This window comes from Flavobacterium sp. GCM10023249, assembly GCF_042653365.1.
Lineage (GTDB): Bacteria > Bacteroidota > Bacteroidia > Flavobacteriales > Flavobacteriaceae > Flavobacterium.
Genome location: NZ_JBHSHZ010000008.1, coordinates 115,344 through 171,450 on the forward strand (window position 1 = coordinate 115,344; position 56,107 = coordinate 171,450).

General features: G+C 35.9%; 56 protein-coding genes and 3 tRNA genes (1 of these 59 running past the window's edge). 28 read left to right on the forward strand and 31 right to left on the reverse strand.

The window, feature by feature from the left end:
• The 6 genes from ccoG to ACFO7M_RS06360 form a co-directional block, all read right to left on the reverse strand.
• Positions 1 to 131: the beginning of a cytochrome c oxidase accessory protein CcoG gene (gene ccoG / locus ACFO7M_RS06335; RefSeq protein ID WP_379734721.1), read on the reverse strand. The gene continues 1,285 nt to the left of window position 1, outside the view; only the first 131 of its 1,416 coding nucleotides appear in the window; the start codon lies at positions 129 to 131; its stop codon lies beyond the left edge, outside the window.
• A gap of 11 nt (positions 132 to 142) precedes the next feature.
• Entirely contained in the window at positions 143 to 1,057 is a 915-nt protein-coding gene (locus ACFO7M_RS06340; protein WP_379734662.1) for a cbb3-type cytochrome c oxidase N-terminal domain-containing protein, read from the reverse strand.
• A gap of 11 nt (positions 1,058 to 1,068) precedes the next feature.
• Complete coding sequence (locus ACFO7M_RS06345) at positions 1,069 to 1,260, reverse strand: CcoQ/FixQ family Cbb3-type cytochrome c oxidase assembly chaperone (RefSeq protein ID WP_379711863.1); 192 nt, start codon at positions 1,258 to 1,260, stop codon at positions 1,069 to 1,071.
• 6 nt (positions 1,261 to 1,266) lie between these two features.
• Positions 1,267 to 3,453: a cytochrome-c oxidase, cbb3-type subunit I gene (ccoN, locus tag ACFO7M_RS06350; RefSeq protein ID WP_379734664.1), complete on the reverse strand. Its 2,187-nt coding sequence runs from the start codon at positions 3,451 to 3,453 to the stop codon at positions 1,267 to 1,269.
• Between the two features lie 3 nt (positions 3,454 to 3,456).
• Positions 3,457 to 3,648 carry a cbb3-type cytochrome oxidase assembly protein CcoS gene (gene ccoS, locus ACFO7M_RS06355; RefSeq protein ID WP_379734666.1) on the reverse strand — a complete coding sequence of 64 codons (192 nt, stop codon included), beginning with the start codon at positions 3,646 to 3,648 and terminating at the stop codon, positions 3,457 to 3,459.
• A gap of 88 nt (positions 3,649 to 3,736) precedes the next feature.
• Positions 3,737 to 6,115 (reverse strand): heavy metal translocating P-type ATPase metal-binding domain-containing protein, encoded by a 2,379-nt coding sequence (locus ACFO7M_RS06360; RefSeq protein WP_379734668.1) that lies wholly within the window; start codon positions 6,113 to 6,115, stop codon positions 3,737 to 3,739.
• A gap of 99 nt (positions 6,116 to 6,214) precedes the next feature.
• Between ACFO7M_RS06360 and ACFO7M_RS06365 the strand changes: the two genes are divergently transcribed.
• The 3 genes from ACFO7M_RS06365 (at position 6,215) to ygiD (ending at position 8,373) form a co-directional block, all read left to right on the forward strand.
• Positions 6,215 to 6,895, forward strand: coding sequence for a Crp/Fnr family transcriptional regulator (locus tag ACFO7M_RS06365; protein WP_379711855.1), 681 nt, complete (start codon positions 6,215 to 6,217; stop codon positions 6,893 to 6,895).
• 52 nt (positions 6,896 to 6,947) lie between these two features.
• Positions 6,948 to 7,484, forward strand: a complete 537-nt coding sequence (locus tag ACFO7M_RS06370) for an NADPH-dependent FMN reductase (protein WP_379734670.1) — start codon at positions 6,948 to 6,950, stop codon at positions 7,482 to 7,484.
• 79 nt (positions 7,485 to 7,563) lie between these two features.
• The gene (gene ygiD, locus ACFO7M_RS06375; protein ID WP_379734672.1) at positions 7,564 to 8,373 is read left to right on the forward strand and encodes a 4,5-DOPA dioxygenase extradiol; all 810 of its coding nucleotides are present in this window, start codon (positions 7,564 to 7,566) and stop codon (positions 8,371 to 8,373) included.
• Between the two features lie 40 nt (positions 8,374 to 8,413).
• Here the strand turns inward: ygiD and ACFO7M_RS06380 are convergent, their stop codons facing one another.
• From ACFO7M_RS06380 to ACFO7M_RS06390, 3 genes are read right to left on the reverse strand one after another with little or no spacing between them, the layout of a single operon-like run.
• Positions 8,414 to 8,728 carry a rhodanese-like domain-containing protein gene (locus ACFO7M_RS06380; RefSeq protein WP_379734674.1) on the reverse strand — a complete coding sequence of 105 codons (315 nt, stop codon included), beginning with the start codon at positions 8,726 to 8,728 and terminating at the stop codon, positions 8,414 to 8,416.
• A 27-nt stretch (positions 8,729 to 8,755) separates the two neighbouring features.
• On the reverse strand, positions 8,756 to 9,367 hold the full coding sequence (locus ACFO7M_RS06385) for a thioredoxin family protein (protein ID WP_379734676.1): 612 nt from the start codon (positions 9,365 to 9,367) through the stop codon (positions 8,756 to 8,758).
• Between the two features lie 5 nt (positions 9,368 to 9,372).
• The gene (locus tag ACFO7M_RS06390) at positions 9,373 to 9,894 is read right to left on the reverse strand and encodes a TlpA family protein disulfide reductase (protein WP_379734678.1); all 522 of its coding nucleotides are present in this window, start codon (positions 9,892 to 9,894) and stop codon (positions 9,373 to 9,375) included.
• A 130-nt stretch (positions 9,895 to 10,024) separates the two neighbouring features.
• On the opposite strand from ACFO7M_RS06390, the gene ACFO7M_RS06395 reads away from it, so the two are divergent.
• Genes ACFO7M_RS06395 through ACFO7M_RS06405 form a run of 3 tightly spaced genes read left to right on the forward strand, consistent with a single transcriptional unit; the run spans position 10,025 to position 11,702 of the window.
• Positions 10,025 to 10,477, forward strand: a complete 453-nt coding sequence (locus ACFO7M_RS06395; protein WP_379714972.1) for a MarR family winged helix-turn-helix transcriptional regulator — start codon at positions 10,025 to 10,027, stop codon at positions 10,475 to 10,477.
• A gap of 4 nt (positions 10,478 to 10,481) precedes the next feature.
• Positions 10,482 to 11,114, forward strand: coding sequence for an NAD(P)H-dependent oxidoreductase (locus tag ACFO7M_RS06400; RefSeq protein WP_379734679.1), 633 nt, complete (start codon positions 10,482 to 10,484; stop codon positions 11,112 to 11,114).
• Positions 11,115 to 11,135: 21 nt separating this feature from the next.
• Positions 11,136 to 11,702 (forward strand): YceI family protein, encoded by a 567-nt coding sequence (locus tag ACFO7M_RS06405; protein ID WP_379711841.1) that lies wholly within the window; start codon positions 11,136 to 11,138, stop codon positions 11,700 to 11,702.
• Positions 11,703 to 11,761: 59 nt separating this feature from the next.
• Here the strand turns inward: ACFO7M_RS06405 and ACFO7M_RS06410 are convergent, their stop codons facing one another.
• The 4 genes from ACFO7M_RS06410 to ACFO7M_RS06425 all read right to left on the reverse strand — a co-directional run bounded on the left by ACFO7M_RS06410 (position 11,762) and on the right by ACFO7M_RS06425 (position 17,052).
• Positions 11,762 to 15,298 (reverse strand): M1 family aminopeptidase, encoded by a 3,537-nt coding sequence (locus ACFO7M_RS06410; protein WP_379734681.1) that lies wholly within the window; start codon positions 15,296 to 15,298, stop codon positions 11,762 to 11,764.
• Positions 15,291 to 16,187 carry an ABC transporter ATP-binding protein gene (locus ACFO7M_RS06415; protein ID WP_379734683.1) on the reverse strand — a complete coding sequence of 299 codons (897 nt, stop codon included), beginning with the start codon at positions 16,185 to 16,187 and terminating at the stop codon, positions 15,291 to 15,293. The genes ACFO7M_RS06410 and ACFO7M_RS06415 overlap by 8 nt, the downstream gene beginning before the upstream one ends.
• A 139-nt stretch (positions 16,188 to 16,326) precedes the next feature.
• Entirely contained in the window at positions 16,327 to 16,533 is a 207-nt protein-coding gene (locus ACFO7M_RS06420; protein WP_379711835.1) for a helix-turn-helix domain-containing protein, read from the reverse strand.
• Positions 16,534 to 16,536: 3 nt separating this feature from the next.
• On the reverse strand, positions 16,537 to 17,052 hold the full coding sequence (locus ACFO7M_RS06425) for a DUF2975 domain-containing protein (RefSeq protein ID WP_379711833.1): 516 nt from the start codon (positions 17,050 to 17,052) through the stop codon (positions 16,537 to 16,539).
• Positions 17,053 to 17,385: 333 nt separating this feature from the next.
• On the opposite strand from ACFO7M_RS06425, the gene ACFO7M_RS06430 reads away from it, so the two are divergent.
• From ACFO7M_RS06430 to ACFO7M_RS06500, 15 genes are all read left to right on the forward strand, one after another.
• Positions 17,386 to 18,783: an anthranilate synthase component I family protein gene (locus ACFO7M_RS06430; RefSeq protein WP_379734684.1), complete on the forward strand. Its 1,398-nt coding sequence runs from the start codon at positions 17,386 to 17,388 to the stop codon at positions 18,781 to 18,783.
• Positions 18,784 to 18,815: 32 nt separating this feature from the next.
• Positions 18,816 to 19,385 carry an anthranilate synthase component II gene (locus tag ACFO7M_RS06435; RefSeq protein WP_379734686.1) on the forward strand — a complete coding sequence of 190 codons (570 nt, stop codon included), beginning with the start codon at positions 18,816 to 18,818 and terminating at the stop codon, positions 19,383 to 19,385.
• A gap of 148 nt (positions 19,386 to 19,533) precedes the next feature.
• On the forward strand, positions 19,534 to 20,532 hold the full coding sequence (trpD, locus tag ACFO7M_RS06440; RefSeq protein WP_379734688.1) for an anthranilate phosphoribosyltransferase: 999 nt from the start codon (positions 19,534 to 19,536) through the stop codon (positions 20,530 to 20,532).
• Positions 20,533 to 20,535: 3 nt separating this feature from the next.
• Entirely contained in the window at positions 20,536 to 20,700 is a 165-nt protein-coding gene (locus ACFO7M_RS06445; RefSeq protein WP_379711825.1) for a hypothetical protein, read from the forward strand.
• A gap of 117 nt (positions 20,701 to 20,817) precedes the next feature.
• Positions 20,818 to 21,603, forward strand: coding sequence for an indole-3-glycerol phosphate synthase TrpC (trpC, locus tag ACFO7M_RS06450; RefSeq protein ID WP_379734690.1), 786 nt, complete (start codon positions 20,818 to 20,820; stop codon positions 21,601 to 21,603).
• 3 nt (positions 21,604 to 21,606) lie between these two features.
• Positions 21,607 to 22,212, forward strand: a complete 606-nt coding sequence (locus ACFO7M_RS06455; RefSeq protein WP_379734692.1) for a phosphoribosylanthranilate isomerase — start codon at positions 21,607 to 21,609, stop codon at positions 22,210 to 22,212.
• A complete protein-coding gene (gene trpB, locus ACFO7M_RS06460; RefSeq protein WP_379734694.1) occupies positions 22,196 to 23,377 on the forward strand; it encodes a tryptophan synthase subunit beta in 1,182 nt (393 codons plus the stop codon). The genes ACFO7M_RS06455 and trpB overlap by 17 nt, the downstream gene beginning before the upstream one ends.
• Before the next feature lie 56 nt (positions 23,378 to 23,433).
• Complete coding sequence (gene trpA / locus ACFO7M_RS06465) at positions 23,434 to 24,195, forward strand: tryptophan synthase subunit alpha (RefSeq protein WP_379734696.1); 762 nt, start codon at positions 23,434 to 23,436, stop codon at positions 24,193 to 24,195.
• Positions 24,196 to 24,401: 206 nt separating this feature from the next.
• Positions 24,402 to 25,025 (forward strand): TetR family transcriptional regulator, encoded by a 624-nt coding sequence (locus ACFO7M_RS06470; protein ID WP_379734698.1) that lies wholly within the window; start codon positions 24,402 to 24,404, stop codon positions 25,023 to 25,025.
• Positions 25,015 to 26,325 (forward strand): TolC family protein, encoded by a 1,311-nt coding sequence (locus ACFO7M_RS06475; protein WP_379734700.1) that lies wholly within the window; start codon positions 25,015 to 25,017, stop codon positions 26,323 to 26,325. The genes ACFO7M_RS06470 and ACFO7M_RS06475 overlap by 11 nt, the downstream gene beginning before the upstream one ends.
• An 11-nt stretch (positions 26,326 to 26,336) precedes the next feature.
• Complete coding sequence (locus tag ACFO7M_RS06480) at positions 26,337 to 27,410, forward strand: HlyD family secretion protein (RefSeq protein WP_379711811.1); 1,074 nt, start codon at positions 26,337 to 26,339, stop codon at positions 27,408 to 27,410.
• Between the two features lie 47 nt (positions 27,411 to 27,457).
• Positions 27,458 to 29,047, forward strand: a complete 1,590-nt coding sequence (locus ACFO7M_RS06485) for an MDR family MFS transporter (RefSeq protein WP_379711809.1) — start codon at positions 27,458 to 27,460, stop codon at positions 29,045 to 29,047.
• Positions 29,048 to 29,163: 116 nt separating this feature from the next.
• On the forward strand, positions 29,164 to 29,982 hold the full coding sequence (gene kdsA, locus ACFO7M_RS06490; RefSeq protein ID WP_379711807.1) for a 3-deoxy-8-phosphooctulonate synthase: 819 nt from the start codon (positions 29,164 to 29,166) through the stop codon (positions 29,980 to 29,982).
• A gap of 18 nt (positions 29,983 to 30,000) precedes the next feature.
• Complete coding sequence (locus ACFO7M_RS06495) at positions 30,001 to 30,849, forward strand: hypothetical protein (RefSeq protein WP_379734701.1); 849 nt, start codon at positions 30,001 to 30,003, stop codon at positions 30,847 to 30,849.
• Between the two features lie 242 nt (positions 30,850 to 31,091).
• Positions 31,092 to 31,610 carry a hypothetical protein gene (locus ACFO7M_RS06500; RefSeq protein ID WP_379734702.1) on the forward strand — a complete coding sequence of 173 codons (519 nt, stop codon included), beginning with the start codon at positions 31,092 to 31,094 and terminating at the stop codon, positions 31,608 to 31,610.
• 275 nt (positions 31,611 to 31,885) lie between these two features.
• Here the strand turns inward: ACFO7M_RS06500 and sucD are convergent, their stop codons facing one another.
• The 9 genes from sucD to ACFO7M_RS06545 all read right to left on the reverse strand — a co-directional run bounded on the left by sucD (position 31,886) and on the right by ACFO7M_RS06545 (position 41,555).
• Positions 31,886 to 32,758, reverse strand: coding sequence for a succinate--CoA ligase subunit alpha (sucD, locus tag ACFO7M_RS06505; RefSeq protein WP_379711801.1), 873 nt, complete (start codon positions 32,756 to 32,758; stop codon positions 31,886 to 31,888).
• A gap of 150 nt (positions 32,759 to 32,908) precedes the next feature.
• Entirely contained in the window at positions 32,909 to 33,271 is a 363-nt protein-coding gene (locus ACFO7M_RS06510; RefSeq protein WP_379711799.1) for a nuclear transport factor 2 family protein, read from the reverse strand.
• Positions 33,261 to 34,202 (reverse strand): UDP-3-O-(3-hydroxymyristoyl)glucosamine N-acyltransferase, encoded by a 942-nt coding sequence (locus ACFO7M_RS06515; protein ID WP_379734704.1) that lies wholly within the window; start codon positions 34,200 to 34,202, stop codon positions 33,261 to 33,263. The genes ACFO7M_RS06510 and ACFO7M_RS06515 overlap by 11 nt, the downstream gene beginning before the upstream one ends.
• A gap of 93 nt (positions 34,203 to 34,295) precedes the next feature.
• Complete coding sequence (efp, locus tag ACFO7M_RS06520; protein ID WP_379711795.1) at positions 34,296 to 34,856, reverse strand: elongation factor P; 561 nt, start codon at positions 34,854 to 34,856, stop codon at positions 34,296 to 34,298.
• Between the two features lie 36 nt (positions 34,857 to 34,892).
• Positions 34,893 to 35,675 (reverse strand): acyl-ACP--UDP-N-acetylglucosamine O-acyltransferase, encoded by a 783-nt coding sequence (gene lpxA / locus ACFO7M_RS06525; protein WP_379711793.1) that lies wholly within the window; start codon positions 35,673 to 35,675, stop codon positions 34,893 to 34,895.
• A gap of 68 nt (positions 35,676 to 35,743) precedes the next feature.
• Positions 35,744 to 37,132 (reverse strand): bifunctional UDP-3-O-[3-hydroxymyristoyl] N-acetylglucosamine deacetylase/3-hydroxyacyl-ACP dehydratase, encoded by a 1,389-nt coding sequence (locus ACFO7M_RS06530; RefSeq protein WP_379711791.1) that lies wholly within the window; start codon positions 37,130 to 37,132, stop codon positions 35,744 to 35,746.
• Between the two features lie 2 nt (positions 37,133 to 37,134).
• Positions 37,135 to 38,154 (reverse strand): UDP-3-O-(3-hydroxymyristoyl)glucosamine N-acyltransferase, encoded by a 1,020-nt coding sequence (lpxD, locus tag ACFO7M_RS06535; protein ID WP_379734706.1) that lies wholly within the window; start codon positions 38,152 to 38,154, stop codon positions 37,135 to 37,137.
• Positions 38,155 to 38,185: 31 nt separating this feature from the next.
• Positions 38,186 to 39,421, reverse strand: coding sequence for an HD domain-containing protein (locus ACFO7M_RS06540; RefSeq protein WP_379711784.1), 1,236 nt, complete (start codon positions 39,419 to 39,421; stop codon positions 38,186 to 38,188).
• Positions 39,422 to 39,509: 88 nt separating this feature from the next.
• Positions 39,510 to 41,555 (reverse strand): M13 family metallopeptidase, encoded by a 2,046-nt coding sequence (locus ACFO7M_RS06545; RefSeq protein ID WP_379734708.1) that lies wholly within the window; start codon positions 41,553 to 41,555, stop codon positions 39,510 to 39,512.
• 135 nt (positions 41,556 to 41,690) lie between these two features.
• Here ACFO7M_RS06545 and ACFO7M_RS06550 point away from each other — a divergent pair, with 135 nt between their 5' ends.
• The 4 genes from ACFO7M_RS06550 to ACFO7M_RS06565 all read left to right on the forward strand — a co-directional run bounded on the left by ACFO7M_RS06550 (position 41,691) and on the right by ACFO7M_RS06565 (position 45,433).
• On the forward strand, positions 41,691 to 43,241 hold the full coding sequence (locus ACFO7M_RS06550; RefSeq protein WP_379711779.1) for a response regulator: 1,551 nt from the start codon (positions 41,691 to 41,693) through the stop codon (positions 43,239 to 43,241).
• A 129-nt stretch (positions 43,242 to 43,370) separates the two neighbouring features.
• Positions 43,371 to 43,778, forward strand: a complete 408-nt coding sequence (gene tsaE, locus ACFO7M_RS06555) for a tRNA (adenosine(37)-N6)-threonylcarbamoyltransferase complex ATPase subunit type 1 TsaE (RefSeq protein WP_379714970.1) — start codon at positions 43,371 to 43,373, stop codon at positions 43,776 to 43,778.
• Positions 43,779 to 43,820: 42 nt separating this feature from the next.
• A complete protein-coding gene (locus tag ACFO7M_RS06560; protein WP_379711776.1) occupies positions 43,821 to 45,014 on the forward strand; it encodes an alanine dehydrogenase in 1,194 nt (397 codons plus the stop codon).
• Between the two features lie 38 nt (positions 45,015 to 45,052).
• Positions 45,053 to 45,433 carry a DUF4258 domain-containing protein gene (locus ACFO7M_RS06565; protein ID WP_379711773.1) on the forward strand — a complete coding sequence of 127 codons (381 nt, stop codon included), beginning with the start codon at positions 45,053 to 45,055 and terminating at the stop codon, positions 45,431 to 45,433.
• A 110-nt stretch (positions 45,434 to 45,543) separates the two neighbouring features.
• Here ACFO7M_RS06565 and ACFO7M_RS06570 read toward each other — a convergent pair.
• The 4 genes from ACFO7M_RS06570 to ACFO7M_RS06585 all read right to left on the reverse strand — a co-directional run bounded on the left by ACFO7M_RS06570 (position 45,544) and on the right by ACFO7M_RS06585 (position 47,125).
• Positions 45,544 to 45,618, reverse strand: a tRNA-Val gene (locus ACFO7M_RS06570).
• 33 nt (positions 45,619 to 45,651) lie between these two features.
• Positions 45,652 to 45,726: transfer RNA gene (locus ACFO7M_RS06575), tRNA-Val, on the reverse strand.
• 37 nt (positions 45,727 to 45,763) lie between these two features.
• A tRNA-Val gene (locus ACFO7M_RS06580) sits at positions 45,764 to 45,841 on the reverse strand.
• A 69-nt stretch (positions 45,842 to 45,910) separates the two neighbouring features.
• Positions 45,911 to 47,125: a bifunctional folylpolyglutamate synthase/dihydrofolate synthase gene (locus ACFO7M_RS06585; protein ID WP_379734709.1), complete on the reverse strand. Its 1,215-nt coding sequence runs from the start codon at positions 47,123 to 47,125 to the stop codon at positions 45,911 to 45,913.
• Between the two features lie 132 nt (positions 47,126 to 47,257).
• Here ACFO7M_RS06585 and ACFO7M_RS06590 point away from each other — a divergent pair, with 132 nt between their 5' ends.
• Positions 47,258 to 47,971, forward strand: coding sequence for a MotA/TolQ/ExbB proton channel family protein (locus tag ACFO7M_RS06590; protein WP_379711768.1), 714 nt, complete (start codon positions 47,258 to 47,260; stop codon positions 47,969 to 47,971).
• A complete protein-coding gene (locus ACFO7M_RS06595) occupies positions 47,952 to 48,350 on the forward strand; it encodes an ExbD/TolR family protein (protein ID WP_379734711.1) in 399 nt (132 codons plus the stop codon). The genes ACFO7M_RS06590 and ACFO7M_RS06595 overlap by 20 nt, the downstream gene beginning before the upstream one ends.
• 186 nt (positions 48,351 to 48,536) lie before the next feature.
• Here the strand turns inward: ACFO7M_RS06595 and ACFO7M_RS06600 are convergent, their stop codons facing one another.
• The 4 genes from ACFO7M_RS06600 to ACFO7M_RS06615 all read right to left on the reverse strand — a co-directional run bounded on the left by ACFO7M_RS06600 (position 48,537) and on the right by ACFO7M_RS06615 (position 52,779).
• Complete coding sequence (locus ACFO7M_RS06600) at positions 48,537 to 49,544, reverse strand: energy transducer TonB (protein ID WP_379734713.1); 1,008 nt, start codon at positions 49,542 to 49,544, stop codon at positions 48,537 to 48,539.
• A 185-nt stretch (positions 49,545 to 49,729) separates the two neighbouring features.
• Positions 49,730 to 50,956, reverse strand: coding sequence for a Glu/Leu/Phe/Val dehydrogenase dimerization domain-containing protein (locus ACFO7M_RS06605; protein ID WP_379734715.1), 1,227 nt, complete (start codon positions 50,954 to 50,956; stop codon positions 49,730 to 49,732).
• A gap of 104 nt (positions 50,957 to 51,060) precedes the next feature.
• On the reverse strand, positions 51,061 to 51,636 hold the full coding sequence (locus tag ACFO7M_RS06610; protein ID WP_379711754.1) for a chalcone isomerase family protein: 576 nt from the start codon (positions 51,634 to 51,636) through the stop codon (positions 51,061 to 51,063).
• Positions 51,637 to 51,708: 72 nt separating this feature from the next.
• Positions 51,709 to 52,779 (reverse strand): anhydro-N-acetylmuramic acid kinase, encoded by a 1,071-nt coding sequence (locus ACFO7M_RS06615; protein ID WP_379734717.1) that lies wholly within the window; start codon positions 52,777 to 52,779, stop codon positions 51,709 to 51,711.
• A gap of 91 nt (positions 52,780 to 52,870) precedes the next feature.
• Here ACFO7M_RS06615 and ACFO7M_RS06620 point away from each other — a divergent pair, with 91 nt between their 5' ends.
• Entirely contained in the window at positions 52,871 to 54,010 is a 1,140-nt protein-coding gene (locus tag ACFO7M_RS06620) for an acyl-CoA dehydrogenase (protein WP_379711748.1), read from the forward strand.
• Between the two features lie 66 nt (positions 54,011 to 54,076).
• Here ACFO7M_RS06620 and ACFO7M_RS06625 read toward each other — a convergent pair.
• The coding region (locus ACFO7M_RS06625) for a hypothetical protein (protein WP_379734719.1) at positions 54,077 to 56,107 on the reverse strand (2,031 nt) is incomplete at its 5' end.

The following is a 56,107-nucleotide window of genomic DNA, read 5'->3' on the forward strand; positions in this document are numbered from 1 at the left end:
AAGAAATAACTCAACCATTTTCTTCTTTCGTAGAGCTTTCCTTTAGGAATTTTAGCATAAATCCAAGCCCTTTTTCCTTCTTTATCGATTGTGGCTATTGAATCCCTAAAATCATCATTGGGTGATTGCATTGTCATTGTAATTATTTGGCTTTAACTGCGCTACCTCCTGATGCAGCGACATCATCTATCCATACTTCCCCTTCCGGCGCTTTGGCCTCTTTAGGATTTGATCCTTGTAGACTCAATACATAACTGGCCACTTTTTGAATTTCGGTAGGTTTAATTTGTTCCTTCCAGGCGATCATCCCTTTACCGGAACGTCCTCCTTCCATAATCGTATTGAATACATTTTTGATACCACCACCGTTAATCCATTCTTTATCCGTTAGATTGGGTCCAATAGCACCACCACCATCGGCACGGTGACACGCCACACAATTGGTTTGAAATATTGCCTTACCTGCATTAATACTAGAAGCATCTGTCAGCAAGGTTACTTTTTCCTTATCCATCAAATCGGGAGCCGTTTTACGATACTCTTCCACTTGAATCTTTGCCTCCGCCATTTCCTTGTCGAATTCAGCGGCTTGATTATCATGTCCCAAAAAATGGTATCGAGCCAGATAAACTCCTGAAAACAGAATGGTTATATAAAAAACACCCACCCACCATGGAGGAAGTACATTATCCAATTCTTGAATTCCATCGTAATTATGATGTAAAATCAGGTCATGTTCTTCTTCCACTTTGCGCGTACGCGTTAATTTGTGTACTAAACCTTTGTAGAATTGCGTTTCTGTGAAGGGTAGATTTTCTTCAATTTCCTTGGCTTTTCTTTGTTCTTCAGTTAACAAAGTATCCAAAATCGTATTCGTTGCTTTGAGTATCAATTCCATGGCCACTAAAAGCACTATAAAGATGACCAATACCAGGTTGAGTAAAGGGTACTTTATAAAAGCCGGTTTATCGCCTGAATCGATAAAGAACTCCATTGCCATGAAAAACAAAGCAAACAAAACCGGGATTCTCACATATATCGGAAACAATTTTTTCATAGGTCTAGCTATTATTTTAATGATTCATCGGTTGTACCTTCAGCAAATGGTAGGTTACCCAATTGTGTTATTTTTTCTTTATTGTACGTAAAGACCCAGCAATACAATCCCACAAAAAAGAAGAAAAAAATGAGTAATGATAGTATTGGATAAATTTCTATTCCGGAAATATTCTCCATGGTATGTTTTACAAACTTTAGCATGACATTCTATTTTTGAGTTTCTTTAATTTTGATATCAGTTCCTAATCGTTGCAGATAAGCAATTAAAGCGACAATTTCGCGGTCACGCATTGCAACAAACTCCTCTCCTCTTGCTTTTGCATTCTTTTCACTTTCCTTGTAACTCTTCACGAAATCGGGATCGTTTTTCAGATTGTTTTCGATAGTTTCTGATTGTTTGGCGATAGCCGTTTTGGCATTCTTGATATCATCATCAGTGTAAGGCACACCCAATGTTTGCATTACTCCCATTTTCTTTTCGATATCGGAATAGTTGGCCATTTTGTTATCAAACAACCATTTGTATCCCGGCATAATAGAGCCTGATGAAGTACTTTGCGGATCCCATAAGTGATTGAAATGCCAGTTGTCATTGTATTTACCTCCTACGCGCATCAAATCTGGACCAGTACGTTTAGAACCCCAAAGGAATGGGTGATCGTATACATATTCACCGGATTTAGAATATTCGCCATATCGAGCTACTTCCGAGCGGAAGGGACGAATCATTTGCGAGTGACACCCCACACAACCTTCACGGATATATAAGTCACGGCCTTCCAACTCCAGAGGAGTGTACGGTTTAACACTTGAAATCGTTGGGATATTGGATTTCACTACAATAGTGGGAACAATTTGAATCACACCCCCAATAAGAATGGCAATCGTAGCCAATAGCGTTAATTGAATTGGTTTTCTTTCCAACCATCCGTGGAATTTTTCCCCTTTTAATCGATACCGCGCTATTTTGGCAAGAGCCGGAGCTTCTGCTAATTCATCCTCAACTGCATTATTTTTACGCACGGTTTTATATACATTGTACCCCATTACCAGCATACCCAAAAGATACAATGTTCCTCCAATGGCACGCATGGCATACATTGGCATTATTTCCGAAACAGTTTCAAGGAAATTACCATACACCAAGGAGCCGTCGGGATTGAACTGTTTCCACATTTGCGCCTGAACGAAACCAGCCACATACATTGGCAATGCATATAAAATTATACCCAGAGTCGCAATCCAGAAATGGAAATTGGCCATTTTTTGTGAATAGATTTCTCCTTTAGTTAATCGTGGCAATAACCAATACACAATACCAAAAGTCATGAAACCATTCCAAGCCAAAGCTCCAACGTGAACGTGCGCAACAATCCAATCGGTAAAGTGAGCAATTGCATTGACATTTTTCAATGAAAGCATAGGACCTTCAAAAGTGGCCATACCGTAACCTGTAATGGCTACAACAAAGAATTTCAGTACTACATCGGTACGCACTTTATCCCAAACACCACGAAGCGTCAACAATCCGTTAATCATACCACCCCAAGAAGGCGCAATCAGCATTACAGAAAAAACCACCCCTAAATTTTGCGCCCAATCCGGCAAAGCGGAATACAACAAATGGTGAGGGCCAGCCCAGATATATAGAAATATTAAAGACCAAAAGTGAATAATAGACAAACGATACGAATACACCGGACGGTTAGCCGCTTTAGGCATATAATAATACATTAATCCAAGGAACGGAGTAGTCAAAAAGAACGCAACAGCATTGTGTCCGTACCACCATTGTACTAAAGCATCCTGAACACCCGCATATACCGAATACGATTTCAAACCGTTTACCGGCAAAGCCAAACTATTGAAAATATGAAGTACAGCAACGGTCACAAATGTGGCGATGTAAAACCAAATGGCCACATACAGATGACGCTCTCTTCGGCGTAAAATCGTCATGATCATATTGATTCCGAAAACTACCCATATCACTGCTATGGCGATATCTATTGGCCATTCCAGTTCTGCATACTCCTTTGAAGACGTATATCCTAATGGAAGAGAAATCGCTGCTGCCAAAATAATCAGCTGCCATCCCCAGAAATTAATATTGCTCATTACATCACTGAACATTCTGGTTTTTAGAAGCCTTTGAATCGAATAATAATACCCGGCAAACATGGCATTTCCTACGAAAGCGAAGATAACCGCGTTAGTGTGCAATGGACGAAGTCGTCCGTAGCTCAACCACGAAATACCGTCAGTAAGGTTTGGAAATAAATACATCGTAGCCAATAACAGCCCGACCAGCATTCCCACTACCCCAAAAACAATAGTCGCGTAAATGAACTTATTTACAATTTTGTTATCGTAATAAAACTGTTGCATTTCCATAATTTAGTTCTGATTTTCTGTTACTGATTTTGTTTGGGTTTTGTTTTGTTGTTTTAGCTCATCTTCAAAAAGCATTCTGACCGATGGCGTATAATCATCGTCAAACTGACCACTTCTAACCGCTCTGATGAAGATGTAGAGAAAAGTTATCGCCAGTACGATACTGATACAGATTAATAAATAAATGACACTCATACCTTGATTTTTATGAACCAAAATTAGCGTTGCCCTTTCGGATAAAATATGACTTTTATCATGCCGAAATAATTAAAATGCAGCGGTGTCAATTCCGCTTTTGGGCATAATAATTACTCATCAGCGTTACAAAACTTATAATTGTAACGGTACTCAATGGCATTATGATAGCGGCTACAATTGGCAATAAATTTCCGGTTACGGCGTAACTTAATCCAACGATGTTATACAGAAGTGACAATCCAAAGCTCCTATAAATAGTTTTCATTGCATTTTTGGTAAATCGCAGGAAATACCCAATTTTTGAAAATTGTGTAGCATCCAATATACCATCGCAGGCAGGTGAAAACACATTTACATTTTCTGAGATTGAAATCCCCACATTACTTTGTGTCAAAGCGCCGGCATCATTCAATCCATCGCCAACCATCATAACGTTTTTACCTTCCTTTTGAAGTTGCTCTATGAAGTGTAGTTTTTGCTCTGGTTTTTGGTTGAACACTAAAGTAGTCGCTTCCGGAAGCATCTTTTCTAGTATTTTGCGTTCTCCATCGTTATCTCCGGAGAGAACTACCAGGTTGTAATTCTTGGCTAAATTTTCAAAAAGTTGCTCCAATCCTTCTCGGTATTGGTTATTAAACACAAAACATCCTTTATACGTACCATCCATTTCAATATGCACTTTGGTTTTCTTGTGTGTGTTTTCGCTCATGTGTTCTAAAAACTGAGAAGAGCCCAACTTCACCAAGCGATTGTCTATTGTAGCATTTATACCTTTCCCAGTGATTTCTTCAAAACTGTTGATTTCAATGGTAGTCTGATTCGGAATAAACTCATATAATCTTCTACTCAAAGGATGATTTGAGGCTCTTACAACGCTCTTTATTAATAAAAGCTCATAGTCAGACAATTGTTCTCCTTCATACGAAATGGATGTCTTTTTATTGGTGGTAATTGTTCCCGTTTTATCAAAAACAATAGTATCTACTTTTGCTAGTTGCTCAATAACAGTAGCATTTTTTAAATATAGTTTTTGGTATCCCATGAGTCGAAGTACATTACCCAAAGTAAAAGGAGCCGTTAAAGCAAGAGCACAGGGACAGGCTACAATAAGAATTGCCGTAAAAACATTGAAAGCAATCGTAGTATCGATGAAAACCCAATAGCCGAAAGAAAGAAAAGCCAATAATAGCAGAGCTGGAGTAAAATAACGACTGATTGTATCTGTAATCGTTTTATAGTGCTGCTCTGATTTTTTCAGGAATGCTTCATTAGTCCATAACTGCGTAAGATAACTTTGTGACATCGAATGCAGTACTTCCATTTCAATTATATTTCCCAATTGTTTTCCACCAGCATAAACCTTTTCGCCAGATTTTTTATGAATTGCTACCGCTTCACCCGTCACGAAGCTATAATCAATAGAAGTTGCATTGGAAATTAATATTCCATCAACGGGTATCAACTCCTGATTACGGATTAACAATCGATCTCCTTTTTTTATATCATAAACTTGTATAGGAATTTCGGAACCGTCTTTATTTATTTTAGTAACCGCGATAGGGAAATAGGATTTGTAATCGCGCTCGAAAGAAAGGAAATCATACGTCTTCTGTTGAAATAATCGTCCCAAAAGCATAAAGAAAATGAGTCCGCACATGCTATCGAAAAAACCTTGTCCATGATCCAATACAATATCAATTGTACTTCTAATGAACATCACTACAATGCCCAATGCAATTGGAATATCGATATTGAGCACTTTTGATGTACAACTTTTCCAAGCCGAAACATAATAACCCGATGCCGAATAAAAAAAGGGAGGCAAAGCAAGTAAAAAAATCAACCAACGGAAAAAGCCTTTGTATTGCTCGATCCAAAACTCCCCTACTTCAAAATATTCGGGAAATGATAACAACATAATGTTCCCAAAAGAAAAAAAAGCAACCCCAATCTTATAGATCAGTGTTCTATCAATTTTCTGTTTTCTGTTTTCGTAATTCTCCAGACTGATGTAAGGTTCGTAACCTATTCTACACAACAATTCTACGACTTCCTTCAAACTAGTTGCATCGGAACGATAGAGAACGCGTACTTTTTTTTCATGAAAATTAACCTGTGAAGAAAAGATTGCGGGATTAAGTTTCTGTAAATTTTCCAATATCCAAATGCACGAACTACAATGAATGTGCGGAATGTATAATGAAACGACACTTGTATCTTCCTCTTGAAAATCGAGAAGTTTTGACACGATACTAGCATCATCAAGAAAATCGTACTTGCCTTTAATATCTAACGGTGTGGCTCCAGGGGAATTCTCAAAATCGTAATAACAACCTAAGTCGTTCAAACTGAAAATTTCATACACGGTTTTACAACCCATGCAACAAAACGCTTTCTCGTCAAAGAAAATCTCATTCCTTGATACAACAGCTGTTCCACAATGGTAACAATTCTGTTTTTCCATAATTTACTCATTTACCTTTGGCAAATTTCCTACTGCATGAATTTTCAAACTATGATATTTATCATACTTTAAATATATTTGTTATTCAAAATTTGCATAATGAATAAATGTGAGCAATGCATAGTAAGACAATTCAGTTCTTTAAAAGCTTTAAACAAAGACGAGCTTTTGAGAATGGCCAATTGTAAAACCTCCTACACCATAAAAAAAGGAGAACCTATTTTTGAGGAAGGAGAGATTACCAATGGAGTCTACTGCATCAAAGACGGCGTATGTAAAATGACCAAATTAAGTGCCAATGGAAAAGATCAAATTGTAAAATTGGTCAAACCCGGAGAATTACTTGGTCAACGTTCCATGATTAGTGATGAGCCAGCAAACCTTACCGCAGTTGCGCTCGAAGATATGGAAGTGTGTTTTGTACCAAAAAGTGAAATTTTACAATTTTTCAATCAGAACAATCAGTTTTCCATGAATATGATGAAAACCATTTGTGGCGATTTGAAAGATGCTGATGACCATATGGTTTCCATGGCACAGAAAACAGTAAAGGAACGAATGGCAGAAACCTTATTGTATTTGGAAGAAACCTTCGGAGTTAATGAAGATGGAAGTCTACGAATCCAATTGTCACGAGAAGAATTAGCCGGAATGATTGGTACTGCTACCGAAAGTTGCATTCGTCTTTTATCTGAATTCAACAAAAACGGATGGGTGGATTTGACCGGAAAGAAAATTACAATCAAAAATAAATCACAGCTCAAAAAGTTGTCAGAATAAAAGAAGCTCAGGCTTCTTTTTTTGTTAACTTTAGGAAAAAATAGAACGTATTATGAAAATAGTTGCCTTCGGAGCTTCCTACAGTAAACAATCCATTAATAAAAAATTAGCCGGTTTTGTGGCGCATCAATTTGAGAATACAGACATCGAAATTCTTGATTTGAACGATTATGTATTACCCGTTTTTTCGGTGGATGTTGAAAATGAAACTGGACATCCGGAAATTATTCAGGAGTTTATCAAAAAATTAGATAGTGCCGATTTGATTATCATTTCAATGGCCGAACATAACGGAAGCTATACAGCAGCCTTTAAAAATTTATTCGATTGGACCTCTCGCGTTAAATTGAATATGTTTGAAAATAAGAAATTGCTTTTACTCTCAACTTCTCCTGGAGGACGAGGCGCCGAAAGTTCATTAAAAACGGCTTTGGAGCGATTCCCGAGACATGGAGCAACCATTTTAAATTCCTATTCTTTACCTAATTTCCATCAAAATTTTGATGCAGAAAAAGGAATTGTTCAAGAAGAGAAAAAAGCACAACTTGTTGAGCTACTCAACCAAATCAAATCGGAATTACTTCACTAATGACCCGCAAGGAATTCTTAAAAATACTTGCTTTTTTCCATTAATAGGATATGCCATGAATCTAAGGGATTTAAACAAAATGACAGAAAGTTTTCAAAATCAGGACGGAATGAAAATGCCGATGCTGTTTTTGGGACATGGAAGTCCGATGAATGCTATTGAAGAAAATGAATTTGTGCAAGGATTTCGAAATATTGCCACAAAAATCCCCAAACCGAACGCTATTTTGTGTATTTCTGCACATTGGGAAACCAAAGGCACTTTGGTTACTGCCATGCAAAATCCACCAACCATTCACGATTTCGGTGGATTTCCCAAAGCTTTGTTTGATGTCCAATATCCTGCTCCTGGAAGTCCGGAATTGGCCAAAGAAACTCAAAAAATCATCACACAAACCCCAGTTGAATTGGATGATAAATGGGGATTAGATCACGGAGCATGGAGTGTAATCAAACACTTATATCCCAATGCCGATATTCCGGTGATTCAATTGAGTCTGGACTATTATAAGACGCCAAAAGAGCATTATGAATTAGCCAAAGAACTGGATATTTTACGCTATAGAGGTGTTTTAATCATTGGTAGCGGCAATATGGTACACAATTTAAGAATGATGGCTTGGGATCAACTTAATACAGATAATTACAGCTTCGATTGGGCATTGGAAGCCAGTACCAAAATGAAACAATTCATTCTGAATCATGAGCATCAAGAACTGATTCACTATAACAAACAAGGTAAAGCTTTTGAAATGGCGATTCCAACTCCAGAGCATTATCTACCTCTGCTTTATATTTTAGGAATAAAAGATGAAAAAGAAACCATAAGCTTATTCAATGACAAAGCTGTAGCCGGTTCTTTAACAATGACTTCATTAAAAGTTGGATAGTAAAAAAGCCTTGATAAATCAAGGCTTTTAATAGTAATTATTATTTCAATTCGCTAACTGGACCTTCCCATTCGGAAAAACCACCCATTAAATTGTAGGCGGTTTCAAATCCTAATTGATTCATGATGTTGCAAGCTTGAGCACTTCTTCCTCCTGCTTTGCAATACACATAATAATTTTTAGATTTATCCAATTCTTCTACTTGGTAAATGAAACCTTGACCTTTATAAATATCGATATTGATAGCTCCGGGAATAACTCCGTCAAGACATTCGTCCTCTGTTCTAACATCGAGAATAACGGCATTATCGTCTTTCTGAAGTTTAGTCCACCAATCTTCTTGTGTTAAATTCATAGCTTTTTAATTTATACTTCAAAAATACTATGCTTTTATCGAACATCCAATAGCTTTGGTTGTTTTTACTTCTATTTCTTTGCCTTCCAATAAAGAATTTACCGCATTTTCTACATACTTCACTTTTACCGCAGCAGCATCATTATAATTATCATCAATGGCTCCAATATATTTTACAACATTTCCTTCGTTTGTTTTTTGAAGCAAATAGACATGTGGCGTTTTGGTTGCTCCATATTGCGGATAAATTTTCTGACCTTCATCAAACAAATACGGAAAGGTAAATCCTTTTTCTTTGGCACGTTCTTTCATTAATTCAAAACTATCTTTTGGTTGTACCGCCGGATTATTTGGATTAATGGCAATAACCGGATATCCCAATGCTTTGTATTTCTTATCCAAAGCAATGATGCGATCTTCATAAGCCACAGCAAACGGACAGTGATTGCATGTAAAAACTACAATAAATCCTTTAGCATCTTTAAAATCCTTTAAGGATACATTCTTATCGTTGATGTTCTTCAGACTGAAATCGGTTGCCTTATCACCTACTTGATATCCTGTATTCAGTTTATTTAGGGTAAAAGCACTTAAACCTGCAAATAAAATGGTCAAAGCCAACAATTGTACTGTTTTCATAGTTGTTATTTTAAGATTGTTTTTAATTCATTTTCTAATTCTTCATAAGTAAAGGAACGTTCATAAAACTGACGTGCTTCTTTATTGTAAATTACAGTAGCAGGAATAGAACCTGACCATTCCTTTGCCACTTTTTCAATCCACGAATTCGCATCCGGATCATCCAAATGAATTACTTCCGATTGCAATTTCTTTTTAATCATAAAAGGAATTAAGTTGGTTTCGATTTTCTTTGGCATATCCAAACTCACTAAAATCACTTTTACATTCTTATCCTTATAATTTTTGTTCAACGTTTCAAAATGCGGTAATTCCTTTACACAAGGTAAACACCAAGTTGCCCAGAAATTAATGACATAGGTCGTATTGTCGTTTTTATTCAAAAACTCTTGCAGATTAGTGAAATTGTACGACTTTACTTCTACTCCATTAACAGTATATACCTTTAGTGGAACTGGCGTTTTCGATGCTGTCTGACCTAATACATTTAGTGACATCATCAACAATAGCAAAACAATGCTTCTCATACTTCTTCAATTAATACCCTAAAAATAGCTATTCAAAAACCGTAAAAAGAAAGATTAACAAAAATTTAATACACATTTGTATATACAAATAAAAAAAGTTCATACATTTGTACATACAAATTTCATAATGATGAAAATTGAAGACGAAATAAAAAGTACTGTGGAATTATCATTAGCAAAAAAAGTATTGCTAAATCTTTCCTATACCCGAAATGTGGTTGGCGATTGTTTTTTAGAAATCCTTAAGCCATATGATTTGTCGGGAGAACAATACAATGTATTACGTATATTAAGAGGTCAAAAAGGAAAACCGGCGAATATGGCCTGCATTCAAGAACGAATGGTGGCCAAAACAAGTAATACTACCCGATTGGTAGACAAATTATTAAACAAAGAATTAGTGATTCGAAAAGTGTGTCCTGATAACCGCAGAAAAATGGAAATTACGATTACCGACAAAGGTTTAGCTGTATTGGCTGAGTTAGATCCTAAAGTAATTGAACACGAAAATGCTTTTGCGGCAAAACTTTCGGCATCAGAATTGCTACAATTAAATGAATTATTAGAAAAATACAGAAGTTAAAAAAATGAGCAAATTTATAGAAAACCAGAATTGGCGTTATGCCACTAAGAAATTTGATGCAACCAAAAAAATTTCTACAGAAGATTTAGAAACATTAAAAGAAGCGATTCGATTGAGTACATCTTCTTATGGATTGCAACCTTACAAGGTGCTTATAATTGAAGATCCTGCAACAAGAGAAGCTTTAAAACCAGCATCTTGGAACCAATCTCAAATCACCGAAGCATCACAATTGGTGGTGTTCGCAAATTATACTAAATTAGACGAAACGCTAATTGATAATTATATCGAGAGAATAAGTAAAACAAGAGAAATCCCAACTGATGCTATTCAAGGTTATGGAGATTTCATGAAATCTAAAATTTTAGGATTAACTCCTGAACAACAAGCGGTTTGGACGTCAAAACAAACCTATCTTGCGCTTGGCAATCTTATCAATGCTGCTGCCGAATTAAAAATCGATGCAACTCCAATGGAAGGTTTTGAGCCAGAAAAATATAACGAAATCTTACAATTAAATGATTTAAATTTAAATGCTTCATTAGTGGCAACAATTGGTTACCGTCATGAAGAAGATGTAAATCAGCACGTTAAGAAAGTTCGTAAATCAAAAGAAGAATTATTTATCAATCTATAATTATATTAAATCAAATTAAACATGAGAAATTTAAAATCAATCGCTTTAGCATTAGTAGTGGCTTTAGGAACTTTAACTGCTACTGCTCAAACAACTAAAAAAGTAGACGCTTCAAAGAGTAAAGTACTTTGGTTAGCAAAAAAAGTAGGTGGTCAACACAATGGTGACGTAACTTTAAAAGAAGGTGCTTTAGTTTTCAACGGAAAAAAATTAGTAGGTGGTAACTTCGTAGTTGATATGACTACAATCAACACTACTGATTTACAAGGTGAATGGAAAGGAAAATTAGACGGACACTTAAAAAATGATGACTTCTTCGGTGTTGAAAAATTCCCAACGGCTACATTGGTTTTCAAATCAATTGGTGCAAAATCGAACAATACTTATACTGTAACTGCTGATTTGACTATCAAAGGAATTACTGCTCCTATTACTTTTGACATCGTAGCAAACAAAGGTGTTGCTAATGCAAAATTAATGGTTGATAGAACTAAATACGATATTAAATATGCTTCTAAAAACTTCGGAGCTTTAGCTGACAAAGCTATTGATGACGAATTTGAATTAAAAGTAAATTTAAAATACTAATCAAACTCAAATTTGACCCAAAAACAAGAAGCCAGCTTTACAGCTGGCTTTTTTACATTTTAATTGATTTGCTTCACATTATCTTCCAAAAAAGTATCCATTATCATCAATTTGGGGTCAATTTCGATCGATTCCGGTTTTGAACCCAATGTCATTCTTCCTTTTACTTTATTTCCAGAAATTGGGAATTTTTTAATGATTTGCTTACCGTTATTGTCGTAAAAAGCAACATCAAGTGTTTCATCATTTTTAATCATAGTTTGCTTTCCTTTTCCATCTTCACTGAATTTGGAAATACTGACTTCAAAAGTGATTTCATACCTACCATTTGAATTCATTTTAGTATGAACCGATTCAATTTTTGCCGAATACGTCACAATCTGTTTGAACAACTCATTAATCTTGGCATGCGTAGATTTTGGTGAAACCTTATTAATTTCATTTAGAAAATCACGTGTATCAGCTGCTTTTTTTGGATAAGCATAATGAATCATCAAATTCCGCAGTGCTTTATTGACATTCTTCTCTCCTATTAGCATACACAATTGATGCATGACAACCGTACCTTTGTTATAAGGCAAATGCGGTGTATCATAATGGGTTTTATACAATGGCATTTCGATTACAAAACTGCGGCTACTTAAATACAAATCTTGATGAATTCTTAGTGTTTCTAATGTACGTTCCCATCCGTGACGCTTTTGGTAAAGCATAATTTCGGTATACATTGCTAAAGTTTCTGTTAAGATATAGCCGCCTTCTTTTTCTTCCGGGTTGAACTGACAATTTCCCCACCACTGATGTGATAATTCATGGCCTGCCAATTGATTGATGATATCTTCTTTATCACCACGAGTAATGTCACTATAAAACCCAAAATTTTCTTTCATATAAATCGTAGATGGATATGCTGTGGCTGCGAAACCTTCGGCAAAAGCAGAAACTTCGGCATATCGAATCGTTTTGTAAGGATACGGCCCAAAATTCTTTTGGCAATAATCCAATGTTTTTTTAGTTGCCGAAATCAGTTCTCCGGTATTTCGTCCATGTCTTTGATCATAATAGATTTCAATTGAAACTCCTTTATAATATTCTTTTTTCATTTCATATTCGGCTGAAGAAAATGCAAAACGAAACGGCATTTTTCCATTGGATTTGTAATGAAAATAATTTCTTCCTTCTGATTTCCACTGGCTCATTAAATCGCCAACACCAACAACAATTTGCTCTTCAGAAGTAGAAACTACTGCATCAAAATCAATAAAATCATACGATTGTGTTTCTTTATCTTCCAATTTCCGGATGGGAGTTTCATCTGGCATATTGCGTTTTTTCCGTTCTTTGGAATTCGTCATTTCATTATCCGTTTGGTAACCCAATCGCGGATAATAATTACTAATACGCATGAACGAACCATTATCAATGATAGAATTGAATGGTGTATGACCTGTAAATGGCGACCAAGAGGAAAAGAACGAAAAACTTACTTTTGTACTCTGACCCGGTGATAGTGGAGTATTTAGTTTGTACCAAAAATGTCCGAATTGCTCCTCATTTGACACCAATTTTGCATTGAAAACAGTGATAGATTTCAATTTGACAGCATTGGTAACATACAAAAGTAAACTGTCAATTGGTTTTTCTGATTTATTAATCAGTTCATAGCTTCCTTCAACTTCATAGCGATTTTCATTTGGATATAAATCAACTTTTGTCTTTACCGAAGTGATGGTTGGTTGTATTAAATCTTCGTATTTTCTGTATTGTTTCTCATATTCTTGTTGCCAATCAAATTGTGCATCAGTTGTCAAATATTCACTTTTTATATTTACTTCGTAAAAAGTATAACTTCCAAAACCCAAAACGAACAAACAACCCAAAATCAATAGCATCTTCTGAAATAAATTCAGTTGTACATCTCTAAAAGTTTTGAGAACTGAAGCAGTTCTTTTCCATAAAATACTACCCAAAAACAGTAAAATAAGTGATATTCCGATGCAATAAAGCATTCTAATCAAGAAGGAAAAGGTATATTGACCAAAGCCATTCATATCAAAATAGTCCACTTTCAAAGTATCGGCAAAACGAAACAAAGGATAGGTTACTCCAATCATTTGACCAATTGATGTTGACAATACAATTGCTACAGTCGAAGCCACAATCAATCCCAAATAACGGTTTTGAATGACAGACTGAATCGTTACAACCAAAATAGAAATCAATACCATTGGTAATCCCAAAAAGTAATAAAGAGCGATGTACAAACCGAAATCAATTGGCGCATTATCATTTACCAACTGAAAAATCATTCCTATTCCAATACCCAATGTTATAAGCATAAAAGGTAAGGCAGAAAGTGCCATTAACTTGGCAATAAAAGTCATTCCAGGTTGGTGTGGTGTTGCTTTTTCCAGTGCCGAAATACCTACTGCTTCACTACGCCAAATGAGTTCGTTGCTATAAAACAGTAGAATCAGAATCATAATTATGGGCAAACGATCCATCAAAGTTGAAATCATTAAACCTGTGGTTGTGATACTTTCAGCCATGCGTCGGCCTCCATCGATTTCATCAGCAATTTCAATAGTTAGTAAACCCGAAAGCATAATTACAATTAATACAAAAGGAATTCCCCTGCAAATCAAAGCCAAATCAATTTTGACAAAACTTTTAATTATGCTTAAATTATGCTTTATCGTATGAAATTCAGTTTCAGGGAATAGTTGCTTTTTATCTATTTTAAAATCCTTTTTACTAGTTTTTGATGTTTTTTTAGCCTTTTCTTTTACTTTTCTGAAAGAAAACAATTGAAATGAAATAAATAAAACCATCAAAGCTATAGCTATCCATAAACTTCTGTTAAAGAGAATATTTCCTGACATCGAAACGATTTGCGTATTTTTTTGAGCAACTGTCCAATATCTGGTTTGTTCAAAATAGGCTGCCAAACCAAATGGATCAATTTTGGCCATCAGACTCATCGCTTCGGGAGTTGCCGGAGAAGCACCTGCAAAAATGGGCGAATTCGAAAATATCGATCCCACTACATACAAAATGTAAATAAACAAGCCTCCAACGTAAATCATCAGCTTACTTCTTGTTAGCCAAGCCAATGCCATTATTACTGACGCAATCAAAAAAACATTCGGAATGGCAAAGACCAAAAACGGAACCACATAGTCCATAATAGAAAAAGGTCCCATCTGTTGTGTTTCCGAAGGGAATAAATGGCCAATCATCACTCCCAACATTAGCATGGCATAAGACAAGCCGCTAATTATAAACACGGATAGAAAACGAGAAAACAGATAATTGAATTTAGAAACCGGAGTAGCATAAATAATAGCATCCAGTTTACTTTCACTGTCTTTCAATTGGGTCTGCGCCACCATGATCGTCATTGAAAAAATAAGTACCAAAGACATCATCCCAGTAAGATAACCAATAATGTAAGGCGAATTATGATTGGTGTTCGCGAAGGAAAAACTACCTCTTGTTGTCACAAAACCCAACAAAAACAACACTAGAAAAGTAGCGTAGAACAAAACATTTCGAGTATGGCAATGCCATTCGAACTGCAACATCTTTCTAAACATAGCATTCAATTTTAGTGTGATTTAACCTTAACTCATTGAAATAAACATCTTCCAATTCTGGAGATTTTAAAGAGAATCCAGAATTTAAATCTTCTTCAGAAAACACATTGACCTGAATTTTACCAGCATACAAACGGGTGGAAATCACTTTGTATTCCGTTTTTAATGCTTCAAGGTGTGACTTTTCAACGGTTTTCGTCCAAATTTTACCTTTCAGTGATGCAATAGTTTGAAAAGGATTGCCTTCAACAACTATTTTTCCATTCACTAAAACTGCCATTTTTGTACATAAATCACGAACGTCGTCCACGATATGAGTGGAAAAAATCACAATCTTATCCTCCCCTATTTCACTCAGCAAATTATTAAAACGGTTGCGTTCTTCAGGATCCAAACCGGCTGTAGGCTCATCGACAATAATAATCTTCGGATTTCCCAATAATGCTTGTGCAATACCAAAACGTTGGCGCATTCCGCCTGAAAAAGTATGCACCGCTTTGTCTTTATGCGGCAGTAAATTGGTTTGCTGTAACAAAAAAAGAATTTGTTCATGACGCTCTTTTTTATTCAGAATGCCTTTCAATACTGCTAAATGTTCCAACAATTTATAGGCCGATATTTTAGGATACACACCGAATTCCTGAGGCAGATATCCTAAACATTGACGGATAGAATCCGGATTCTGAAGAATATCCACACCATTGAATTCAATTGTTCCATTATCTGGTAATTGTAAACCTGCAATGGTTCTCATAAAAGAGGATTTACCTGCACCGTTTGGCCCTAATAAGCCAAACATTCCGTTGCTGATTTCAAGCGAAAGACCATCAATCGCTTTTACTCCATTTCCATATGTTTTATGGAGATTTTTGATTACTAAACTGTTCATTTTGATTGATTATTGATGATTATTGATGATTATTGATGATTATTGATTAAAAATTACATACTTATTTCATGAGAAATTAAGGCAAAAGAATCCCTGTCGGTCAAAAAAACCGATACTTTAAATCCAATCTGCTAAAAAATTATTCGCTGGTATATTCTAAAACATCTCCAGGCTGACAATCCAAGGCTTTACAAATCGCTTCAAGGGTTTCAAACCGGATACCTTTTGCCTTTCCCGTCTTCAGAATTGATAAATTAGCTGGAGTAATTCCAAGAATTTCTGCCAATTCCTTCGATTGCATTTTACGCTTAGCCAGCATTACATCTACATTTACTATAATTGGCATACTTTAAATATATAAGTCCTGTTCGTTTTGCAAATTCACACCCTGTTGAAAAATAGCAGCCATAAAAAAGATGAAAACCCCCATTATTGCATGTGCAACAATCATAGCAAAAAACGGAAAATCTTCAATACTAAAAAGTGACCAGATCACTATTGCAACAGGATACAATACTAAATTGAATCGATAAAACTGTTTTAAATTTTTCAATCCGGCATTAGTAAACAAACGTTCCTGCTTAAACGTTTTAAACACACTTCCCAATACCCAAAAAAACAAACCATAAAGCAATAAACCCAATACCATTTCTGCCACATAAGCAACAGTATATTCTGATCCCAAAAGAAAATGACGGGATGAAAAAGGAAAGTTAATAGCAAAGCGATTCTTCTCCATGATTTCGAAAAAAGGTCCAGCAAAAACACAGTTTATCAAGGCATAAATTGCCGTAATTAAATAAAAAACAGCTGCAATTCTTACAATTACAAATAAAAAAGAAGCGATAACACGGACGAGTTTCATTGGTTCTCAATTTAAATATTCAAAGCAAATGTAATAATTAATTATCGTAAAACAATAATTTTTTATCTTATTTATATAATTCAAGTAGAACACATCATTCAGCCTTATATTTTTTTTATAAAAAAACTTGCATATTCAAAAATCATTTCTATAAATTTGTACCGTTACATAACAACAACAAAATGAACAACATTTTAAACAATACTTGGTGGTGGAATTACTTACGTCGAAAATCGTGAGCGAATCCTCCTATCTGTATTTTTAAAAACCAAAATAGATAAAAAGGCTTGTCAATCACGACAAGCCTTTTTTTATTCTCAAAACTAAAACATTATGAAATATAAATTACATACTTACCACAAACAAATTCTTGCCGATACCATTACGCCGGTAAGTATTTATTTGAAAATACGCGACAAATTCCCGAATAGTCTTTTGCTTGAAAGTAATGACTATCATAGCAATGAGAATAGTTTTTCGTATATCTGCTGCAATCCGATGGCTAGTATAAAAATCGAAAACGAAAGCATTTCTGTGACACTTCCTGATGGAAGCACAACTATGAAACAAATTGAAAACCAAACCAATGTTACAGAAAGCATTCTGGAATTTGCTTCGCGTTTTGAAACCGAAAGAAATGATTTTAAATTCATAACCAATGGTTTATTCGGGTTTACCAGTTATGATGCTGTGCGTTATTTCGAAAAAGTAAGCATTACCAAAAGAAGCAGCGATTTACAAATTCCGGATCTGTATTATGCTGTTTATCAAAACATCATTGCCATTAATCATTTCAAAAATGAAGCGTATATATTCTGCCATAGCATTAACAATCAGAATAACATTGCAGAAATAGAACAATTAATCCAATCTAAAAATTTCGCTTCCTATTCGTTTGTCAAAGAAGGTGAATCTGTTTCCAATTTAACCGATGCAGATTTCAAAAGCAATGTTGCTTTAGCCAAAAAGCATTGTCAAAGAGGCGATGTATTCCAGTTGGTATTATCCAGACGCTTTACACAAGGTTTCAAAGGCGATGAGTTCAATGTATACCGAGCTTTACGAAGCATCAACCCTTCTCCGTATTTATTCTTTTTCGATTATGGCAATTTCAAAATCATGGGATCATCACCTGAGGCACAATTAGTCATCAACAACAGAAAAGCTGAAATTCATCCCATAGCAGGAACCTTCAAACGAACGGGAAATGATGAACAAGATGCTATTTTGGCCAAACAATTATCTGAAGATCCAAAAGAAAACAGCGAACACATCATGTTAGTTGACTTAGCAAGAAACGATTTAAGTAGAAACGGACATCATGTAGAAGTGGAGAAATACAGAGAAGTACAATTCTTTTCCCATGTGATTCATTTGGTTTCCAAAGTGAGCAGTCAATTGCATGAGAACACCTCAACAATGCAAGTGGTAGCCAATACATTTCCAGCAGGAACACTTTCCGGAGCACCAAAACACAACGCTTTACAACTCATTGAATCGATTGAAAACACCAACCGAAATTTCTATGGAGGAGCGATTGGTTTTATGGATTTTGATGGTAATTTTAACCACGCCATCATGATTCGCACCTTTTTGAGTAAAAATCATCAGTTGCATTATCAAGCAGGAGCTGGAATAGTTGTCGATTCGAGTGAAGAAAGCGAAATGCAGGAAGTATATAATAAGCTGGGCGCATTGAACAAAGCTTTAGAATTAGCGGAAACCATTTAGTAATTAGTTACAGTAACAAAACGAGTAAAAAAATGAAAAAAATAGTAGTCATAGACAATTACGATAGCTTCACTTATAATTTAGTGCATTATCTAGAAGATTTAAACTGTGAAGTTACCGTTTTCCGTAATGATGAATTTTATATTGATGAACTGAAATCTTTTGATAAAATCTTGTTATCGCCAGGACCGGGAATTCCTGATGAAGCAGGTTTACTAAAAGAAGTCATTAAAACCTACGCTCCTACCAAAAGTATCCTTGGTGTTTGTCTTGGCCAACAAGCCATTGGAGAAGTATTTGGTGGAAGTTTACTCAACCTTGAAAAAGTCTATCATGGTGTGGCAACCAAAGTCAGTATCACCGTTCCCGATGAAGTACTTTTCCAAGGTTTAGACAACGAAATCGAAGTGGGACGCTATCATTCGTGGGTAGTTTCCAAAGTCAATTTTCCAGAAACACTTGAAATCACTTCGGTAGATGGCAACGGAGAAATTATGTCATTACGACATAAAACCTTCGATGTGAGAGGTGTGCAATACCACCCGGAAAGCGTTCTTACACCCGATGGGAAGCAAATTCTGCAGAATTGGGTTAATTCTTGAGTCCATAGTAGTTAGTACTAAGTCCATAGTAGTTAGTACTCAGTCAAATTGACTAGCAATTAGCGAAACATAATTAAAATAATAATTAAGGATAGTAAAATTACTAGCCCTGGGCTTTTACATCCTTACACTAAACACCAAAACAACGATGAAAACGATATTAAACCGATTAATCCAACACGAAACGCTGACTAAGGAAGAAGCGAAGCAGACATTGGTCAACATTTCCAACGGGCACTACAATCCGGCGCAGATTGCCAGTTTTTTAACCGTTTACATGATGCGAAGCATTACCATTGAAGAACTTGCTGGATTTAGAGAAGCCTTACTAGAACTTTGCGTAGCAATCAATTTGTCGGATTACAATACGATTGATTTATGCGGAACCGGGGGTGATGGAAAAAACACCTTCAATATTTCTACATTGGCATCATTTGTAGCGGCAGGAGCCGGAATACAAGTGGCCAAGCACGGTAATTACGGCGTTTCTTCCATATCCGGATCGAGCAATGTTATGGAAAGTTTAGGTGTTCAATTCAGTAACGACAGTGATTTCCTTAGAAAGTGCATGGACGAAGCCGGGATCTGTGTATTGCATGCTCCCCTCTTCCATCCTGCGATGAAAAACGTAGCACCAATACGTAAAGAATTGGCAGTAAAAACCTTTTTCAACATGTTAGGACCGATGGTGAATCCAAGTTTCCCAAAGCATCAGTTGGTAGGCGTATTCAGTTTAGAATTGGCACGAATGTATGCGTATTTGTATCAAAACACAGCCACCAACTTCACTATTCTACACAGTTTGGATGGGTACGATGAGATTTCATTGACTGGAACTACCAAAATCATCTCCAAAAACTATGAACAATTATTGAAACCGGAAGACTTTCAGTTGAAAAAATTGGAGGAAAATGACATTTTAGGCGGAATAACCGTTGAGAAATCGGCAGCACTCTTTTTGGATATCTTATCAGGAAAAGGCACCGAAGCCCAAAACAATGTGGTTTGCGCCAATGCAGGAATGGCTATTGCTACGGTCAAAAACATTCCGATAACGGAAGGAATTGCATTAGCAAAGGAAAGTCTGCTAAGTGGAAAAGCACTGGAGAAATTGAAGAAGTTACAGCAGTTAAGTTATAAATTATAAGTTATGAATTATGAGTTATACGTTTTGATGGCTCCACAACAGGCAACAGAGGTTCAACAAGCGGCAACATTGGTTCCACAACAGACACTAGAGGCTCCACAAGCGGTAACATTGGCTCCACAACAGGAAACAGAGGCTCCACAAGCGGCACTATTGATTCCACAATAGGCAACAGAGGCTCCACAAGCAGCAATATTGATTCCACAACAGGCAACAGAGGCTCCACAAGCGGCAATATTGGCTCAACAAACAACAGTGAATACTACTATTTAAAAAAAAGACATCATGACCATACTAGATACAATAATAGCAGATAAAAAGAGAGAAGTTCAACTCAAGAAACAGCTGATTCCGGTTGCACAATTGGAAAATTCGGTACTTTTTGGGGCGAGAACACAATCGTTAAGCAAAAACCTACGTCATAATTTGATTGGAATAATCGCCGAGCACAAGCGTCGTTCACCGTCGAAGTCGGTAATTAATAATGCGTTTTCGGTAGAAGAAGTCGTTATTGGCTATCAGAATGCCGGTGCATCGGGGATATCCGTATTGACAGATGGAAAATATTTTGGAGGCTCATTAGACGATTTGCTTTTAGCCAAAGCCTCGGTAACCATTCCTTTATTGCGAAAAGAATTCATTGTTGATGAATATCAAATTTTAGAAGCCAAAGCCCATGGAGCCGATGCTATTTTATTGATTGCATCAGTTTTAACCAGAGCGGAGATTAAGCATTTGTCAGAATTTGCCCAATCGCTAGGTTTAGAAGTACTATTGGAAGTCCACAATAGAGAAGAACTTGAAAAATCCATTATGTCAAGTTTGGATATGATTGGTGTTAACAACCGCAGTTTGAAAACCTTTGAAGTCAGTTTGGATACCAGCAAACAACTTGCTGCATATATTCCGGATGAATTTGTAAAAGTATCGGAAAGCGGAATCCATTCGACCAGTGCCATTTCCGAATTACAACCCTTCGGCTACCAAGGCTTCTTGATAGGCGAGCATTTCATGAAAACCGAAAACCCAGCAAAAGCAGCGAAAGAATTCATAACCGTTTTAATTTCCTAAGCCATGAAAGTAAAAGTATGTGGTATGAAATACGAAAAAAACATTCAGGAGGTAGCGCAGTTAAAGCCTGATTACATGGGTTTTATCTTTTACGAAAAATCGCCCCGATATTTTGACGGATACCTTCCCATTCTGCCAGCAACGACACAAAAAATTGGCGTTTTTGTAGATGCCTATTTGGATGATATTTTAGACAAAGTACGTCGCTACAATTTGCAATATGTTCAGTTACATGGTAAGGAGACACCCGATTTTTGTAGGCTATTTCAACAAACCGAGGTAAAAGTCATCAAAGTCTTTTCGGTAGATGACACTTTCGATTTTGAAGTCCTCATGCCCTATGAAAACGTATGCGATTACTTTCTGTTTGATACCAAAGGCAGCAACCACGGCGGTAATGGCATTCCATTCAATTGGCAAATCTTAGAAAAATATCCATCGGCGAAACCCTTTTTTTTGAGTGGAGGCATTGGAATTGAAGATATTAAAGTCATACAAGCGATGCCCATACCTATACATGCGATAGACGTGAATAGCAAATTCGAAATTGAACCAGGATTAAAAAACACACCACTTTTAAAACAATTACAAAATGAAATATCAAGTTAATGAAAAAGGATTTTATGGAGAATTCGGGGGTGCCTTTATACCCGAAATGCTTTATCCTAACGTAGAAGAGTTGCGTGAACAGTACCTTGAAATTATTGCGAAACCGGATTTTCAGGAGGAATTCCAACAATTATTAAAAGATTATGTGGGAAGGCCTACTCCACTCTATTTTGCAGAACGTTTATCCTCCAAATACCATACAAAAATCTATTTAAAGAGAGAAGATTTATGCCATACCGGAGCACATAAAATCAACAACACCATTGGACAGATATTATTGGCTAAGCGATTGGGGAAAACCCGTATTATAGCCGAAACAGGAGCCGGTCAGCATGGTGTGGCCACAGCTACAGTATGCGCTTTGATGGGATTGCAATGTATTGTTTATATGGGAGCAGTAGACATAGAACGCCAAGCACCCAATGTAGCACGAATGAAAATGTTAGGCGCTGAAGTACGTCCCGCCACATCAGGCTCAAAAACCCTAAAAGATGCAACCAACGAAGCCATTAGAGATTGGATTAACAATCCGATTAATACCTTTTATATCATCGGTTCGGTGGTTGGCCCACATCCTTATCCCGACATGGTTGCTAAGTTCCAAAGCATCATATCTGAGGAAATCAAGGCCCAATTGCAAGAAAAAGAAGGCAAAGAAAACCCAGATTATGTTATTGCCTGTGTGGGTGGAGGCAGCAATGCGGCAGGTGCCTTTTATCATTTTTTGGATGAAGAAAAAGTACAGCTAATTGCAGTAGAAGCGGCAGGAAAAGGTATAAACACAGGAGAAAGTGCGGCTACTTCGGTACTTGGTAAAATAGGAATTATCCATGGAAGCAAGACATTATTGATGCAATCCAAAGATGGGCAGATTACCGAGCCGTATTCTATTTCGGCAGGATTGGATTATCCCGGCGTTGGTCCGTTACATGCTCATCTGCACGCAACAGCAAGAGCACAATTTATAGCTATAACCGATGCAGAAGCTATGGAAGCCGGTTTGAATTTATGCAAAACAGAAGGTATTATACCGGCAATCGAAAGTTCGCATGCTTTGGCGGTACTTGATCAGCAACAATTCAAAGAAAATGACATTGTGGTCATCAACTTATCCGGTCGAGGTGACAAAGATTTGAATACCTATATCAACTATTTTGGTTTTTGAATTCACCCAAGAAGCACATGAAGATCTAGTAATTATTACAGCAAAACAACTCAAAGATGAACCGAATACAAACCCAACTACAAGAAGAAAAAAAGCTACTTTCTGTCTATTTTACGGCAGGATATCCTAACCTCAACGACACTGTACCTATCTTAGAAACCCTAGAAAAAAGCGGCGTTAATATGATTGAGATTGGATTGCCTTTCAGTGATCCTTTAGCCGATGGCCCCACCATACAAGAAAGTTCCACTATTGCATTAAAGAATGGAATGACCACAAAATTGCTTTTTGAGCAACTGGAAAACATTCGCGAAACGGTGACAATTCCATTAATCATAATGGGGTATTTCAATCCGATTTTACAATTTGGAATTGAAGAATTTTGTCAAAAATGTGCCCAAGTTGGCATCGATGGATTGATTATTCCAGATCTTCCAATGGCAACATTTGAGAACGAATACAAGGCCATATTTGAGCACTATAAACTTAAAAACATATTCTTGATTACACCACAAACTTCTGAGGAACGCATTCGAAAAATTGATCAAGAATCGGATAGTTTTATCTATATGGTAAGTAGTTCGAGTACTACCGGAAGCCAACAAATTTTCGATGTAAAACAACAAAATTACTTTGAAAGAATAGCCAAAATGGAACTTAAAAATCCTCAGATTACAGGCTTCGGAATCTCCAATTCAGCCACTTTCCTACAAGCAACACAACATCAAAAAGGCGCCATTATAGGAAGTGCTTTCATTAAATTCATACAAAACAACAGTATAGAAACCATTCCGGAATTCATTAAAACTATAATTTAAATAATTCTTACAAAACCACTGAAAACAAAACCATTAACCTTCTACTATCAATTTTATCGATAGTACTAAAAATCACTCTTTTCACGATAAAAAGAGTGATTTTTTTCATTCTTACAAAGTTGTTAAAGAAAAGTTAAATTGAATTTAAACAAACGTTTAATTTAAACAAGTGTTTAAATTTGTATCCGATTTTAAAATTCATACCTATGAATGATTTTAACGACAAACAACTAGAGATTTTAAAAATAGCTGAAAAGCTCTTCACCCAGATGGGATTTGATGGTGCTTCAGTTCGAGATATTGCCAAAGAAGCCAACATAAATGTAGCGATGATTTCGTATTATTTTGGTTCTAAGGAAAGACTTTTAGAAGCCTTAATTATTACCCGAATTTCGGACATGCGACTTCAGATTGAAAATCTTTTTAAAGAAGATTTGAATCCTTTTGAGAAGATTGACCGTCTCATAGAATTATACATCAGTCGACTGAATAAAAACAGAGGCATGTATCAAATTATTCACTTTGAAATAGCCTTAAAAAAGAGAGAAATCAATTGCGAGGCATTCAACGAAGTGAAAAAAGAAAACCTTCAACTTTTGATCAATATCATAGAAGAAGGACAACAACAAGGATTATTCACCAAGGACGTAAACGTAGCGATGATACCTCCAACGATAATGGGAACGTATTTTCACTTTCAAATGAATCGTCCGTTTTACAAAGAAATATTCAATTTACAAACTGAAGAAGATTTTGATCATTATGTAGCGAACGACTTGACAAAACACATTCAGAAAACAATAAAAGCCCTTTTGACCTATGAGAATTAATACTACTGCAATTGTTATTGCTATCTTGACAAGCTTAACAGGCATTGCTCAGGAGAAAAAAACATTATCGCTTAAAGAAGCCATCAGTATGGCAGTTACAAAAAGTGATCAAACCACGATGGCCAATTTAAAAGCTTCGACTGCAAAACTGGAAATGGAAACGGTTAAAAACCATCAGTATCCATCGTTAAAAGCCTCGGCACAATACATGCAACTTACTAATGCTAATGTTTCTTCAGCATTTGGATCAGGAAGTACCGGACAAGGCGTAGAAGTTAGTCAGTTGTTATTAGGACAAGCCAACTTTTCCATGCCATTATTTAGCGGTTTTAAACTAAAAAATAGGGTGTCTGCGTCAGAAAATCAATACAAATCAGAAACAGCGAATGCTACTCATGCAAAAGAAGAAATTGGTTTGTATGTGGTTGAACTGTTTGCCAAACTATACCAATCACAAGAAATGATTGCGTTGTTCAAAGAAAACTTAAAAAGTGCGCAACAACGTACTAAAGATTTTTCAGCAATGGTTGACAACGGATTAATGGCAAGAAACGATCTATTGAAAGCGCAATTGCAAGAGTCCAACATCCAATTATCTATGGATAGTGCTCAGAAGAACTTCAATGTAATCAATTACCAATTAGTGACTTTACTTAAACTTCCGGAAGGAACAGTAGTTGATATTGATATTGAAGCGGTAAAAAGAGATATGCTAGTTACTAAAACGACCTCAACAGAAGCCAAAAGAAGTGACTTAGAAGCATTGAATTACCAACAAAAAGCGGCCGAAGCTGGAGTGAAGATTTCACAAAGTGGCTACTACCCTTCTCTTTCTCTAATGGGAGGTTATATTGCATTCGATTTGAAGGATGTATTGACCGTTTCCAACGCTATGAATTTCGGTGTGGGTGTAAGCTATGACTTGTCAAGTATTTTCAAAAACGGAAAAGAAGTTAAACTAGCCAAATCTAAGGTGGAACAAACCAAAACGGCTGTTAACATGATGAACGATAAAATCAAGGAAGAAGTACAACAAGCACAGGAAAACTATACTTTGTCGGAAAAACAAAATGTTGTTTACAAACAAGCCGTTGAACAAGCTACTGAGAATTACAGAATCGTAAAAGACAAATACGACAACAGTTTATCAACTACCAACGATTTACTAGAAGCCGATATCCAACAATTACAAACCAAAATCAATTTGGCCTTATCCCAAGCTGATATTGCCTTAAAATATTACCAGTTGCAGTTTGCTTCCGGAAAACTAATCAACTCATTCGAATTGTCCCAAAAATAAAATCAGCTATCATGAAAAAGAAAGAAACCAATAAAAAATTCATCGCAATCTTCGGTATATTCATCCTTTTAGGAACTACTTACGGAGTTTATAAATACATGCATTCCTTAGCGCACGAAACAACCGATGACGCGCAAATAGAAAAAAACATGAATCCCATCATTGCAAGAGTTGGAGGTTACATCACCAATGTAAATGTAAAAGACAATGATTTTGTAAAAAAGGGAGATACACTTTTTACGATTGACAATAGAGATTATTTAGTAAAAGTAGAAGAAGCTAAAGCCGCTTTGATAGCTGCTCAGGAAAACTATGCCGTTTCAAAAGCAGATATCGGTACAGCACAGGCCAATGTATCGGTTTCTGATGCTAATGTTCAATCGACTGTGGGAAGTATCGAAAATGCTAAAATCAGATTAACAAGAGCGACTAATGATTACGAGCGTTATGCCAATTTGTATAAAAATCATTCGATTACAAAACAACAGTTCGAACAAGCAGAGGCTGCTAAGTTAGAAGCACAAAACCAAGTGAAGATATTACAAGACCAACAAAGAGCAAGTAGCTATCAAAAAACGGTTGCCGCATCAAAAACGAATGTTACAGCTAAACAAGCTGAAGTAGCTGCAGCCAATATTGAAAGAGCCAAAGCCGTTTTAAATGCCGCACAATTGAATTTGAACTATACAGTAGTTACTGCTGCAACGGATGGTCAAGTTTCTAAAATTGCTATTCAACCAGGGCAAATGATACAACCTGGACAATCCCTATTTTATATTGTAAACAACAATGAAACTTGGGTAATTGCTAACTTCAAGGAAACACAATTGAATAAAATGGTGGTAGGACAAAAAGTATCCATCAAAGCTGATGCTTTTCCAGATGATGAATTTGAAGGAACAGTAGCTTCTTTCTCACCTGCAACAGGATCTAAATTCTCTATTTTACCTCCAGATAATGCAACTGGAAACTTTGTAAAAACAATTCAACGTTTACCCGTTAAAATTAGTTTAAACAGCGCGAATGAAAAAGTGAAGTTACTTCGTCCTGGAATGAACGTTGAAGTAGATGTTCACATCAAATAATCAAGACAAGTGATTACAATCATAGAATATCAATTCAAAAAAAGAAAATGGCAACAGCAGCAATAGCAGACAACGACTTAGTCGAATACGGCTACAGAAGGGTTATCATTACCATTACGGCTGTACTTTGTGCCTTATTGGAAATTGTAGATACCACAATTGTAAACGTAGCATTGACTAACATGCGCGGAACTTTGGGCGCCACATTAAACGACGTAGCTTGGGTAATTACAGCCTATGCCATTGCGAATGTTATTGTAATTCCGATGACGAGTTGGCTATCCCAACAATTCGGGCGAAGAAATTACTTTGCGGCCTCAATTATTGTATTTACTGTAGCGTCCTTTCTATGTGGTAATGCAACCAATATTTGGGAATTGGTAGCTTTCCGTTTCATTCAAGGATTAGGTGGAGGTGCTTTATTGGTAACTGCACAAACCATTATTACAGAAAGCTATCCTTTAGAAAAACGCAGTATGGCGCAAGCTATCTACGGAATGGGAGTAATTGTTGGTCCTACTTTAGGACCACCATTAGGAGGTTACTTAATAGAACATCATTCATGGCCGTATATTTTTTACATCAATATACCGTTAGGAATCATCGCAACGTTTTTGACGTTTACTTTCGTAAGAAGTCCGAAATACGGTGAAAAACTTAAGGCCAACCAAGTGGATTGGTGGGGAATCGTATTCTTATCTGCTTTCATTGGTTCGTTACAGTTCGTATTGGAACACGGTCAGCAAGACGATTGGTTTGACAACACAACCATCATTATACTGAGTATAGTATCCTTTTCGGGCTTATTAGCCTTCATTTGGAGAGAACTCACCTACAAGCACCCTATTGTGAATTTGAGTGTCTTAAAAGACGGAAATTTACGTATTGGAATTTTAATGGGATTCATTTTAGGTTTCGGATTGTATGGTTCAACATTAATCATTCCTATCTATACACAACAGATTTTAGGTTGGACAGCATTAGATGCCGGAATGCTTCTAATTCCAGGCTCAATTACAACAGCTTTATTGATGCCATTTGTGGGTAAAATGATCCAAAAAGGAGTGCCTCAGGCTTACATGATTGCAGTAGGATTCTTGGTGTTTTTCGGATTTACATTCTGGATGCACAATGTAATGACACCCGATACTGGAGTTGAGCATTTTTACTGGCCACTGATTTTGAGAGGTATCGGATTAGGATTACTATTTGTACCCATCACTACCCTTTCACTTTCAACCTTAAAAGGAAAGCATATTGGTGAAGGTGCCGCTTTTACAGGAATGTTCAGACAACTTGGAGGTTCTTTCGGTATTGCAATCATTACGACTTTCATTACTCGTTTTTCACAAAAACACCGTGTGGATCTGATTGCTAATTTGGATGGTAGTAAATTTGAAGTCCAAGAGCGTTTAAATACCATGGAAAGAATGTTTCGTTCGAAAGGATTTTCTATTAATGAAGCCTCACAAAAAGCACTTGAAATTTTCAACTTAACCATTCTAAAGCAAAGTACGGTATTAGCATATATGGATATCTTCATGGCATTGGGAATTATGTTCCTATGTTGTATTCCAATCGTTTTTCTGATTAAACGATCCAAAAATAAAGTCGATTTATCAGAAGCCATGCATTAAAAAAAGAATCTACATTCTCAGTTTACAATTCCCTATATAGAGTCGATTGTAAACTGAGAATGAATGCATAAAGTAAAGATAAAAAATAACTATATTTGCAAAAAATTTTGTAGACCATGAACTTACACAACATCCCTAACATCAAGCACTTAGATAGTGGGAACTTTTTTATATTGGCAGGACCTTGTGCTATTGAAGGCGAGGAAATGGCAATGCGTATTGCCGAAAAATTAGTCGGTATTACTGATAATCTTAAAATACCTTATGTTTTTAAAGGATCCTTCAAGAAAGCCAATCGTTCAAGAATTGATAGTTTTTCTGGAATTGGGGACGAAAAAGCATTAAAAATATTACAAAAAGTTGGGAAGGAATTTGGAATTCCAACCGTAACCGATATTCATACAAATGAAGACGCTCCAATGGCTGCTGAATATGTAGATGTACTACAAATTCCTGCATTCCTTGTACGTCAAACTGATTTAGTGGTAGCTGCTGCTAATACGGGAAAAACTGTCAATCTTAAAAAAGGGCAATTCATGAGTCCGGAAAGTATGAAGCATGCTGTACAAAAAGTATTGGATTGTCAGAACGATAATGTTATGGTAACCGATAGAGGTACAATGTTTGGATACCAAGATATGATTGTAGATTTCAGAGGTATTCCAACGATGCGTAATTTAGCGACAACAGTTCTTGATGTGACTCACTCTTTACAACAACCTAATCAAATGGCTGGTGTAACCGGTGGTCGCCCTGATATGATTGAAACTATTGCTAAAGCAGGAATCGCTGTTGGTGTTGATGGTATCTTCATCGAAACACACTTTGACCCAGCGAATGCCAAAAGTGATGGAGCAAATATGCTACATCTGGATTATTTCGAAGATCTAATGAAAAAGTTAGTGGCTATCCGTCAGACTGTCAATCAATTCTAAATTATTTATACCCAAAAAATGAAACAACCATTTTTAATGGCTGTACTAACTTTTTGTGTTTTTTCACAGTACGCCTTTTCGCAAGAAACAGTCGAAAATCCTGAAAAATACACGGCACATAATAAAGGAAAGTTTTATGTTTACTGGGGTGGAAACCGAGAGTCTTTCACTACATCAGATATTCATTTCAAAGGCGCCGATTACGATTTTACATTACACAATGTAGAAGCTCGTGACAAACCCAAAGGATGGCATATCGATTATTTCAACCCTGCAAGAATGACGATCCCACAAACTAATTTACGTATAGGATATTTCATTTCAGATCATTATAATGTTTCTATTGGAGTTGACCACATGAAATATGTAATGTACCAAAACAAAGTAGTTAACTACACAGGGACGTACCAAGATAGAGGTACTTTTGGTGAAGCCATAGCTCCAGGTCAGGTATTACTTACTGAAGATTTTCTTACGTTTGAACATACAGATGGTTTGAACTATGTGAATACAGAATTTTCAAGAGTAGATGATATTTCTTCTAAGTTATTTAAAACATGGAATAGTGATAAAATACAAATCAACCTGACAGAAGGATTAGGTGCCGGTATTTTATTCCCTAAAACCAATGCCAAAGTCTTAGGAAAAGAACGTCACGATGATTTTCACGTTTCTGGATTTGGAGTATCTGCTAAAGCAGGATTGAATTTTACCTTCTTTAAAAACTATTTCATCCAGACAGAATTAAAAGGCGGTTATATCAACATGAACGATATCCGTACAACACATGATTCAGTAGATAGAGCCGATCAAGAATTTTGGTTCCTACAACGCATTATCACTGTAGGTGGTATCTTTAAAATATAAAAAAACTAAGCCCTGAAATTCAGGGCTTTTTTTATGTTATTTATTGTATAGCGTTATGAGATTTAATGCTAAAATACAAATTCATTATACAATAAAACTTCTTTACCTTTTTCAATTTTCCATTTTTGGTGATACAGACTATTCGAATTAGTTTGGGTTATTTTCTACCCTGAATTCATGAATCCTAGGTATAACAATTTGTGCAGTTAATCAACCTTCTCTAGATTTGAATCGTACAAAACATGAAAACTATTTACGCCATGAAAACTATTATTTCTTTATGTATTACATCTATTCTATTCGCTATTTTTCTACATTCAACCTTTTCATTTTCACAAAAGCACTCCAAAGATTTACAATTGGAACTAAAAGAAAAAGAATGCATTTATACTCGACCATATAACAAACCAACTAAAATAAATTTTGTATTTACTGCCACCCAAGACCATTCGAATTATTATTTTTCCGACCTAAAAGAGCACATATATACAATCTTTCCCAAAAATGGAATATCTGTTATTTTTATGAATGGAATTACTGACGGACCTAACATTCAACTAAAAATAGACAACTCTAGAGTCGTCGATGAGAATGAGGGTTACGACAAAGAGATACGTTATGAACTCGAAGGAATGTATGCAGAAAACGGAAATTCTCAACCTATAATGTCATTTAAGATTGTAGTGAATACTATACACGATATCAATCAGCAAAACAAACAAGTAACAGAGTATTTACTTCAAAAAGTAATGAGATTATAACCGAAATTACTTTATTCTTTAATAGATTTTTCAATTACAATTTATTCAAATCCTTAGATTATTTCAATGTATTTGAAAACATTTCAATGCTTTCTACTGAAAGCAAAAAAACGCTCTGACATAACAGAGCGTTTTCTTTTTGTAACCAAACAAACTATGAATTCATTTATTAACCATTAAGTAGACGGAAAAGTTGTGAAAAGGTTGCGTACATTACATAAAAAAAAGCGAATCTTTTTGGATTCGCTTTTAGTATACTGATTTTAAGATATTTATTATCCTAAAACTTCTTTCACTTTTTTACCGATTTCAGCTGGAGAGTCAACCACATGGATTCCGTTTTCCCTCATGATACGTTTTTTTGCCTCAGCAGTATCATCAGCTCCACCTACGATTGCACCTGCGTGACCCATCGTTCTTCCTTTAGGAGCAGTTTCACCTGCGATAAAACCTACGACTGGTTTACGATTTCCATCCGCTTTAATCCATTTAGCAGCATCAGCTTCTAATTGACCACCAATTTCACCGATCATGATGATACATTCTGTTTCAGGATCATTCATCAACAATTCAACAGCTTCTTTAGTTGTAGTTCCAATAATTGGATCTCCACCGATACCGATTGCTGTCGTGATACCAAAACCTTGACGAACAACTTGGTCAGCAGCTTCATACGTTAAAGTTCCCGATTTAGAAACAATACCTACTTTTCCTTTTTTGAAAACGAAACCAGGCATGATACCTACTTTAGCTTCTTCTGGAGTGATTACACCAGGACAGTTAGGACCAACTAAACGACAGTCTTTACCTTTGATGTAGTCATATGCAGTAATCATATCAGATACAGGAATACCTTCAGTAATACAAATGATTACTTTGATACCAGCGTCAGCCGCTTCCATGATTGCATCTGCAGCAAATGCTGGCGGAACGAAGATGATTGATGTATCTGCTCCTGCTTGCTCAACAGCGTCTTTAACTGTGTTAAATACCGGACGCTCTAAGTGAGATGTTCCACCTTTACCTGGAGTTACACCACCTACAACATTAGTTCCGTATTCAATCATTTGAGAAGCATGGAAAGTACCTTCACTTCCTGTAAAACCTTGAACGATTATTTTTGAATCTTTATTTACTAAAACACTCATATTATTGCTTGTTATGTTTATTTTTTGTGTTGCAAAAGTAAGTTTTTATATCTACTCTCGAAAATTATTTTTTATTTAAATTCTAAATTCCAATAACAAAATCCCAATTAACATGAAATTTGGATTTTGAAATTTAGAGGCTGGAATTTCTTAATATAGTTGGCTCATCTGAAAGCCGTTAAACAATTTTTCGTCTTTTATTTCCCAAATAGTGATAAATGAGGCTAACAAGACTTCCTCAGATGGATTTTCAATTGTTTTTCCGTAATGTTTGTACCGAATTGTTACTGTTTTATCATCCTTCAGCAAATGTGAAATATCACTGCGCATAGCAATGTAAGTCCGCTCGAGTTCTTTGGTGAGCAACATAATGTCTTTCTTTTTCATTTTAAGAAAGCCTTTACTGCTGTTCCACTCTAATGTGATTTCGGGATGTAAATACTGTTCTAAGCGTTCGCTATTATACAACGCATCGGAAGAATAAATTTCTTCAATAAATTTCCTAACCTTCATTCTGATTCAGTTTATTGAGTATCTGTGGTAATTTCTTCAAATTCGCCAACTGTTTCAATTTCTCACGGGATTCTTCCACAGGTGTTCCGAAGTAGGTTTTACCGCCTTCAATTGATTTCGTTACACCGGTTTGTCCCATAACAACTGCTTTGGAACCGATACGGATACCACTTGTAGTTCCTACCTGACCCCAAAGTGTTACCTCATCTTCAATAACCACACAACCAGCGATACCGGTTTGAGAAGCAATCAAACATTTTTTACCAATAACTGTATCATGTCCAACATGCACCTGATTATCGATTTTAGTTCCGGCACCAATAGTGGTATCACCTGTCACTCCCTTATCAATGGTACATAATGCTCCAATACCAACATTATCTTCAATGACTACTCTACCTCCTGAAATCAACTGATCAAATCCTTCCGGTCTTTTCTTGTAATAAAAGGCATCAGCTCCTAAAATAGTACCGGAATGAATGATAACATTATCTCCTATAACAGTATTATCGTAGATAGAAACATTGGAATGAATTAAACAATTCCTCCCTATAATCACATTGTTTCCAACAAAACTATTGGGTTGAATTATTGTCCCTTCGCCAATTCTTGCAGAAGAGGCAATTGCAACATTCGAAGCCTGAAAAGGTCTGAAATGTAGAGTTAGTTTATTAAAATCCCTGAAAGGATCGTCAGAAATCAATAAAGCTTTACCATCAGGGCAATCCACTTCTTTATTAATTAAAACAATAGTTGCGGCTGACTGTAAAGCTTTATCGTAATATTTAGGATGATCCACAAACACAATATCTCCCGGTTCTACAACGTGAATTTCATTCATTCCCAGAACCTGAAACTGTTCACTACCGACAAACTTACAATTAATGATAGTCGCAATTTCTTTTAAAGTATGTGCTTGGGGAAACTTCATATTTTTTAGTACTTAGTGATTAGTAAAGCGTAATTAATAAAGGTCGATTGACATTTAATTATTGTAAATGAAAATCGCCTTCAGAACCTACTACTAAACTCTTTCCATGTATTTACCAGTAGCGGTATCAATCTTGATTTTATCCCCTTCATTGATAAACAAAGGAACATTGATGTTAGCTCCAGTTTCAACAGTAGCTGGTTTAGTAGCATTAGTAGCTGTATTTCCTTTAACACCTGGCTCTGCATAAGTTACTTCAAGAACAATAGAAGCTGGCATATCTACTGACAAAGGCAAATCAGTTTCAGTATTAATCTGAACCATTACGTTTGTACCTTCTTTTAATAAATCCGGTGCATCTAAAATATCTTTGTTCAATGTAATTTGCTCGAAAGACTCATTGTTCATGAAATGGAAATCATTTCCTTCTGCGTATAAAAACTGAAAAGTATGTGTTTCAACACGAACCACATCAATTTTATGTCCAGCTGAGAATGTATTATCCAACACTTTTCCTGAAGTTAAACTTTTTAATTTAGTTCTTACGAAAGCAGGACCTTTACCTGGTTTAACGTGAAGGAATTCTATGATTTTGTAGATATCGTGATTGAACTTAATACATAATCCGTTTCTAATGTCTGCCGTACTTGCCATTTTTGTGTATATAAATGTTTATTATTTGTATAATTATTAAACTCCAGTGTAACCTTTCATGATACCTCTTGAAGAATTTCTGATAAAATCAAGGATTTCATCACGTTCTGGAGTTGCTTCCATCTCCGCTTCAATTTTAGCCAAAGCTTGAGTGGTATTAAAATTCTTTTGGTATAAAATTCTGTAGATATCCTGAATCTCTCTAATTTTCTCAGTTGTAAAACCTCTTCTTCTTAATCCAACAGAATTGATTCCGATGAATGAAAGTGGTTCTTTTGCTGCCTTTGTGTAAGGAGGAACGTCTTTTCTAACTAAAGATCCACCAGAAATCATGGCATGATCACCAATTGAAATAAATTGATGAACTGCTGCCAAACCGCCAATGATGGCATAATTTCCAACTGTTACGTGTCCAGCCAAAGCCACTCCATTTACAACAATTGCATTATCACCAATGTGACAGTCATGTGCAATGTGTGCAGTTGCCATAACTAAACAGTTATTACCAATTTTAGTTTGTCCTGAAGCTACAGTACCTCTGTTAATAGTAACACATTCACGAATAGTGGTATTATCACCAATAACTGCCAAAGATTCTTCTCCTCCAAACTTTAAATCCTGTGGTACCGCTGAAATAACGGCTCCTGGAAAAATATTACAATTTTTACCTATTCTTGCACCCTCCATAATGGTTACATTGGAACCAATCCAGGTTCCTTCACCAATAACTACATTGTTATGGATCGTTGTAAATGGCTCAATTACCACATTTTTGGCAATTTTAGCGCCCGGGTGAACATATGCTAAAGGTTGATTCATTTAATTTTCTTTTAATGGGTCAAACAATTGAGGTTATGAAATACATCACAACCAAGTTGTTCAATTTCTTATTGTTTCTTCACGATTTGTGCCATTAATTCAGCTTCTGCCACTAACTTTCCATTAGCAAAAGCATAAGCTTGCATATGACAAATTCCTCTACGAATAGGAGAAAGCAAATCCAATTTAAATATCAATGTATCGCCTGGCAATACTTTATGTTTAAATTTCACATTATCAATTTTCATGAAATAAGTCAAGTAGTTTTCCGGATCAGGAACAGTACTTAAAATCAAGATTCCTCCTGTTTGTGCCATCGCTTCAACGATTAACACACCCGGCATAACGGGTGCACCCGGAAAGTGTCCCACGAAGAAATCTTCATTCATGGTTACATTTTTCAAACCAACTACATGTGTATCTGACATTTCAAGAATACGGTCAACCAACAAAAATGGTGGACGGTGAGGCAACATTGCCATAATCTTATGAATGTCCATTAACGGTTCTTGATTCAAATCATAAACCGGTACATTGTTTCGTTGTTCGTTTTTAATAATCTTAGCCATTTTCTTAGCGAATTGCGTATTTACAAAATGACCTGGTTTGTTTGCAATAATTTTACCTTTAATTTTAGTACCAATTAGAGACAAATCACCAATTACATCCAACAATTTATGACGCGCAGCTTCATTTGGATAATGTAGTGTTAAATTATCCAAAACACCGTTTGGTGTCACCGATATTTTATCTTTACCAAAAGCAACTTTTAATTTATCCATAGTTTCAGGAGACAATTCTTTGTCTACATAAACAATAGCATTATTCAAGTCGCCACCTTTAATTAATCCATTTTCCAACAACATTTCCAATTCATGTAAGAAACTGAACGTACGACAATCGGCAATTTCCGATTTGAATTCAGAAATTCCCTTCATACTGGCATTTTGCGTTCCTAAAACTTTAGTACCAAAATCAACCATTGCAGTTACTTGGTATTCATCAGAAGGAATCACAGTAATTTCACTTCCCGTTGTTTCATCGGTATATGAGATAACTTCTTTTACAGTATATACATATCTTTCGGCATCTTGCTCAACAATTCCAGCTTTTTCAATAGCTTCCACGAAATATTTTGAAGAACCGTCCATGATAGGCAATTCAGAGGCATCTAACTCAATAATCACATTATCAATATCACTTCCAACAAAAGCAGCCAATACGTGTTCAGGAGTTTGAATCATTACTCCTAATTTTTCAAGATTAGTTCCCCTTTGCGTATTGACAACATAAGCTGCATCCGCCTCGATAACGGGTTGCCCTTCTAAATCAACACGAACAAAAGTATATCCATTGTTAATAGGTGCAGGTTTAAAAGTCATTGTTACTTCCTTACCTGTGTGTAATCCAACTCCTTTAAGAGTAATTTCCGATTGAATGGTTTTTTGCTTAACCATGATTAGTTATTTTTCTTTTTTAGTTCTTCAATTTCTGAAACGATTTTGGGCAAGTTCTTAAAATGCACATACGACTTATTGTAATCGCTGTAATTTAAAGCCGGACTTCCCTGTAATGTTTCATTGTCTTTAATATTTCTCCCTACTCCGGTTTGTGCTTGTATACGAACTCCGTTGCCTACAACAAGATGACCTGCAATACCAACCTGACCTCCAATCATACAATTTTTACCGATTTTGGTTGAGCCAGCAATACCGCTTTGTGCAGCAATTACCGTATTTTCACCAATTTCCACATTGTGCGCAATTTGGATTTGATTGTCTAGTTTTACTCCTTTACGGATAATGGTTGAACCTAGGGTAGCACGGTCTATAGTAGTTCCTGCACCAACATCAACATTATCTTCTAGGATTACATTTCCTATTTGCGGTACTTTGCTGTATTCGCCGTTTTCATTAGGTGCAAAACCAAAACCATCTGCTCCAACTATGGCGCCAGAATGAATTGTACAATTTTTCCCAATGATTGTTTCGGAATAAATCTTTGCGCCTGCAAAAATAATAGTATTATCTCCAATTACCACATTATCACCTACAAAAGAGTTGGGATAAATTTTCACATTGTCTCCAATTACTACATTTTCGCCTACATAACTAAAACTTCCAAGATAGAAATTTGAACCATTTGTAGCAGTTTCTGACAACACACAAGGCACCTCAACTCCTACTTTATTGAGTTTAATCTGATTGTAAAATTCTAGAAGTTTTGAAAATGCCTTATAGGCATCCTCTACCTTAATCAAGGTAGTTGCAATTTCGTTTTCAGGAACAAAAGTAGCATTAACAATCGTTATTGTCGCTTTCGTTTCGTAGATGTAATTGATATATTTAGGATTCGCTAAAAATGTTAAAGAACCTTCAGTACCTTCTTCAATTTTAGACAATTTAGAAACTTCTGCGTTTGGATTTCCCACCACTTCGCCTTCTAAAATTCCTGCTATTTGCTCGGCCGTAAATTTCATTAGCACAAAAATATAAATTTTTAATGATAATTTAACTTTTATTGAGTTGTTTTGGGTAACACAAAAAATATTTGGTTACGTGTTTCGATAGAGCTTTAAGAGATAATTGATCCGACAAAACAGCAACATCTTCTAAACCACCGTCTTTTTGCAAGATTCTAATGGGTTCTGCAATTTTACTATACGCCTGATTTTTAATTTTTCCTTTAAAGACAAAATATTTGGATTCTTGAATACTCAATGCATTTTCTTTTGCAAATTGTTCCAATAATTCCTGAACTTCTTCCGAAGAAAACTTTTCATCGTTCATCTTAATTTTAAGCAAGTCTCTATTAATGATCATTTTACTCAATTCAGACAAAGTAAAATCCTCGTGGTATTGCCAGTTTTTAATGGCTCCAACAATGTCTGTATCATCTAATTTAGAAAACTCGTTAAGAATTTCATCTGTAAAATCATCCAAGGTAATTTTATTTTCAATAAAAAAATACAATGGCTTACTACATTCTACTTGAACACCTTTTTGGTATAGTTCTTTGGCTCTTTTCAATGTTTTGGTTAAAATTTCCTCGGCAACCAAACTTGTTTTATGCAAATACACCTGCCAATACATTAATCGGCGTGCCATTAAAAACTTTTCTACCGAATAGATTCCTTTTTCTTCAATCACCAAAACATCATCAACCACATTCATCATTTGAATCAAACGATCCGAATTGATTTTTCCCTCTTCCACTCCTGAATAAAAACTATCGCGTTTCAGATAATCCATACGATCCATATCCAACTGACTGGAAACCAATTGCAACATGAATTTTCGATGGTATTCACCTTTAAAAATTTGAATCGCCAAACTTAATTTACCCTCAAATTCTTCATTCAACTTTTTCATGAATAACAACGATATTTCTTCATGATGCACATCTTCTACTATGCTGTGTTCCATAGCATGCGAAAAAGGGCCGTGTCCAATATCATGGAGTAAAATCGCAATATATAAGGCATTTTCTTCCGCTTCGGATATTTGAACATTTTTAAATCGCAAAACACCAACTGCCTTCTGCATGATATGCAAACAGCCCAAAGCATGATGAAATCTCGTATGGTTCGCACCTGGATACACCAAATACGACAAACCCATCTGAGAAATCCTACGCAAACGCTGGAAATAAGAGTGTTGTATTAAATCGTAAATTAAAGGATTCGGAATGGTAATAAAACCATATATAGGATCATTGAAGATTTTCAGTTTATTCGTGTTACTCACAAAAAATGATTTAAGTAAACAAAGATAAAAAAACCTGACAGGTTTCAAAAACTTGTCAGGCTTAATTTATTTAGATTCAGCACATCACTTACCAAATTACAATTCTTTTCTTCAAAGGAATAAACATTTTACTACCTTCTTTGATATTAAATGCTTTATAAAACTCATTAATGTTACTTAACGGGCCGTTAATTCGGTATTTGGCTGGAGCATGAACGTCAACTATCAATTGTTGCCCCAGTGCCTCCGGTTTAATATTAACCATCCAAGCATACCCGTATGCCAAGAAAAATCGTTGTTCCGGTTTTAATCCGCCTATTTTTTCCTTGTTTTTATATTGAGTCGTTTTTTTGAAAGCTTCGAATCCCATAACCACACCGCCTAAATCGGCTATATTCTCTCCTTGCGTAGCGTCTCCATTTACAAACTTTCCTGGCAATGCCTCATATTGTTTATACTGATCAACAATTGCCTTGGTTTTCTCCTTGAATTTCTTCAGATCTTCCGCTGTCCACCAGTTATTCAAATTCCCTTTTTCATCATACTGACACCCTTGATCATCAAAACCATGTGTAATTTCATGTCCGAAGGTAGAACCACCGATAATACCATATAAAATAGCATCATCCGGTAAACGCCCTTCAAATCCAGGAACAATTATATTGCATGCAGGAACACAAATTTCGTTATTACTTGGATTATAATAGGCATTATAGGTTTGCGGATACATTCCCCATTCAGTTCTATCAACTGGTTTTCCATATTTAGCCACCATATCATTAAATGCCCACTTATTCACACTCATTACATTAGCGCAGTAAGTCTTTCTATCGATATTTACAGATGACATATCTTTCCATTTATCTGGATATCCTACTTTCATTACAATTTTAGACAACTTATGCAAAGCCTTTTTCTTTGTTTCAGGACTCATCCAATCTAATTTCTGAATACGCTCAGCATATACATCACGGATGTTATTCCCTATTTCCAACAATTTTTCTTTGGTACCTTCAGGTAAATATTCTTCTACATACACTTGACCAATCAACTCCCCCAAAGAGTTATCTGTTTGCTCCACTACTCGCTTCCATCTTGGTTTTTGTTCTTTCACTCCTCCCATAACTGTTGAGAAAAAGTAGAAATTTTGTTTTTCAAAATCTTTCCCTAAATAAGAAGCATAAGTATTCATCAGATCCCACTTTAAATACGTTTTCCAATCCGATAGCGAATACGTTCTTAGGGTTTGATCCAATGCTTTATAAAATTCTGGCTGTCCGACAATCACTTGTTTTGCATTTTTTATATGCATTGCAGCTAGCATAGTATCCCATGGCATATTTGGCGTAAATGCTTTGAATTCTTCCAAAGACATTTTGTTGTAATTTTTATTCGGATCACGAAGATCTTCCAATTTACGTGAATTTAGAGCCAATTGTGTCTCCAACTTCATAATAATTGTAGCATTCTTCTTCGAAGTCGAAGCATCATTACCCATCAATTTAGACATCGCCTCCAAATGCTTTACATATTCATTGCGAATCGTAACTGTTTCTTTATCTGAATTAACATAGTAATCTCTATTCCCCATACCTAATCCACCTTGTGATAAAAACAAAGCATATTGTGTACTATTTTTATCATCTTGACCTACGTAAAACCCAAAAGCGGGACTAGCGCCAATAGTATGCATATAGGCCATAGTTTGCAAAAGCCCATCAATATCTTTTATTTTATCAATTTTTGCCAATTCATTTTTCAGTGGAGAAATACCTAGCTTATCAATTGTAATGGTATCCATACCGGAAGCATAAAAGTCACCGATTTTCTGTTTATTGGAACCTTTTTCAGCTGAATCAGCCGCCGATTTTTCACAAATCTGTCTGATTTGACTATTGATAGTATCTCCGATAGTTCTAAAAATACCATTACTTCGTTCTGTGGACGGAATTGGGTTTTTCTTAAACCATCCACCATTGGCATAAGCAAAAAAATCATCGGATGGATCAACCAATGTATCTCGGTTAGTCACTAAAACGTCCGGTGCATTCGGATCAAAGTCTTTTTCCTTTTTGCAACTTGCAGTATACAAAGTAATTCCGGCTAAAAGTAGTGCCGTTTTGTAATAATTCATTTGGTTTTTTTAGTTTTGATTAGTTATCAAAGATATTGATTTCAAAATTGTATCAAAAAAGCGTCCTTATTTTTATAATAAAATTATGAATGTGCTGTTTAATTAATAGTAAATTGCAACAGAAAATAAACTACTATGGACATTAAGATACTTTGGGTCGATGATGAAATCGATTTATTAAAACCTCATATATTATTCCTTGAAAAGAAAAATTACAAAGTAACTACCTGCAATAATGGCCGTGATGCCGTTGACATGTTTCAGGAGGAAAACTTTGACATTGTTTTTTTAGATGAAAACATGCCGGGTATGTCAGGACTGGAAACACTATCCGAAATCAAAGAAAAAAAATCTTCCGTCCCAGTAATTATGATTACTAAAAGTGAGGAAGAATACATAATGGAAGAAGCCATTGGTTCAAAAATTGCCGATTATCTTATTAAGCCGGTAAATCCAAATCAAATCCTATTAAGCTTAAAGAAGAATCTGGATCATTCCCGATTGGTTTCTGAAAAAACAACTTTAGATTACCAGAAAGAATTCCGTAAGATAGCGATGGACATGGCGATGGTAAATTCTTTTGAAGAATGGACTGAATTTTACAAACGTCTACTATTCTGGGAATTGGAATTGGAAGATATAGACGACCAAAACATGTTCCAGATTTTAGAATCCCAAAAAGCCGAAGCCAATTCACAATTTGGTAAATTCATTGAAAAAAATTACGAAGATTGGTTTGAACACAATGCCCACAAGCCTATTCAGTCCCATGAAGTTTTCAAAAAACTGGTAGTACCTGAACTTCGTAAACAAGAAAATGTATTGTTCGTGGTCATCGACAATTTAAGATACGATCAATGGAAAGCTTTCGAAAGCGTATTGAGCAATCATTACAAGTTGGAAGCCGAAACACCATATTACGCCATTTTACCAACTGCTACACAATACGCCCGTAACGCTTTGTTTTCCGGATTACTCCCTTTAGAAATGGAAAAATTACATCCTGAGTACTGGAAAAACGATGTGGACGAAGGTGGTAAAAATTTATATGAATCCGAATTTCTTACGGCACAGTTGAAACGACTTCGTATGGACATTTCGCATGAATATTTCAAGATTACAAATTTCACCAACGGAAAAAAATTAGCCGAAAACTTCAAAGCATTAAAAGATAAAAAATTAGTTGCTGTTGTATACAATTTTGTTGATATGCTGTCGCATGCCAAAACCGATATGGATGTAGTAAAAGAATTAGCCTCAGACGACAAAGCATATCGTTCTCTAACCTTAAGCTGGTTCAAAAACTCACCTCTATTGGAAATCATTCAGCAAGCTCAAAAACTAGGTTTCAAATTAGTACTGACTACAGATCACGGAACTATCAACGTAAAAAACCCTTCACAGGTAATTGGCGATAAAAACACCAGTTTGAATTTACGTTACAAAACCGGAAGAAGCTTAACTTATGAACAAAAAGATGTCTACGCAGTAAAAGATCCGAAAAAAATTGGATTACCTATCGTAAATATGACAAGTTCTTATATTTTCGCCAAAAACGACCACTTCCTAGCCTATATCAACAATTACAACCATTATGCGAGTTATTACAGAAACACCTACCAACATGGTGGAATTTCATTAGAAGAAATGATTGTACCCTTTTTGGTATTTAGTCCTAAAAAATAAATTGTAAAACCGATGACTTTTCATCGGTTTTTTTTAATATCAAAACCTTTAATACTTAATTAAAATTCCTCTTTTTATTTCTCATTCAATTAGTATTTTTGCAAAAGAATGACAAAGAACATCACACCCATGAAAATTGAATTTTCAATAGATCAGATTAACGAAGTTGCTGAAAAAGTTATTACTGCAAATCCAGAAAGAGTGATTCTTTTCCACGGGGAAATGGGCGCTGGAAAAACCACTTTCATCAAAGCGTTATGTTTACATCTGGGTGTTGACAACCCTACCAGCAGTCCTACTTTCAGCTTAGTAAATGAATACGAAACTACGAACAACCAATTAGTTTATCATTTTGACGTGTATCGTCTAAAAAATCAAACCGAAGCATTGGATATGGGTATTGATGAGTATTTGTATTCTGGAAATTGGTGTTTCATTGAATGGGCCGAAAAAATCCCAGATTTAATCCCTGAAAATCATTCGGAAGTAACTATAACCCAATTAGAGAACGGAAATAGATTACTGGAATTAGTTTAGATTATGAGAAATTTTGTAATTTGTGCCAAATAACATAACACTATGGCCATTACCCCTTTTAGCAAGAAAGAATTACTTCCTCAGGAAGAAAAACTAGAAATAGCTAAACATAAAAGTGAACTTTTTATTGGCATTCCTAAAGAAACTTCCTATCAGGAACGCCGCATTTGTCTCACACCAGATGCTGTAAGTTCTATCACTTCACATGGTCACCGAGTTTTAATTGAAGCTGGAGCTGGCGTGAATGCCAGTTATTCCGACAAAGATTACAGTGATGCTGGCGCTGAAATCACCAACGATACACAAAAGGTTTTCGATTGTCCGATGATACTTAAAGTAGAACCACCTACAATCACCGAAATTGAAATGATGAAACCTCAAACGATCATCATATCGGCATTGCAGATTAAAACCAGAAAAAAAGACTATTTCGAAGCCTTAAAAAAGAAGAAAATAACAGCTTTGGCTTTCGAATATATCAAAGACGATGACAATGCATTTCCTGCCGTAAAATCCTTAAGTGAAATTGCCGGAACAGCCTCTGTTTTAGTAGCTGCCGAATTAATGACCTGCGGAAAAGGTGGAAATGGATTATTATTTGGCAACATTACTGGTGTCAGACCAACCGAAGTTGTTATTTTAGGAGCAGGAACCGCAGCCGAATACGCAGTTAGAACAGCTTTAGGATTAGGTGCTTCTGTAAAAGTATTCGACAACTCGATTACAAAACTTCGCCGTTTACAGAACAATTTAAAACAACCTATTTTTACCTCTACAGTACAACCCAAAACATTAATGAAATCGCTACGTAGATGTGACGTTGCCATTGGTGCTATGCGCGGCAAACACAGAACACCCATTATCGTTACTGAAACCATGGTTGAAAACATGAAAAAAGGAGCTGTGATTGTTGATGTAAGTATAGATACCGGTGGTTGTTTTGAAACATCGGAAGTCACTACACATGAAAATCCAACCTATATCAAGCATGGTGTTGTTCATTATTGCGTGCCCAACATACCCTCTCGCTACTCAAAAACAGCTTCACTATCCATTAGCAATATTATCACGCCTTATCTATTACAAATTGCCGATGATGGCGGCATAGAAAGTGCCATTCGTTGTGATGCAGGATTAAAAAGTGGCGTTTACTTTTACCATGGAATTTTGACCAACAAAACTATCGGAGAATGGTTTGATTTAACACACAGAGATATCAACTTAATTGTGTTTTAATTTATTATTCTCACTACTTTTGCAGAAATAAAAACAAAATGAGATTACGTTATAGATTAAGTTATTTTCTAATTGGTTTTGCTATCAGTTCGTTTGCCGTTGTAGCGATTTTAAACCAAAAGCAAACGCGCTGTACCTATTTTCCAAATGATAGAGTACTAAGCAACATCAAATCCAAATCATTTACCATATCGAAAGAAGCTTCTGTAATTTTAGCCGAAGACTGGATTGATACCGTAGATGTTAAAAACACCTTACAATATGGAGATGTTGATTTTGACCGAAGTAATATCAAATACAAAAGTGGTAAATTATATACCATTATAGGCAAAACCTTAAAAAACCAACCTATAGAAATTGTAATTGAAAATTACGATAACAGAGCGGTTTTAAAAGATATCAAAAAGGTTGAAAAATAATTCACCCACAATACAAACAAAAAAGCACTTCAAATGAAGTGCTTTTTTGTTTGTATTTTAAGTTGGCAAACATCATGATAAAAAAAAAGCACTCAATTTGAGTGCTTTTGTGGGCGATGAGGGGTTCGAACCCCCGACCCCCTCGGTGTAAACGAGGTGCTCTGAACCAGCTGAGCTAATCGCCCGATAATTCTTTTATCAGTATGTTTTGTTTTTTGTGGGCGATGAGGGGTTCGAACCCCCGACCCCCTCGGTGTAAACGAGGTGCTCTGAACCAGCTGAGCTAATCGCCCGATAATTCTTTATTATCAGTATTTTTTTTGATAAAAGTGGTGGGCGATGAGGGGTTCGAACCCCCGACCCCCTCGGTGTAAACGAGGTGCTCTGAACCAGCTGAGCTAATCGCCCTTTTATCATATATCGTTTCCGATATTGTGGGTGCAAATATAAAGGTATTTTTTACTTCTGCAAAATTATTTACACAATTTCTGCAACAACAAATGTACTTCCGCCTATGTAAATGAAGTCATTTTCGTTAGATTCCAACAAAGCACTTTTATAAGCTTCTGATACCGAATCACATACCAAACCATTCAAACCGAAACTTTTTGCAACATTTTTTAAAATATTTTTATCCAATCCACGCGGAACATTCGGTTTACAGAAGTAATAGTGGGCATTTTTGGGAAATAAAGGCAAAATATCTTCCAAATCTTTATCGTTAACCACACCTAAAACTATATGCAGTCGCTCAAAATTTTCCTTTTGAATCTGATTCAACACAATTTTAAGTCCGTGGCTGTTGTGTGCCGTATCACAAATCACTTTCGGATTCGATTGCAATTGCTGCCAACGCCCTAACAAACCAGTATTTTCTACTACATTAATTAAACCTGCTTTTAACTGATCCTCTGAAACCGACAATTGATCCCTTACGACTCGTATAGTCTGCACGACAGACTTTTTATTATGGAATTGATAATCGCCTAGCAATCCACAAGGATAATCTTCCAAAATCAAATCAGAAGCAAAATAAATCTCCGAACTGCACTCTTCGGCTTTATTCAAAAAGACCGCTTTCGTTTCCGAAGTATATTCCCCAATCACAACAGGAATACCCGGTTTAATGATACCTGCTTTCTCAAAAGCAATCGCTTCTATAGTATTTCCAAGAAATTGCTTATGATCAAAACCAATATTGGTAATTATCGAAACCAAAGGTGTAATAATATTAGTAGAATCCAACCTTCCACCCATGCCTACTTCAATTACAGCTACATCTACTTCTTCTTTCACAAAATAATCAAAAGCCAAACCGACAGTCATTTCAAAAAAACTCAAGCTGTTCTCAGAAAAAAAAGAGTGGTTTTTAGCTATAAAGTCAACAATAAATTCTTCAGAAATCATCGAACCATTAATTTTAATTCGCTCTCTGAAATCTTTCAAATGTGGTGAAGTATACAAACCTACCTTATATCCAGCTTCCTGCAATACAGAAGCAATCATCGAAGAAGTAGAACCTTTTCCATTGGTTCCCGCTACATGAATTGTTTTCAATTTATCCTCAGGATTTCCTAAATGTTTCGCCAAAAGCAATGTATTCGTTAAATCCTTTTTATAAGCTGATGCTCCTTGTTGTTGATACATAGGCAACTGGGCAAACATCCACGCTATTGTTTCATTATAATTCATTTTGGAACGGTTTTGGCTATAAAAAATATAGCAATAAAATAAATCGGTTATTTTTTAGTTTAATACTTTACAGACAATTATCTTTATTGCAAAATTGAAACTATTTTTACAATAAATTACAACAATTTCCTTATGATTGGATTTTTATTACAAACCCAAAACGATACCATCGCCCAAGCAACTGGTGCCGTGGTACAAAACATTGCTAAAGACAATGAAATATCAGTATTAGAATTTATTTTCAAAGGCGGATTTTTCCTAATTCCTATTGCTGCCTTATTATTTTACACAATATACATCATTATCGAGCGGTATTTGTACATCAAAAAAGCAACCAAACACGACCCTCATTTATTAAAAGATATTCGTACCCATTTGAATAACGGAAGTATTGATTTAGCCATCACTGCTGCCGAAAGAGACGGTGCAGCTTCTGCAAACGTGATTAAGGAAGGAATTCAAACTATTGGAAGACCCATTGCCGAAATCGAGTCCAATATGGAAAAAGTAGCCAATATCGAAATTGGTGAAATGGAGAAAAAACTGGCCATTTTGGGATTAATTGCCGGTATTGCTCCGACATTGGGATTCATCGGAACGATTTCCGGGGTAATTAAAATTTTCTACAGCATTTCGGTGACCGAAAACATCAGTATCGGAAATATCTCAGGAGGTTTGTACGAAAAAATGATCAGTAGTGGTGCCGGATTGATTGTGGGTATTGTGGCTTATTCGGGTTATCACTTATACAACAGTATGATTGACAATTATTCGTTGAATATGCAGCGTCACGTATTGGAATTCGTTAACATAATACAGAGACCCAATGCCGATAAGACGAAATAAACGATTCGAAGCCGAAGTCGCAACGAGTTCCCTGAGCGACATCATGTTCTTCCTACTTTTGTTCTTTTTGATCATCTCAACATTGGCAAATCCGAACGTGATTAAAATGACATTACCGAAAGCAAAAAACAATGAAAAAACCAATAAACAGCTCATCAGTTTATCGGTAACAGAAGAAAAACGCTTTTATTTAGACAAACAGGAAGTTTCTTTCGACAAGCTTGAAGCCGAACTTTTAGCGAAGATTGGCGACAATAAAGAACAGGCTGTTGTGGTACGCATCCCATACAATTTACAGGTTCAGGATTTGGTCGATGTATTGCAGATAGGTGTAAAGAACAACCTGAAATTTGTAATAGCCACAAGCGCATCAAAATAATTTGGGTGTGACCCTACGGGTCGGGCTCTCCGCACTCGCTTTTTGCCTGGCGGACAAAAGAGCTCAAACAATTGCTGCGATCCCTCACACAGTCTTAAAAAGGAGTCATTCATTTAAAAAGACAAATCATCACATAAAAAAAACCGACTAGCTGTAGTCGGTTTTTTTTTTATGTATTAATCAGTTTTAATTCAAACTGAAATTATAAACTATCTTCCCTACCTGTCTATCAGGTGCATCAGCACTAGGTTGCCATTTCGTATTCATAGCAGCTATTTTAGCCTGTTGCAATAAACAAGATGCGGTATTTGTAGTACCTTTTACACCAGGCTCGGCTGCAATCGTATTTCCGTTTTTATCAACTGTAACCTGAACAGCAACCTTTCCTTCTTCATTACAAGTATATCTTGGTTGTGGTTTCGACAACGCTTTTCGGTTTCCTAAAGAATATCCTATTCCACCACCGCTTCCGCTTCCCGAACCACCACCTGAACCCGATCCAGAACCACTTCCGGTTCCTGTTCCGTTTCCAGTACCAGTACCGCCTCCAGTACCTCCTCCGGAGCCACCGCTTCCGTAGTAATCGTTAGAACCTAAGCTTCCGTTGGTTTTTCCTTTATTACCCGAACGCGAATCGTCACCATCTCCGCCTTTTTTGGAACCACCTAAAATACTTGACAAGGCATCGTTGGTGTTTTTATTCACTTTAGGTTTTGTTTCAGCAACCGGTTTTGGATCGATTTTTACTTTCGGTTTGGCAACTTTTACAGGATTCGTTTTTTTTGGGATATTCACAGCTTCGTTATCTTCTGCTTCTCCAGAAATAATATCTTCCTCAGGCTCTGATTGTGATGCTATAGCTTTTACCGTTTTCACATCCAGCTCCTCACTTTGAAAATCTTTACCTGAACCAAAGTCACTGTTTCCGAAATTGATGGTAACACCTCCACCTCCACCTCCGCCAGCTAACATAGCTAAATCTTTGTCATTATTGGGAGGCCAAAATCGTATAAAAAACAAAATAACCAATAATGCCACAAATGAATACGTACTGACTATCAAAGATTTTTTCTTATCAGAAATTGATGCTTTTTTGATTTGTACGATCAAAAACCACAAAACCAAACTAAATACAATTATTAATATAATTGGAAGCGGAAGGAATTGCGACAAATATCTCAATAATGTGATCATCTTAACTTTTCAAAATTTTATTTCTATTAAAACTCATTATTTTAATATAAATTGTTTTTACTTACAAAGTTTATTTTCGAATCCAATTTAGGCAATTCAATTATTATACCAAAAAATATTCGTTTAACCGCCTATTAACCTATCAATAAAAAACCACAGCTTTAAACTGTGGTTTTCTTTTATTATTATACCAATTGTTTCAAGGCTATTTCAAATGCTCTTGCACTGATGTTCTTTTTATCAGTTCCCGCGGCATGCGTTTTTTCGATTGCTTTTTTGATGATATCTGATGTATCATTAAAGATAGCCTCATCTGTCATTTGTACTTTCTTCTCCATGAAGTAAGCAAACACTCGTGCCATACCACAATTTGAAATAAAGTCAGGAATTAAACTCACTTTACTATCTACATCTTCCATAATCGGACCGAAGAAAATTTCTTTATCCGCGAAAGGAACGTTAGCTCCACAAGAAATCACTTCCAATCCAGAAGCTATCATATTATCTACTTGTTCTTTGGTAACCAAACGTGAAGCTGCACAAGGAGCGAATACCTCTGCACCAATAGACCATATTTTAGCATTGATTTCCTCAAAAGGAATCATAGAATTAGCCACTAATTTATTTCCGTCTTTGTTTAGGAATAAGTTTCTGATTTCTTCAAAAGAGAATCCATTTTCATTAATCACACCACCATCTCTATCAATGATACCAACAACTTTGGCTCCCATTTCAGCTAAATAAAAAGCAGCTGCAGAACCTACATTCCCAAAACCTTGAACGATAGCTTTTTTACCAACAACCGATCCACCGTAAATATCATAAAAATGACGTACAGCCTGAGCAACACCATAACCGGTAATCATATCGGCTACTGTATATTTTCTGGCAATATCCGGTGAGAAAGTGGTATTTTCAATCACTTTCACTACACCTTGACGTAATTGCCCGATACGGTTGATTTTATCCGCCTCAGTTGGTTTAAAATGTCCGTTAAAAACACCCTCTTGTGGATGCCAAACACCACATTCTTCTGTCATTGGAATTACTTCGTGAATTTCATCAACGTTCAAATCACCTCCAGTCCCGTAGTAACTTTTTAACAAAGGAGAAACCGCTTTGTACCAACGTTGCAAAACACCTTGCTTTCTTGGATCGGCAGGATCAAAATTGATTCCTGATTTTGCACCACCGATAGCTGGTCCAGAAACCGAAAATTTAACTTCCATCGTTTTTGCCAAAGACAAAACCTCGTTCATATCCAAACCTTTACGCATACGAGTTCCTCCTCCAGCTGCTCCGCCTCTTAATGAGTTGATAACTGTCCATCCTTCTGCATCCGTTTCTGGATCTTTCCAATGGAATACTACTTCTGGTTCTTTATTTTCGAATTTCTTTAAAAGCTCTTTCATGGTTTTAGTGTTGTGTATTTTTAAAAGTTGGGCAAATTTAAAAAAAATAACTTCCTTAAAAATAGCTTTAAGGAAGTTATTCAGTTTATTTTATGTAAAAATTGTTATTTTTTACCTAACAACTCTTCTTTTAAATCTTTATCAGCTGGGCTTTCAGCCAACCAGATACCGAATAATGCTTTTTTGAAGTCCAATCCAGGGATTTTACCTTTTAATTGGTCATTTTTATAAACAAAAACAGCATCTTCTAACGTATTGTAAGCCAATACAAAAACATCTTTTTCAACAATTTTATCCGCTAACATTGACTTTAACATGTCAATTTTAGGTTGCATTGCAGCCAAATTGGTTCCACAAGATTTTTCAAAACCATTTTCCATGTTTTTAGTCAATTTGTGAGAAGTAACCAATTTAGAAGTAATTTGAATTCGAATTGCCATATCTGCATCACTTTCTAAAATATATGCTGCATCTTGAGACAATTGAGAAAGATATAACGCTTGAACATAAACATCAATCCATGCTTTTGATCTTGTTCCGTAACCGTTAAGTTGTAGAGATTTCTTTTGAACTTCGATAGTTCTTGGGATTGTTACACCATCTTGTTCAAATTGTGTTTGTGCTTGTGATACGAAGCTAGACATTACCACTAATAATGTCATTAAAATTTTTCTTTTCATTGTTGTATTTTTAGGGTGTGCAAAAGTACTTCTTTTATTAAACATCTGAAAGCTAATCGTTAAAAATTAGTTTCATTTGTTATCAAAAACCGTGCCTGAACAATGATCCGACTTAGCTCCAGTTACACTTGAGAGCACATTTACCTCATTTCTAAGCCTTAAGACTCCTAATAATGCAAAAATTAATGCTTCTTTAAATTCAATTATTTTTCTGTTAGGTATTTGAATTTGCATTTCCGGAAGATGAAATTGCATTCTTTCAATTAAAAAATCATTGTAAACACCGCCACCAGTGACCAATAGTCTTCCTTTTTTGTACGAAAATGCATCCCTAATTTGTACTGCGATATGTTCTGTAAATGTTCTCAATTTATCTTCTACAGTGATTGGATACTTTTCGATTATCGGAAAAATTATAGTTTTTACAAATTCGAAACCGAGTGATTTTGGATATGATTTTTGGTAGAATTCCAATTGATTCAATTCGGCCAATAACTCCTCTGAAACGGTTCCATTACGTGAAACTTCACCTTTATTGTCATAGGCGAAACCTAGTTGATTCGCATAAAAATTCAAAACTGTATTCACCGGGGAAATATCAAAAGCCAAACGTTTTCCATTTTGTTCAAAAGAAACATTAGAGAAACCTCCTAAATTAAGACAATAGTCATATTCCGAGAATAAAATTCGATCACCAATAGGAACTAAAGGCGCTCCCTGACCACCTAATTTCACATCCAGAACCCTGAAGTCACAAATAACTTTTTCTTTAACTATAGTCGCAATATTGGGCAAATTTCCAATTTGAAGTGTGAATCCGTTTTGTGGCTGATGTAAAATAGTATGACCGTGGCTGCATACGGCATCTAGATCTTTGAGATGGTGTTTGGCAATAAAATTACGTATTATTTCACCTAGAATTTCAGTATATTTTTGATTCAGATTGTCCAGTTCATTTTTAGGATAATCAACCGCTTCTTTGAGTTGTTTTATCAGTTGTTCTTCATAAGCAACAGTTTCACTTTCTTGAATTTCAAAACTCCATTTTCCATCTTCTATAGTAAATCGAACATGACTTAAATCGACGCCGTCAAGCGAAGTGCCCGACATTACTCCTACAACGTTGTACTTCTGTTTTAACATGGGTTAAAATTAATCATTCTACTTGAAAAATTGGTATAATTGTCTATCTTTGGGAACTTTAAAAATTCATTAAACAAAATTACAAAATAAGATGAACTTTACTTTAAGCGAAGAACAATTGATGATTCAACAAGCAGCGAAAGATTTCGCTCAAAGTGAATTGTTACCTGGAGTTATTGAAAGAGACGAACATTCTATTTTCCCAACTGAGCAAGTTAAAAAAATGGCTGAATTAGGATTTTTGGGAATGATGGTTGATCCGAAATATGGTGGTGCAGGTTTAGACAGCGTTTCTTACGTATTAGCGATGGAGGAAATAGCGAAGATTGATGCTTCTGCTGCAGTTATCATGTCTGTAAACAACTCTTTGGTTTGTGCAGGTTTAGAGAAATATGGTACAGAAGAGCAAAAAATAAAATATTTAACTCCGTTAGCAAAAGGTGAAGTTATTGGAGCGTTTTGTTTATCTGAACCTGAAGCTGGTTCTGATGCAACTTCGCAAAGAACTACAGCAATTGACATGGGCGACCATTATTTATTAAATGGTACTAAAAACTGGATTACTAATGGTGGAACTGCTTCTACCTATCTTGTAATTGCACAAACTGATGCTTCAAAAGGACACAAAGGAATTAATGTGCTTATTGTTGAAAAAGGGATGCCAGGTTTTGAAGTTGGTCCAAAAGAAAAGAAAATGGGTATCCGTGGTTCTGATACACACACATTATTATTTAATGATGTAAAAGTTCCAAAAGAAAATAGAATTGGTGAAGATGGTTTTGGGTTTGCTTTCGCAATGTCAACTTTAAATGGAGGTAGAATTGGAATTGCTTCTCAAGCATTAGGAATTGCACAAGGTTCTTACGAATTGGCTTTAAAATATGCTCAAGAACGCGTTGCTTTTGGTAAACCAATTTTCCAACACCAGGCAATTGCATTCAAATTAGCAGATATGCATGTAAAAACTACCGCTGCTCGTTTGTTAGTACATAAGGCTGCCGCGGAAAAAGATCAAGGTTTAGATATTGCTCATTCTGGAGCTATGGCTAAATTGTATGCTTCTGAGGTTGCTTTAGAAGTAGCTAATGATGCTGTTCAAATTCATGGTGGTAACGGGTATGTTGCTGAATATCATGTTGAAAGAATGATGAGGGATTCTAAAATTACTCAGATTTACGAAGGAACTTCTGAAATTCAACGTATTGTAATTTCAAGAGGTTTAGTAAAGTAAACTATATCAGATATCAAAACAAAAGTCCTCCCGTTTGGGAGGACTTTCTTTTTTAAATGAAACTATTTATTTTTGGGAGATCACTTTTTTAATACTTACTCCTCTATTGGTAATCAATTTCACAAAGAACAATTGTCCATCACCTCTATTGAATGAAGGTCGGATTGAAATTTCTTTGTTAGGATAAGCATCTGTATCACTTTCTGTCATCAATAGTGAACCTTTCGTATCAAATATCTGAATTTTCACATCCGAAGTATAATCGAAATCGTATTTAATATTCAAGATATCTTTGAAAGGAATTGGATAAGCAGTAAATACCGGTTCATCTACAATAGGACTAACCACGCTAGTTGTAAGAGTTAAAGAACTTGTATTTAGTCTTACTTTAATTCTACAACCATCATATCCTCTATTGATAGCATCAACTGCACCATTAATATCAGAATGTGTTAAACTTCCAATGTTTTCACCACCTAATGCTTTATTGGCCAAAATAAACAGATTTGCAACTGTTGCGCCGCCTGCATAATTCGCATTTAAGTAGTTAATTACAGTATTTGATATAGCAAACTCTGTGTATGTTCTAGGATCCGGAATTTCACTTCCACACGCTACATCAGCTGTAGCGAATTTTTTCTCTAAAACAACGTCACCTAAACCTGAATCTAATGATAAGTTAAAGAACATCGTCATAGTTTGACTCAACAAATTGTTATTAATACGTCCTTTATTTGAGCCTGAAGCTCTTAATGGATCATCATCAGACCAAGTAGAATACTGATCATAGGTAGCAAATCCAACTAATGCTCTTGGATTACCTCCACCTGGAAGCATTATAAACACATTATTTTGCGTTGGGTCTGAATTACCATACACATCAGAAGCTTTCAACGTAAAGTAATTACCTGTTCCGGTACTACCAAAATCAAATGCACCACCAGCTTGATTAATTGCGTTAATCATGATTTGATGATCATAAGTTGGTTGTCCATCAGGCGTACAAGCAGAACCATTTAATTCTCCATAATAACCTTGAGTATAGGTACAATGTACTTCGCTACATTCTGGCACTTTAAAAGTAACCGTACACGATTCAGTATCACAATTATCACTAACCTCATATGTTATTGTAACTGATTGACCTGGTTTAGGCAATGTATAAGAAGATAAATCCGTTGCAATTGGGCTACAACCACCTGTGAAACCGAAAGTAGCAATCCATGCATCAAATTCAATTTTCGGATCTTGACTACATGTTAAATCAACATTCGGAGGACATGTAATAGTAAGCTCTTCTGCGGCATTTAGAATAAAGCTGGCACTTACGCTGTCTCGGCTACAGTTATCAGCAATGCGATAGGTAACATTTACTGTTCCACCATCACACAATCTTGGAGCCACTCTAGGATCGCCACTAAATTCAGCTACTGCACCACAACCATCGTTTAAAGTTTGGAATTGAGCTAACCACGCAGCAAATGCAGCATCTACATCCGCTTGATTGGTATAATCACATTGACTACTGGTTGAATTACCTGGGCCAGTAACATCAAAGTCGGCTTCATCATTCAAGGTAAAGCTGGCACTAACGCTATCTCGGCTACAGTTATCAGCAATGCTATAGGTAACATTTACCACTCCGCCATCACACAATCTTGGAGCCACTCTAGGATCGCCACTGAATTGTGCTACAGCACTACAACCATCATTTAAAGTTTGGAATTGAGCTAACCACGCAGCAAATGCAGCATCTACAGCAGCTTGATCTGCATAGTCACATTGACTAGTAGATGAATTACCTGGACCAGCAACATCAACGTCGGCTTCACCATTCAAAGTAAAGCTGGCACTAACGCTGTCTCGGCTACAGTTATCAGCAATGCTATAGGTAACATTTACTACTCCGCCATCACATAATCTTGGAGCCACTCTAGGATCTCCGCTGAATTGTGCTACAGCATTACAACCATCATTTAAAGTTTGGAATTGAGCTAACCACGCAGCAAATGCAGCATCTACAGCGGCTTGATCTGCATAGTCACATTGACTAGTAGATGAATTACCTGGACCAGCAACATCAACGTCGGCTTCACC

What these genes read in the sequence shown, in the direction of transcription:
- ACFO7M_RS06360 (WP_379734668.1), bottom strand. Translation starts at nt 6,115, where the DNA reads ATGGAAAAACAGAATTGTTACCATTGTGGAACAGCTGTTGTATCAAGG.
- ACFO7M_RS06480 (WP_379711811.1), top strand. Translation starts at nt 26,337, where the DNA reads ATGAAAAAGAAAGAAACCAATAAAAAATTCATCGCAATCTTCGGTATA.
- ACFO7M_RS06340 (WP_379734662.1), bottom strand. Translation starts at nt 1,057, where the DNA reads ATGAAAAAATTGTTTCCGATATATGTGAGAATCCCGGTTTTGTTTGCT.
- ACFO7M_RS06500 (WP_379734702.1), top strand. Translation starts at nt 31,092, where the DNA reads ATGAAAACTATTTACGCCATGAAAACTATTATTTCTTTATGTATTACA.
- ACFO7M_RS06510 (WP_379711799.1), bottom strand. Translation starts at nt 33,271, where the DNA reads ATGAAGGTTAGGAAATTTATTGAAGAAATTTATTCTTCCGATGCGTTG.
- ygiD (WP_379734672.1), top strand. Translation starts at nt 7,564, where the DNA reads ATGACAGAAAGTTTTCAAAATCAGGACGGAATGAAAATGCCGATGCTG.
- kdsA (WP_379711807.1), top strand. Translation starts at nt 29,164, where the DNA reads ATGAACTTACACAACATCCCTAACATCAAGCACTTAGATAGTGGGAAC.
- lpxA (WP_379711793.1), bottom strand. Translation starts at nt 35,675, where the DNA reads ATGAATCAACCTTTAGCATATGTTCACCCGGGCGCTAAAATTGCCAAA.
- ACFO7M_RS06445 (WP_379711825.1), top strand. Translation starts at nt 20,536, where the DNA reads ATGAATTATGAGTTATACGTTTTGATGGCTCCACAACAGGCAACAGAG.
- tsaE (WP_379714970.1), top strand. Translation starts at nt 43,371, where the DNA reads ATGAAAATTGAATTTTCAATAGATCAGATTAACGAAGTTGCTGAAAAA.
- ACFO7M_RS06430 (WP_379734684.1), top strand. Translation starts at nt 17,386, where the DNA reads ATGAAATATAAATTACATACTTACCACAAACAAATTCTTGCCGATACC.
- ACFO7M_RS06380 (WP_379734674.1), bottom strand. Translation starts at nt 8,728, where the DNA reads ATGAATTTAACACAAGAAGATTGGTGGACTAAACTTCAGAAAGACGAT.
- ACFO7M_RS06545 (WP_379734708.1), bottom strand. Translation starts at nt 41,555, where the DNA reads ATGAATTATTACAAAACGGCACTACTTTTAGCCGGAATTACTTTGTAT.
- ACFO7M_RS06435 (WP_379734686.1), top strand. Translation starts at nt 18,816, where the DNA reads ATGAAAAAAATAGTAGTCATAGACAATTACGATAGCTTCACTTATAAT.
- trpD (WP_379734688.1), top strand. Translation starts at nt 19,534, where the DNA reads ATGAAAACGATATTAAACCGATTAATCCAACACGAAACGCTGACTAAG.
- ACFO7M_RS06600 (WP_379734713.1), bottom strand. Translation starts at nt 49,544, where the DNA reads ATGATCACATTATTGAGATATTTGTCGCAATTCCTTCCGCTTCCAATT.
- ACFO7M_RS06345 (WP_379711863.1), bottom strand. Translation starts at nt 1,260, where the DNA reads ATGCTAAAGTTTGTAAAACATACCATGGAGAATATTTCCGGAATAGAA.
- ACFO7M_RS06405 (WP_379711841.1), top strand. Translation starts at nt 11,136, where the DNA reads ATGAGAAATTTAAAATCAATCGCTTTAGCATTAGTAGTGGCTTTAGGA.
- ACFO7M_RS06370 (WP_379734670.1), top strand. Translation starts at nt 6,948, where the DNA reads ATGAAAATAGTTGCCTTCGGAGCTTCCTACAGTAAACAATCCATTAAT.
- ACFO7M_RS06485 (WP_379711809.1), top strand. Translation starts at nt 27,458, where the DNA reads ATGGCAACAGCAGCAATAGCAGACAACGACTTAGTCGAATACGGCTAC.
- ACFO7M_RS06620 (WP_379711748.1), top strand. Translation starts at nt 52,871, where the DNA reads ATGAACTTTACTTTAAGCGAAGAACAATTGATGATTCAACAAGCAGCG.
- ACFO7M_RS06385 (WP_379734676.1), bottom strand. Translation starts at nt 9,367, where the DNA reads ATGAAAACAGTACAATTGTTGGCTTTGACCATTTTATTTGCAGGTTTA.
- ACFO7M_RS06425 (WP_379711833.1), bottom strand. Translation starts at nt 17,052, where the DNA reads ATGAAACTCGTCCGTGTTATCGCTTCTTTTTTATTTGTAATTGTAAGA.
- ACFO7M_RS06590 (WP_379711768.1), top strand. Translation starts at nt 47,258, where the DNA reads ATGATTGGATTTTTATTACAAACCCAAAACGATACCATCGCCCAAGCA.
- trpA (WP_379734696.1), top strand. Translation starts at nt 23,434, where the DNA reads ATGAACCGAATACAAACCCAACTACAAGAAGAAAAAAAGCTACTTTCT.
- ACFO7M_RS06470 (WP_379734698.1), top strand. Translation starts at nt 24,402, where the DNA reads ATGAATGATTTTAACGACAAACAACTAGAGATTTTAAAAATAGCTGAA.
- ACFO7M_RS06400 (WP_379734679.1), top strand. Translation starts at nt 10,482, where the DNA reads ATGAGCAAATTTATAGAAAACCAGAATTGGCGTTATGCCACTAAGAAA.
- ACFO7M_RS06610 (WP_379711754.1), bottom strand. Translation starts at nt 51,636, where the DNA reads ATGAAAAGAAAAATTTTAATGACATTATTAGTGGTAATGTCTAGCTTC.
- ACFO7M_RS06455 (WP_379734692.1), top strand. Translation starts at nt 21,607, where the DNA reads ATGAAAGTAAAAGTATGTGGTATGAAATACGAAAAAAACATTCAGGAG.
- ACFO7M_RS06530 (WP_379711791.1), bottom strand. Translation starts at nt 37,132, where the DNA reads ATGGTTAAGCAAAAAACCATTCAATCGGAAATTACTCTTAAAGGAGTT.
- sucD (WP_379711801.1), bottom strand. Translation starts at nt 32,758, where the DNA reads ATGAGTGTTTTAGTAAATAAAGATTCAAAAATAATCGTTCAAGGTTTT.
- ACFO7M_RS06390 (WP_379734678.1), bottom strand. Translation starts at nt 9,894, where the DNA reads ATGAGAAGCATTGTTTTGCTATTGTTGATGATGTCACTAAATGTATTA.
- ACFO7M_RS06410 (WP_379734681.1), bottom strand. Translation starts at nt 15,298, where the DNA reads ATGTTTAGAAAGATGTTGCAGTTCGAATGGCATTGCCATACTCGAAAT.
- ACFO7M_RS06565 (WP_379711773.1), top strand. Translation starts at nt 45,053, where the DNA reads ATGAGATTACGTTATAGATTAAGTTATTTTCTAATTGGTTTTGCTATC.
- efp (WP_379711795.1), bottom strand. Translation starts at nt 34,856, where the DNA reads ATGGCAAGTACGGCAGACATTAGAAACGGATTATGTATTAAGTTCAAT.
- ACFO7M_RS06595 (WP_379734711.1), top strand. Translation starts at nt 47,952, where the DNA reads ATGCCGATAAGACGAAATAAACGATTCGAAGCCGAAGTCGCAACGAGT.
- ACFO7M_RS06515 (WP_379734704.1), bottom strand. Translation starts at nt 34,202, where the DNA reads ATGAAGTTTCCCCAAGCACATACTTTAAAAGAAATTGCGACTATCATT.
- trpB (WP_379734694.1), top strand. Translation starts at nt 22,196, where the DNA reads ATGAAATATCAAGTTAATGAAAAAGGATTTTATGGAGAATTCGGGGGT.
- ACFO7M_RS06415 (WP_379734683.1), bottom strand. Translation starts at nt 16,187, where the DNA reads ATGAACAGTTTAGTAATCAAAAATCTCCATAAAACATATGGAAATGGA.
- ACFO7M_RS06615 (WP_379734717.1), bottom strand. Translation starts at nt 52,779, where the DNA reads ATGTTAAAACAGAAGTACAACGTTGTAGGAGTAATGTCGGGCACTTCG.
- ACFO7M_RS06560 (WP_379711776.1), top strand. Translation starts at nt 43,821, where the DNA reads ATGGCCATTACCCCTTTTAGCAAGAAAGAATTACTTCCTCAGGAAGAA.
- ACFO7M_RS06395 (WP_379714972.1), top strand. Translation starts at nt 10,025, where the DNA reads ATGAAAATTGAAGACGAAATAAAAAGTACTGTGGAATTATCATTAGCA.
- ACFO7M_RS06420 (WP_379711835.1), bottom strand. Translation starts at nt 16,533, where the DNA reads ATGCCAATTATAGTAAATGTAGATGTAATGCTGGCTAAGCGTAAAATG.
- ACFO7M_RS06365 (WP_379711855.1), top strand. Translation starts at nt 6,215, where the DNA reads ATGAATAAATGTGAGCAATGCATAGTAAGACAATTCAGTTCTTTAAAA.
- ccoN (WP_379734664.1), bottom strand. Translation starts at nt 3,453, where the DNA reads ATGGAAATGCAACAGTTTTATTACGATAACAAAATTGTAAATAAGTTC.
- ACFO7M_RS06605 (WP_379734715.1), bottom strand. Translation starts at nt 50,956, where the DNA reads ATGAAAGAGCTTTTAAAGAAATTCGAAAATAAAGAACCAGAAGTAGTA.
- ACFO7M_RS06495 (WP_379734701.1), top strand. Translation starts at nt 30,001, where the DNA reads ATGAAACAACCATTTTTAATGGCTGTACTAACTTTTTGTGTTTTTTCA.
- ACFO7M_RS06550 (WP_379711779.1), top strand. Translation starts at nt 41,691, where the DNA reads ATGGACATTAAGATACTTTGGGTCGATGATGAAATCGATTTATTAAAA.
- trpC (WP_379734690.1), top strand. Translation starts at nt 20,818, where the DNA reads ATGACCATACTAGATACAATAATAGCAGATAAAAAGAGAGAAGTTCAA.
- lpxD (WP_379734706.1), bottom strand. Translation starts at nt 38,154, where the DNA reads ATGAAATTTACGGCCGAGCAAATAGCAGGAATTTTAGAAGGCGAAGTG.
- ccoS (WP_379734666.1), bottom strand. Translation starts at nt 3,648, where the DNA reads ATGAGTGTCATTTATTTATTAATCTGTATCAGTATCGTACTGGCGATA.
- ACFO7M_RS06585 (WP_379734709.1), bottom strand. Translation starts at nt 47,125, where the DNA reads ATGAATTATAATGAAACAATAGCGTGGATGTTTGCCCAGTTGCCTATG.
- ACFO7M_RS06475 (WP_379734700.1), top strand. Translation starts at nt 25,015, where the DNA reads ATGAGAATTAATACTACTGCAATTGTTATTGCTATCTTGACAAGCTTA.